42 protein-coding genes and 3 pseudogenes are annotated in these 42655 nt (G+C 72.7%); 23 read left to right on the top strand and 22 right to left on the bottom strand.

Features of this window, described 5'->3' with window-relative positions:
* From ppk2 to EAO71_RS25945, 3 genes are all read right to left on the bottom strand, one after another.
* The coding region (ppk2, locus tag EAO71_RS25955) for a polyphosphate kinase 2 (protein ID WP_147980224.1) at positions 1–957 on the bottom strand (957 nt) is incomplete at its 3' end.
* 149 nt (positions 958–1106) lie between these two features.
* Positions 1107–1496 (bottom strand): hypothetical protein, encoded by a 390-nt coding sequence (locus EAO71_RS25950; protein ID WP_147980223.1) that lies wholly within the window; start codon positions 1494–1496, stop codon positions 1107–1109.
* Between the two features lie 227 nt (positions 1497–1723).
* Entirely contained in the window at positions 1724–1990 is a 267-nt protein-coding gene (locus tag EAO71_RS25945; RefSeq protein WP_147980222.1) for a DUF4235 domain-containing protein, read from the bottom strand.
* 402 nt (positions 1991–2392) lie between these two features.
* On the opposite strand from EAO71_RS25945, the gene EAO71_RS25940 reads away from it, so the two are divergent.
* From EAO71_RS25940 to EAO71_RS25930, 3 genes are all read left to right on the top strand, one after another.
* A complete protein-coding gene (locus EAO71_RS25940) occupies positions 2393–2878 on the top strand; it encodes a DUF2975 domain-containing protein (RefSeq protein WP_147980221.1) in 486 nt (161 codons plus the stop codon).
* Positions 2878–3099: a helix-turn-helix domain-containing protein gene (locus tag EAO71_RS25935; RefSeq protein ID WP_147980220.1), complete on the top strand. Its 222-nt coding sequence runs from the start codon at positions 2878–2880 to the stop codon at positions 3097–3099. Before EAO71_RS25940 ends, EAO71_RS25935 begins: the two co-directional genes overlap by 1 nt.
* A gap of 169 nt (positions 3100–3268) precedes the next feature.
* Positions 3269–3883, top strand: a complete 615-nt coding sequence (locus EAO71_RS25930) for a dihydrofolate reductase family protein (protein WP_147980219.1) — start codon at positions 3269–3271, stop codon at positions 3881–3883.
* A gap of 37 nt (positions 3884–3920) precedes the next feature.
* Here the strand turns inward: EAO71_RS25930 and EAO71_RS25925 are convergent.
* Positions 3921–4214 (bottom strand): annotated as a pseudogene (locus EAO71_RS25925) (NUDIX domain-containing protein); the annotation flags it as partial.
* A 249-nt stretch (positions 4215–4463) separates the two neighbouring features.
* On the opposite strand from EAO71_RS25925, the gene EAO71_RS25920 reads away from it, so the two are divergent.
* From EAO71_RS25920 to EAO71_RS25885, 8 genes and pseudogenes are all read left to right on the top strand, one after another.
* Entirely contained in the window at positions 4464–5189 is a 726-nt protein-coding gene (locus EAO71_RS25920; protein WP_147980218.1) for a dienelactone hydrolase family protein, read from the top strand.
* Between the two features lie 369 nt (positions 5190–5558).
* Positions 5559–6203 (top strand): GAP family protein, encoded by a 645-nt coding sequence (locus EAO71_RS25915; RefSeq protein WP_147980217.1) that lies wholly within the window; start codon positions 5559–5561, stop codon positions 6201–6203.
* 310 nt (positions 6204–6513) lie between these two features.
* Positions 6514–8040, top strand: a complete 1527-nt coding sequence (locus tag EAO71_RS25910) for a N,N-dimethylformamidase beta subunit family domain-containing protein (RefSeq protein ID WP_261992358.1) — start codon at positions 6514–6516, stop codon at positions 8038–8040.
* Between the two features lie 101 nt (positions 8041–8141).
* A complete protein-coding gene (locus tag EAO71_RS25905; RefSeq protein ID WP_147980215.1) occupies positions 8142–9470 on the top strand; it encodes an LCP family protein in 1329 nt (442 codons plus the stop codon).
* Positions 9471–9735: 265 nt separating this feature from the next.
* Positions 9736–11118, top strand: coding sequence for a hypothetical protein (locus EAO71_RS25900; RefSeq protein ID WP_147980214.1), 1383 nt, complete (start codon positions 9736–9738; stop codon positions 11116–11118).
* 170 nt (positions 11119–11288) lie between these two features.
* Positions 11289–11642 (top strand): annotated as a pseudogene (locus tag EAO71_RS39770) (VOC family protein).
* A 171-nt stretch (positions 11643–11813) separates the two neighbouring features.
* Complete coding sequence (locus EAO71_RS25890; protein ID WP_147980213.1) at positions 11814–13010, top strand: aromatic ring-hydroxylating oxygenase subunit alpha; 1197 nt, start codon at positions 11814–11816, stop codon at positions 13008–13010.
* 164 nt (positions 13011–13174) lie between these two features.
* Positions 13175–13417 carry a hypothetical protein gene (locus EAO71_RS25885; protein ID WP_147980212.1) on the top strand — a complete coding sequence of 81 codons (243 nt, stop codon included), beginning with the start codon at positions 13175–13177 and terminating at the stop codon, positions 13415–13417.
* A gap of 121 nt (positions 13418–13538) precedes the next feature.
* Here EAO71_RS25885 and EAO71_RS25880 read toward each other — a convergent pair whose 3' ends face one another.
* A complete protein-coding gene (locus EAO71_RS25880; protein WP_147980245.1) occupies positions 13539–14693 on the bottom strand; it encodes a serine hydrolase domain-containing protein in 1155 nt (384 codons plus the stop codon).
* Positions 14694–14880: 187 nt separating this feature from the next.
* Here EAO71_RS25880 and EAO71_RS25875 point away from each other — a divergent pair, with 187 nt between their 5' ends.
* Positions 14881–15642 (top strand): MerR family transcriptional regulator, encoded by a 762-nt coding sequence (locus EAO71_RS25875; RefSeq protein ID WP_147980211.1) that lies wholly within the window; start codon positions 14881–14883, stop codon positions 15640–15642.
* 139 nt (positions 15643–15781) lie between these two features.
* Here the strand turns inward: EAO71_RS25875 and EAO71_RS25870 are convergent, their stop codons facing one another.
* Both EAO71_RS25870 and EAO71_RS25865 read right to left on the bottom strand, forming a co-directional pair.
* Positions 15782–16915, bottom strand: a complete 1134-nt coding sequence (locus EAO71_RS25870; protein WP_147980210.1) for a PP2C family protein-serine/threonine phosphatase — start codon at positions 16913–16915, stop codon at positions 15782–15784.
* A gap of 157 nt (positions 16916–17072) precedes the next feature.
* Positions 17073–18029: an NADP-dependent oxidoreductase gene (locus tag EAO71_RS25865; RefSeq protein WP_261992355.1), complete on the bottom strand. Its 957-nt coding sequence runs from the start codon at positions 18027–18029 to the stop codon at positions 17073–17075.
* A 77-nt stretch (positions 18030–18106) separates the two neighbouring features.
* Between EAO71_RS25865 and EAO71_RS25860 the strand changes: the two genes are divergently transcribed.
* Positions 18107–18505, top strand: coding sequence for a winged helix-turn-helix transcriptional regulator (locus tag EAO71_RS25860; protein WP_147980209.1), 399 nt, complete (start codon positions 18107–18109; stop codon positions 18503–18505).
* 251 nt (positions 18506–18756) lie between these two features.
* Entirely contained in the window at positions 18757–19368 is a 612-nt protein-coding gene (locus EAO71_RS25855; protein ID WP_147980208.1) for an HAD family hydrolase, read from the top strand.
* Between the two features lie 38 nt (positions 19369–19406).
* On the opposite strand, the gene EAO71_RS25850 is transcribed toward EAO71_RS25855, so the two are convergent.
* Together EAO71_RS25850 and EAO71_RS25845 are read right to left on the bottom strand one after the other, a co-directional pair.
* The gene (locus EAO71_RS25850) at positions 19407–20258 is read right to left on the bottom strand and encodes an SDR family NAD(P)-dependent oxidoreductase (RefSeq protein WP_147980207.1); all 852 of its coding nucleotides are present in this window, start codon (positions 20256–20258) and stop codon (positions 19407–19409) included.
* Positions 20259–20434: 176 nt separating this feature from the next.
* Positions 20435–20782 carry a PASTA domain-containing protein gene (locus EAO71_RS25845; RefSeq protein WP_147980206.1) on the bottom strand — a complete coding sequence of 116 codons (348 nt, stop codon included), beginning with the start codon at positions 20780–20782 and terminating at the stop codon, positions 20435–20437.
* Positions 20783–21120: 338 nt separating this feature from the next.
* On the opposite strand from EAO71_RS25845, the gene EAO71_RS25840 reads away from it, so the two are divergent.
* Positions 21121–21684, top strand: coding sequence for a hypothetical protein (locus tag EAO71_RS25840; RefSeq protein ID WP_261992354.1), 564 nt, complete (start codon positions 21121–21123; stop codon positions 21682–21684).
* Positions 21685–21713: 29 nt separating this feature from the next.
* Here EAO71_RS25840 and EAO71_RS25835 read toward each other — a convergent pair whose 3' ends face one another.
* Together EAO71_RS25835 and EAO71_RS25830 are read right to left on the bottom strand one after the other, a co-directional pair.
* Positions 21714–22682: an aminoglycoside phosphotransferase family protein gene (locus tag EAO71_RS25835; protein WP_147980204.1), complete on the bottom strand. Its 969-nt coding sequence runs from the start codon at positions 22680–22682 to the stop codon at positions 21714–21716.
* A gap of 191 nt (positions 22683–22873) precedes the next feature.
* The gene (locus EAO71_RS25830) at positions 22874–23680 is read right to left on the bottom strand and encodes a class I SAM-dependent methyltransferase (protein ID WP_261992353.1); all 807 of its coding nucleotides are present in this window, start codon (positions 23678–23680) and stop codon (positions 22874–22876) included.
* 117 nt (positions 23681–23797) lie between these two features.
* Here EAO71_RS25830 and EAO71_RS25825 point away from each other — a divergent pair, with 117 nt between their 5' ends.
* A complete protein-coding gene (locus tag EAO71_RS25825; RefSeq protein ID WP_147980203.1) occupies positions 23798–24511 on the top strand; it encodes an alpha/beta fold hydrolase in 714 nt (237 codons plus the stop codon).
* A gap of 54 nt (positions 24512–24565) precedes the next feature.
* Here EAO71_RS25825 and EAO71_RS40325 read toward each other — a convergent pair.
* From EAO71_RS40325 to EAO71_RS25800, 4 genes and pseudogenes are all read right to left on the bottom strand, one after another.
* Positions 24566–24914, bottom strand: a pseudogene (locus tag EAO71_RS40325) (transposase); the annotation flags it as partial.
* An 81-nt stretch (positions 24915–24995) separates the two neighbouring features.
* A complete protein-coding gene (locus EAO71_RS25810; RefSeq protein WP_147980202.1) occupies positions 24996–25373 on the bottom strand; it encodes a fic family toxin-antitoxin system, toxin component in 378 nt (125 codons plus the stop codon).
* The gene (locus EAO71_RS25805; RefSeq protein ID WP_147980201.1) at positions 25373–25609 is read right to left on the bottom strand and encodes a hypothetical protein; all 237 of its coding nucleotides are present in this window, start codon (positions 25607–25609) and stop codon (positions 25373–25375) included. The genes EAO71_RS25810 and EAO71_RS25805 overlap by 1 nt, the downstream gene beginning before the upstream one ends.
* A 395-nt stretch (positions 25610–26004) precedes the next feature.
* The gene (locus EAO71_RS25800) at positions 26005–28701 is read right to left on the bottom strand and encodes an ATP-binding protein (RefSeq protein ID WP_261992352.1); all 2697 of its coding nucleotides are present in this window, start codon (positions 28699–28701) and stop codon (positions 26005–26007) included.
* 160 nt (positions 28702–28861) lie between these two features.
* On the opposite strand from EAO71_RS25800, the gene EAO71_RS25795 reads away from it, so the two are divergent.
* Together EAO71_RS25795 and EAO71_RS25790 are read left to right on the top strand one after the other, a co-directional pair.
* Positions 28862–29344 carry an ATP-binding protein gene (locus EAO71_RS25795; RefSeq protein ID WP_147980200.1) on the top strand — a complete coding sequence of 161 codons (483 nt, stop codon included), beginning with the start codon at positions 28862–28864 and terminating at the stop codon, positions 29342–29344.
* 248 nt (positions 29345–29592) lie between these two features.
* Positions 29593–30480, top strand: a complete 888-nt coding sequence (locus tag EAO71_RS25790) for an SDR family oxidoreductase (RefSeq protein WP_147980199.1) — start codon at positions 29593–29595, stop codon at positions 30478–30480.
* A 141-nt stretch (positions 30481–30621) separates the two neighbouring features.
* Here EAO71_RS25790 and EAO71_RS25785 read toward each other — a convergent pair whose 3' ends face one another.
* From EAO71_RS25785 to EAO71_RS25770, 4 genes are all read right to left on the bottom strand, one after another.
* Entirely contained in the window at positions 30622–31080 is a 459-nt protein-coding gene (locus EAO71_RS25785; RefSeq protein ID WP_147980198.1) for a MaoC family dehydratase, read from the bottom strand.
* Positions 31081–31141: 61 nt separating this feature from the next.
* The gene (locus EAO71_RS25780) at positions 31142–32686 is read right to left on the bottom strand and encodes an acyl-CoA synthetase (protein WP_147980197.1); all 1545 of its coding nucleotides are present in this window, start codon (positions 32684–32686) and stop codon (positions 31142–31144) included.
* Positions 32687–32697: 11 nt separating this feature from the next.
* Entirely contained in the window at positions 32698–33597 is a 900-nt protein-coding gene (locus EAO71_RS25775) for an amidohydrolase family protein (protein ID WP_147980196.1), read from the bottom strand.
* Position 33598: 1 nt separating this feature from the next.
* The gene (locus EAO71_RS25770) at positions 33599–34510 is read right to left on the bottom strand and encodes an SDR family oxidoreductase (protein ID WP_147980195.1); all 912 of its coding nucleotides are present in this window, start codon (positions 34508–34510) and stop codon (positions 33599–33601) included.
* A gap of 209 nt (positions 34511–34719) precedes the next feature.
* On the opposite strand from EAO71_RS25770, the gene EAO71_RS25765 reads away from it, so the two are divergent.
* Positions 34720–35133 (top strand): MarR family winged helix-turn-helix transcriptional regulator, encoded by a 414-nt coding sequence (locus EAO71_RS25765; RefSeq protein ID WP_261992351.1) that lies wholly within the window; start codon positions 34720–34722, stop codon positions 35131–35133.
* 71 nt (positions 35134–35204) lie between these two features.
* On the opposite strand, the gene EAO71_RS25760 is transcribed toward EAO71_RS25765, so the two are convergent.
* Entirely contained in the window at positions 35205–35666 is a 462-nt protein-coding gene (locus EAO71_RS25760; protein ID WP_147980193.1) for a DUF3237 domain-containing protein, read from the bottom strand.
* 358 nt (positions 35667–36024) lie between these two features.
* Here EAO71_RS25760 and EAO71_RS25755 point away from each other — a divergent pair, with 358 nt between their 5' ends.
* The 4 genes from EAO71_RS25755 (at position 36025) to EAO71_RS25740 (ending at position 41273) form a co-directional block, all read left to right on the top strand.
* Positions 36025–37671 carry an ABC transporter substrate-binding protein gene (locus tag EAO71_RS25755; protein WP_147980192.1) on the top strand — a complete coding sequence of 549 codons (1647 nt, stop codon included), beginning with the start codon at positions 36025–36027 and terminating at the stop codon, positions 37669–37671.
* Between the two features lie 53 nt (positions 37672–37724).
* Entirely contained in the window at positions 37725–39173 is a 1449-nt protein-coding gene (locus EAO71_RS25750; protein ID WP_147980191.1) for an amidase, read from the top strand.
* Positions 39174–39279: 106 nt separating this feature from the next.
* Complete coding sequence (locus tag EAO71_RS25745; RefSeq protein ID WP_147980190.1) at positions 39280–39624, top strand: hypothetical protein; 345 nt, start codon at positions 39280–39282, stop codon at positions 39622–39624.
* Entirely contained in the window at positions 39621–41273 is a 1653-nt protein-coding gene (locus EAO71_RS25740; protein ID WP_147980189.1) for a sodium/solute symporter, read from the top strand. The genes EAO71_RS25745 and EAO71_RS25740 overlap by 4 nt, the downstream gene beginning before the upstream one ends.
* 346 nt (positions 41274–41619) lie before the next feature.
* Here the strand turns inward: EAO71_RS25740 and EAO71_RS25735 are convergent, their stop codons facing one another.
* Complete coding sequence (locus tag EAO71_RS25735; protein WP_147980188.1) at positions 41620–42408, bottom strand: ABC transporter ATP-binding protein; 789 nt, start codon at positions 42406–42408, stop codon at positions 41620–41622.
* On the bottom strand, positions 42401–42655 hold a 255-nt coding region (locus tag EAO71_RS25730; protein WP_410094005.1), incomplete at its 5' end, for an oligopeptide/dipeptide ABC transporter ATP-binding protein. The genes EAO71_RS25730 and EAO71_RS25735, both read right to left, overlap by 8 nt.

The following is a 42655-nucleotide window of genomic DNA, read 5'->3' as shown; positions in this document are numbered from 1 at the left end:
GGGCCCCCCCACCGGGCCCCCCCACCGGCCCAGGGGGGTGGGCGAGAGGTCCGCGGCTTCCTCCCCTTCCTCGAGCAGGGTGTCGGCGGCGCCGACGATCAGCGGATCCGGCGGGCCGACGGCGTCCCCGTCCTTGCCGGCGTAGTCGACGCGCCACAGCAGGCTGCGCATCGCCTCCAGGCGGGCGCGGCGTTTGTCGTTGCTCTTGACGACGGTCCACGGAGCATGGGCGGTGTCCGTGGCGCGGAACATGTTGACCTTGGCGGTGGTGTAGGCGTCCCACAGGTCCAGCGAGGCCAGGTCCGTGGGTGAGAGCTTCCACTGGCGCACGGGGTCGACCTGGCGGATCGCGAAGCGAGTGCGCTGTTCGGCGCGGGAGACCGAGAACCAGAACTTGACCAGCAGGATGCCGTCCTCGACGAGCATGGCCTCGAAGGCCGGACACTGGCGCAGGAAGCGCTGGTACTCCTCGTCGGTGCAGAAGCCCATGACCTTCTCGACACCGGCCCTGTTGTACCAGGAGCGGTCGAAGAAGACGACCTCCCCGCGATCGGGCAGGTGGGCGACATAGCGCTGGAAGTACCACTGGCCGGCTTCGCGCTCGCTCGGCTTGTCCAGGGCCACGATGCGGCCGCCACGCGGGTTGAGACGCTCGGTGAACCGCTGGATCGTGCCGCCCTTGCCGGCGGCGTCCCGGCCCTCGCAGACCACCACCAGGCGCGCGCCGGTTTCCTTGACCCAGCGCTGCAGCTTGAGCAGCTCGATCTGGAGCACGCGCTTCGTTCGCTCGTACTCGGCCCGCTTGATCTTCCGGTCGTACGGGTAGTTCTCCCGCCACGTCCGGATCGGTGCTCCGGATCCGTCCAGCAGAACCGGTTGCTCCGGCCTGCTCGCGTCCACGCGCAGCCCCGCGAGCAGCGCGTCCTGGGGCTGTGACCCGCCCTGTTCCTGTTCCATGATCTGCCTGTACCCCACGCACACCCCTCAAGCACGTCGGCGGTCCGGATCTTGAGTTCCCGCACGGCCACTTTGCCCGCGCGCGGGCATCCTTCCGGGCCCGCAGGATCACGCACCGACCGCCGACGTTCCTGTCCGGGCGGGTGCCGTCATCCGCGCCGGTGGCGCTCGGGCGGGTGCTGGGGATCGACACCGGTGTACGCCTCCGCGTCCTTTCCGCCGCTGGGACGCTGCGAGCGCCCGCGGGGACCGAAGTCCTGTCGGCCCTTCTCCGTGCCGGATTTCCCGGCCTGCTCCTCACCGCGACGGCTGTCACTCTTCACCGGTGTGCCCTCGTCGGCCTTCTGGCGTCCGGTGGAACGCGCGGAGCGGGACGGCGAGTCGGGGGCGTGCTTCTCGGGGTGGAACGAGCGCTCGGCGCTCGGGTTCTCCTCCTGCCGGGTGGCGTCCACGTCGGGCGACCAGCCGTGTTGCTCGGTTCCTTCGTGCCTGCTGGGCCCCTCGCCGTGCGAGGGGTGTGAGGTGGGTTGACGGGTCATGGGTCGACCCCTCCTTTCGAGGTTGTCGGCCGGCGACTGCCCACTCGGCACGGTCCGATGCAGCCCGCGCTTCCGCGTCCGCGGGCGGGACCACCGCCCGCCCCTCCTGCCGCCGCCGGTCGGCGCCGAGCGAGCCCGAACGCCGTGGGTTCCTCGCGTCGGGCTCCCGTCCGCGAGGGCCCGGCAGCCGTAGGGAGGCGGTGGGCACGCGTCGTGCCCGGCTGCCGTCAGCCGGGCCAGGTTCCTGTCAGACGCCGCGTGGCAGTGGCGCCGGCCCGGTCGACAGCCGCTCGGACGACGGCGAAGATCGCGCCCTGCAGGGCCGCGGCGATGAGGATCTCCCGCCAGGTCCGGTCCTCGTCAGTCGCGTCCGGGGCGGACTCCTCGTGCCCGATCCGCTTCCATGCCTCCTTGAAGACGGCCCCGGCGAGGAGACCGCCGGCGACGCCCAGGGCCAGACCGACCGGCCTGTAGGCGATCTTTGATGTCTTCATCGATACCTCCGCGTACGTCGGGGCTTCAGGAGCGCGGCGGGTGCGTCGTACAGCCGGACAGGCGACTCCCGCCACGACCGTCATGTGCCCACTTCCGGCTGGAGCATGAGCGGGAGCCAAGCAGGCTCCATATTCACCGTTTCCTCGTCATCTGTTCGAGCAAAGGCGGGGGCAAAGCCCGAGAAGGAAGACCCGAGAGGGCCGGTCCGATGCCTGCCGGGCCGCGCCGCCGGAGTGGGGCGAGCCCGGGTGCGCCTGCGCTGCCGCGTCGGCCACGAGGGCGCAGCCGCGCTGTGCCGAGAATCGGGTATCCACGGCCGCCATCAGGACCTCCCTCCGACCCCTTGCCACGACTATCGACTATCGATAGATTTCCATCGGAACTCGATGGAAGGAAGGGCCATGGGAAAGCTGACCGTGCGGGCGCTGCGCGCCGTGCTCGCGGTGGTGCTCGCCGGCACCGTGTTCGTACAGGCGTCGATGGTGTGGGCCTTGGCCACCGACCCGGAGGACGGGTCGCTCCCGCTGACCCCGCTGCGCCTGATCACGATCCTGGGCATGGTGTCGGCCCAGGTCGCCCTGGTCTGCGTGTGGCGGCTGGTGACGATGGTGCGACGCGGGACGGTGTTCTCCGACGCCGCCTTCCGGTACGTGGACGGCGTGATCGGCGCGATCGTGGCGGCCGCCCTCCTGTGGTTCGCCGTCACGGCCGTCAACGCGCCGGGCCAGCGAGAAGACCCGGGCGTCACCGTGATCATGGGCGGGATCGGCCTGGCCATCCTGGGGGTCGCGCTCGTCGTGCTCGTCCTGCGGATGCTGCTCGCCCAGGCCGTCGCGCGCGACGGCGAGGCGGCACAGATGCAGGCCGAGCTGGACGAGGTGATCTGATGCCGATCGCCGTCGACATCGACGTGATGCTGGCCAGGCGGAAGATGTCCGTGGGCGATCTCGCGGACCGCGTGGGCATCACGCCCGCCAACCTGGCCGTCCTCAAGAACGGCCGCGCCAAGGCCGTACGCTTCGCCACCCTCGCCGCGCTCTGCGAAGCACTCGAGTGCCAGCCGGGCGACCTGCTGCGCTGGGAGGCCGAGGACGCCGAAGGCGGATGACCCGCGGACGCCTTCCCGTCCGTCGTCGCCCCACGCGTCCCCCGGCGAAGCGCCCGAGCCGCGACACGCAGATCGGCCCGACGGGCGACGAGGTCGGGCAGCGGACCCAGGCGCCAGGTCCTGTCCGGGCCCGAGAAAACCGCCCGGACAGGGCCTAGTCTGTCCTGGTATGACGCGCATCATCGCCGACATCTCGGTCTCTCTCGACGGCTTCGTCACCGGACCCGACCCCGGCCCGGACAATGGTCTGGGCACCGGCGGCGAGGCCCTGCACACCTGGGCGTTCTCCGACGATCCCGACGACCGCCGGTACCTGCACGAGGGGACCGCCCGCTCGGGAGCAGTCGTCCTCGGCCGCCGGCTCTTCGACGTGGTCGACGGCCCGGGCGGCTGGGACGACACCACCGGCTACGGCGCCGGCGAGGTCGGCAAGCCCGCGTTCGTCGTCGTGACCAGCGCGCCACCGCGGTCGGTCCGGCTCACCGACCTCGACTGGACCTTCATCACCACCGGCCTCCCCGACGCCGTCCACACCGCGCGCCGGCGTGCCGAAGCCGCGTCGGCGGCCACCGGCCAGGACCTCGACGTCGTCCTCATGGGCGGCGGCGCCACCGTCGGCTCGGCCATCGAGGCCGGACTGGTCGACACGTTGACGCTCCACCTCGCGCCCGTCGTACTGGGCGCGGGGACACCCCTGTTCACCGGCGCGACACCCCGCACACTCGTGCAGCGGAGCGTGACGGCGACATCCACCGCGACGCACCTCACCTACGACATCCGCTGACGACGAACTGCGCCGGCGCGCGGACATCCGGTGCACCGTGGAGGCGCTCGGTGACGGAGCCGGGGCTCAAGTAGGCGTCGAGGACTCGGGTGAGCGGGCCGAGGGTGACGCCGAGTTCTTCCGCCGCCTCCCGCCGGACGGCGGTCGACGGATCCTCCGAGTCGAGCAGCCCCGCGGCTGCTTCGACGAGCATGCCGTCGGGATGGTCGTTGACGTAGGCCGGGTAGCGGAACTGGCGGGTGAGCAGGACGCAGCCGCGCCCGGTGTCGTAGGGCAGGACGACGGCGCCGTCACCGCGGTCGTAGGTCTCGCGTCGCTGGGTAACACGGCGGGCGCCTCCCGCGCGCGTCGACGAACGTCGGGGACCTGCGCCCCGTCTGCGCGACGGCGTCGCCGACCGGGTCCTCACCGTCGCTCCGGCGCAGACGCCGCGCGGGAGGGGACGGGCCGATGAGCGCGCCGGGGACGGGCTGGTCAGCCCTCCGACTCGGCAGGCGGCGCGGCCCTCTCGCTGAAGGCCACCGTCCGCCTCCGGTGAACAGCGGCCCGGGCGGACCCGACGGTCAGTACAGTCCGGCTCATGACGACGGTCACCACACGCACGGTCGAATACCGGGCCGACGGCCTCACCATGGTCGGGCACCTCGCGCTCCCCGCCGGCGGCGACCGCCGGCCCGCGGTCCTGGTCGGTCCCGAGGGGCCGGGGCTCAGCGACGTCGAACGGCGTCGAGCCGATGCCCTGGCCGAGCTGGGATACGTGGCCCTGGCCTTCGATCTCCACGGCGGGCGCCATCTGGCCGACCCCGAGGAGATGCTGGCCCGCTGCATGCCGCTGCTCGCCGACCCCGACCGGATGCGGGACATCGGCCACGCGGCGCTCGGCGTGCTGCGTGCCGAGCCGCGAACGGACCCGGACCGGATCGCCGCCGTCGGCTACGGCACCGGAGGCGCGATCGCGCTGGAGCTCGGACGCCACGGCGTCGACCTGCGCGCGATCGGGACGGTCAACGCGCTGACCACGGGCCGACCGGGCGAGGCGGCCCGCATCCGCTGCCCGGTGTGGGCCGGGGTCGGATCGGAGGATCCGATCATGCCGCCGGCGCAACGGGACGCGTTCGCGGCCGAGATGCAGGCCGCGGGCGTCGACTGGCGCCTCGTGGTCTATGGCGGCGCCCTGCACGCCTTCCACCACCCACCGGTCGACCACACCGTGCGCGCCGGTGTCGGCCACCACCCGCGGCACGCACAGCGAGCCTGGCAGGACATCGTCGATCTACTCGCCGAGTGCCTGCCCGTCGCAGAGTGATCCGGTCGGTCCCGCATCTGACGGACGACGGCACGCACCGCGACGTCGATGCCGGACGCGGCGCGGACGGCGACCACGGGTTCGTCGACGGTGACAGCGCCCGGCGGAAGGCCGGTGACGCGTACCGGACCGGCAGCCGGCTTCTGCTCCCGGCATGCGCGGTCTCCGCTCCCCCTGAGGGGGAGGCGGGCCCTCGGTCCGCGTTGCGCCGCCCGAGCACGGCACGGTGAGACGCGGGCGTGGCCTGCTTGACCGATCGGACGGCCGCCAGCAGAGTCGGGAGGCGGCCCCGCGGAGCCGCCCGGATCCGCCGACCGTTCACCCGGCTCCGGTTCCGGACGGCACCGACAGCCAGGAGCGCCTCCTCCGATGGTCCTCGATCTGATCGTGATCGGCACGGCCATCACCCTGGGGCCCCTGCACAACAGCGCCTTCATCCTCCTGCTCGCCTCGCGGCGCGGGATGCGCAAGGGCCTGGCGTTCCTGTTGTCATGGCTGGTCAACCTGATCGCGGTGATCGCCTGTGTGATGCTGCTGACCGGCGGTCAGCCCCCGGCCCGCCACAGCGCGCCCTCGACGGCCGCGACCGCCGTCAAGCTCGCCATCGGCCTGGCGCTGGTGCTGTACGGCGCGCACCGGCGCCGGCGGCCTCCCCGCCCGCACGGTCCGCCGCGGTGGACCGCCCGGATCGACGACGCCTCCCTGTCGACGGCGGCCGGCCTGGCCTGGCTGCTGCAGCCCTGGGCCATGGTCGGCGCGGGCGCGGCGACCGCCGTCGACGCGAACCTCTCCACCCTCGCCGACTGGCTGGCGCTGACCGGCTACTGCCTGCTGGCCACGCTCAGTCTCATCGTCATGGAGACGTACACCGTCTGTGCGCCCGGGCGGGCGGACGCTCGGCTGAACGCGTTGCGAAGCCGGCTTGAGCAGCATCAGGAACAGCTGGTCGTCGCACTCTCCCTGCTCCTCGGCCTGTGGCTGACGGCCCGGAGCGTCGCCGAGCTGATCGCCTGACACGGGCGGCCACGTCCGCCGGAGTCCGCGACGACAGCCTCCTCCAACCGGGTACCGCGAGCCCGGTGTTCGACCCGCGCCGGGCCGCCCGCGGGCGGGTCGCCTTCGTTCCGGTCGTCCGAACCGGTGACCGCGGACGGAGCGTGCGGCCGCTCCGGGCTGTCGGGCGTCCGCGACGAACCTGCGGACGTACGGTGGCGGGCCGGGCCGGGTGCTGCACGGAGTGGGCAGGTGAGGAGTCGCGGTGGGACAGGACGGCAACGGTGGGCGGCCGGATCGCGGGCGCGGTCCCGGGCCCACGCGACGGCAGGTGCTGGGACTCGCGGCGGCGGTCGCCGTCTCGTCCGTGCCCACGGGTGCCGCCTCCGCGGTGGAGGGCGGGGCCGGCTGGTTCGACGTGCGGGCCGAGAACCTGCGTCCCGGCGCCGCGGACTGGCGGATCACCCGCGCCGGGGCCGCTCGCGCCATCGAGGGGTTCGCCGACCGCAGTTCGGTCCTGTCCGGCGAGACGCTCGCCCTGCGGGTGTCGACGACCGCGCCGTCCTACACGGTCTCGGCGTATCGCATGGGCTGGTACGGCGGTACCCGGGCGCGGCTCGTGTGGCGTTCCGCCGCGCTGCCCGGGCTCCTCCAGCCGGCGGCACGGGTCGACGCCGGCACCCGGACGGCATGGGCCGGGTGGCAGGAGAGCGCGCGGATCGGCACCGCGGGGTGGCCGGAGGGCTGCTACCTGCTGCGGCTGGACACGGTCGGCGGCGAGCGGGCGCAGCGGTACGTCCCGGTGACCGTGCGGTCCGCGTCGACGGCGGGGCGCACGGTGTTCGTCAACGCGGTCGCCACCTGGCAGGCGTACAACCGCTGGGGCGGAGCCGACCTGTACAAGGGGACGACGGGCAAGAAGGGTTCGCGGTCCCTGGCGGTGAGCTTCGACCGGCCCTACCGGAACGCGCACGGGGCCGGTCTGTTCCTGACGTACGAAGCGCCGCTGCTCGCGCTGGCCGAGCGGATGGGCCTCCCCCTCGCGTACGCCACCGGTGTCGACGTGGCACGCGAGAGGTCCCTGCTGTCCGGGGCGGCGGCGCTGCTGTCGCCGGGGCACGACGAGTACTGGAGCCCGGAGCAGCGGCGCCACGTCACCGAGGCCCGGGACGCCGGCATGAACCTCGCGGTGTTCGGGGCGAACTGCTGTTACCGGCGCGTCCGGTTCGAGGCGTCCACGACCGGTGCCGACCGGACCGTGGTCTGCTACAAGGACGACTACGCGCGGGATCCGGGGTTCCGCCGCGGACTGCCGCCGACGAACGACTTCCGGCGCCGGCCCGCTCCGGAACCCGAGAGCCGTCTGCTGGGTGTGATGTACGACGGGTATCCGGTCGACGCGCCCTACGTGGTGGCGCGGCCCGACCACTGGCTGCTGGCGGGCACCGGGGTGGCAGCGGGCGACTCCTTCGCGCACCTGGTGGGGGTGGAGTACGACCGGGTGGACCTCCGGTATCCGACACCGCGACCGATGGAGGTCCTGGCCCACTCGCCGGTGGTGTGCAAGGGGCGTGCGTCGTACGCGGACACCGTGTACGCCTCCCTGCCGTCCGGCGCCGGCCTGTTCGCCGCAGGGACGATGCGCTGGGTGGAGTCCCTGGAGGCGCACGGCCCGGGCGACGGGAAGGCGAACCACGGCCTGGACGGCCGGGCCGGGGCGTTCACGCGCACCGTGACGGGAAACCTGCTGCGGGCGTTCGCCCTCGGCCGGGCGGGGCGCGCACGGCCCGCGGTGGACACCGTGGCGCTCCATTACGGTGCCGACGGTGCTCCGGCAGGGGCAGTCTCCGGCGTGTAGCCGGGGCGGGACGGCGGGCGGTCGCTAGCGTCGGGCATCCGATCCGCCGACCGTCGACGGCGACACGCCACGCGCCGGTCCCCAGCCTCAGGGAGGTCGCGTTGCTGCGTACCGCCACCACCGTCGCCGTGCTGACCGCTCTGGTCTCGGGAGCGGCCTGGGCCGGTTCGCCGGCCGGCCGAACCGCCGCGGGACACGGGACGAACATCCTCGTCGTCGGCGTCGACAGCCGTGCCGGTCTGTCGAAGGCGGAGAAGAACCGCTTGCACGTCGGTGGCAAGGGGTGCAACTGCACGGACGTGATGATGCTCGTGCACCTCTCGGAGGACCGTCGCCGCATGAGCGTCGTGTCCCTGCCCCGGGACTCCTACGTCGAGTACGCCGACGGCAGCGGTGTCCGCGGCAAGATCAACGGTGCGTACGCCCGCGGTGGCGGGACGCTGGCCGTGCGGACCGTCGAGAAGGTCACCGGACTGCACGTGGACCACTACCTGGAGACCGGGTTCACCGGATTCGAGAAGGCCGTCGACGGGCTGGGCGGCGCGACCCTGTGCACCGACGAGCACCTGACGGACGAGAACTCCGGGCTCGACCTCGCACCGGGCATGCACCACGCGGACGGCAACGGCACACTGCGCTACGTCCGGGCCCGGCACATTCATCGGCCGGGCGATCTCGGCCGGGTACGGCGCCAGCAGCGCACCGTCTCCGACCTGCTGACCCGGCTGACCGCCGAGGGGGCGCTGGCCGATCCGGTGGCGGCGGCCGGGACCGCGGTCACGCTGCTGAAGTCGGTACGGACCGACGGGCACACGGACGCCCTCGACCTCGCCCGTATCGGCATGGCACTCGCGCGGCTGAGTCCCGGTCGGACGGAGTTCGCCACCGTCCCGATCCGGCTGTTCGACCACCGCGTGCCGGGAGTCGGATCGACGCTGGTCTGGCACGAGGCCCGCTCGCAGGCCTTGTGGAAGGCCCTGGCCCAGGACCGGCCGATCACGGGCGACCGCCGCATCCAGCCGGTCCCCCGGACTCCGGCGCCCAGCAACCCCGCCGGAATCAGGGTGCGGGTGGACGAGGCCGGGGCGGCATCGGCGCTGAAGGCCGGAGGGTTCGTCGTCACCGACACCTCCGCGACCGCACCGCGGATCCGTCCCGACGGTCCGGCGGTGATCCGGTACCCGGCCGGGCGGGAGACGGAGGCCGCCACTCTGGCGGCGGCGCTCCCCGGTGCCCGCAGGCAGGTCGTCGCCGGCACCGGCGCGTACCTCGACGTGGCGGTCGGCACCCGGCAGGCGGCGGTCAGAAAGGTCACCTACGACCGGAACGTGGCGGAGGGCGCCCCGGTGACCGCCGACCGCCTCGGCTGCCTGTCCGGGCGGGCCCGGCGTGCCCCGGGGCCGGCTGTCACGGGACACGAAGGGGACTGACGCGGCCGAGCCCGCGGGTGCCCCCTCGCAGGGTGTCCGGTGCCCCGTCGCCGAACGCGAAGGGACACACCGCGCCCGCTGTCCGGGGCGCGGCTGCGGAACGCGGACGGAGTGCTCCGTCCGGGCCACCACTCGCCCGGACGAGCCATGCGCCCGCCCCGGACGGATCACGCCGGGAAGCCGGCGGGGACCGCGCGTGGTGGGCTGGGCCCGGTCGATCGCGATCCCCCGACGCCGGCCGTTCACCGCAGAATGGAGAGTCCTGATGTCTCGTCGTCGTTCGCCGGCCGTCCTCGGCCTCGTGGCGGGTGCGCTGGTCGCGGTACCGGCGCCGGCCGCTCACGCCGCCGCGGTGGAGGTGCGCTGCTCGGTCCCGGATCTCGTCGCGGCGATCAACACCGCGAACAGCTCGGCGGGCCCGGACACCCTCCGGCTGGCACGCGGGTGCACGTACCGGCTGACGGCGCCCGCCGCGGGCAGTCCCGGCAACGGACTGCCCGAGATCCGCGGCGAGATCCGCATCGACGGCCGCGGCGCGACGATCGCCCGCGACACGAAGGCCCGGAAGTTCCGCATCCTCTTCGTCGCGGGGACGGGCGATCTGAGACTCGACCGCGTCACGATCAGGGGCGGCTACGCCGTGGACTGCCCCTTCTTCGAGGAGCAGGTCCCGGGCATCGTCTGCGGCGGCGGTGTCTCCAACACCGGAACGATGAAGGTGACCCGCAGCAAGTTCGTCGGCAACACGGCCCGGTCCGACGTGTTCGCCCAGGGCGGCGCCGTCGACAGCCCCGGTACCGGAAGCGTGAGCGAGACCGAAGTGACCGGCAACCACGTCGTCTACAGCGGGACCGGTGCCGGCGGGGGCGCCGCCGGCGCCGCCATCGCGAACGACGGACCGCTGACGGTCAGCCGCTCGCGACTGACCGCGAACACCGCGACCGTCACCAAGGACACCCAGAGCACCGCCTTCGGGGCCGGCATCATCAGCTTCGCCGAGACGACCGTCAAGGACACGATCATCAGCAGGAACCGTTCCTACGCCCCGGGTGGGTTCGCGCGTGCCGCCCTGTCCAACGGCATCCCGGAACCCGGCAGACTGACGGTGACCGGCGGCGCCGTCACGGACAACACGTCGGACGCTCCGCACGGCACCGCACAGGGCGGCGGCCTCGCGAACAACGGCCTCATGACCGTGAGCAAGGTCAGGATCAGCGGCAACCGAGCGGTCGCCAGGAACGGCACCGCGCGCGGTGGCGGTGTCCGCGTAGGGCCCTTCGGCACCCTCGACCTGACGGGCAGCCACATCACGGGCAACACCGTCGACGCGCCGAACGGCACGGCCCAGGGCGCCGGCCTCGACAACCCCGACGGCGGAACCCTGACGGCCACGCGCAACCACGTCCTCCGGAACACGGCCACCGCGAGGAACGGCACCGCGGAAGGAGGCGGGCTCTACCACGCCGGAGGGTCCACCGGCCTGGGCACCACCACCCTGAAGGGAAACACCCTCACCCATAACCGGGCGGGCGACGGCGGCGGCATCTTCAAGGCCTCCGGCGCCCTCACCCTCGACGGTGACGTCGTCCGCGACAACCGACCGAACAACTGCAGCCCGGTCGGCACGATCCCGGGCTGCACCGGCTGACGGCCTCCCGAGGATCAGCCGCGGTCGGGCGGACCGGACCTCGGGGACCGGCCGTACGCCGTACTCCACCTGCGGAACGCAGCCGGGTCCCGACGGGTCCCCCGGCGAACGGGAGGCAGGTGGGGTGTCGTGCCGGGGCCGCCCGATCGCGGTCCTGGCAGGATGACGGCATGGAACGTGTGAAGGGAATCGGCGGCTACTTCCTGCGGGCCGCCGATCCGGCGGCGCTGAACGCGTGGTACCGGGACTGCCTGGGCCTGGACGCCGATGAGAACGGCCTGTGGCGTTAGGAGACGGGGGTGACGGTGTTCGCGACGTTCGAGTCCGGGACCGACTACTTCGGATCCCGCGCGCAGCGGACCATGGTCAACTTCCGGGTCGGCGATCTGGACGCGATGCTCGCGCAACTGCGCGCCAAGGGAGCGGACGTGGCCGAGGAGACGCAGGACATGGAGGGTGTCGGCCGGTTCGGCTGGGTCACCGATCCCGAGGGCAATCGGATCGAGCTGTGGCAGCCCGCCTGACCGCGTCATCCCGGCCGCTGGTGCCGATCTGCCGCTCCCGGCCGTGTCGAGCGCGACCGCCTCGACCCTGACGTCGGCCGTGACCGTACCCCCGTCCGGAGGCGCTGGACGGGCGGGGGCGTGAGACGGCCGTCAGGATGGACGTGCCGTCCCAACCCCGTAGGGAGCGCCATGACCGACGTCGACGGAACGGCACGTGATCTGCTGCCGGGGCACCCCGATCCGCGGTCGGACACGGTGGACCTCCGGCGCGTCGGAGCGCATCCCGACCACTGGTACCCGGTCGCCCTGTCCCGGAGCGTGAAGCGCCGCCGGGTGATCGCGACCGCTTTCGCCGGCGAGCGCATCGCGCTCTACCGGGGGAACAGCGGTGCGGTCCACGCCCTGGAGGACCGGTGCGCCCATCGGCAGGTGCCGCTGAGCATGGGGGTCGTCGAGGGAGAGGCCCTCCGCTGCTGCTACCACGCCTGGGCCTACCGCGGCGACGGCCGCATCTCGCAGATCCCCTACCTGTCCAAGGGCGATGGCCGGCCGCCGCGCGGGGTGCGCTCCTATCCCGTCCGCGAGGCGTACGGCCTGGTGTTCGCCTTCCCCGGCGATCCAGGGAAAGCGGCGTCGACGCCCCTCCCCGACCTGCCGGCCTTCGGCTCCCCGCGGTACCGGACCATGACGTACTCCCGCACCGTTCGCTGCCACTACTCGTTCATGCACGAGAACCTGCTGGACATGAACCACCAGTTCCTTCACCGGGGCGTCGTCGGCAGACTCCACCCCGAGCTGCTCGGATTCCGGAGCGACGAGCGCTCGGTGGAGGCCCGGTACCTGTTCACCCACGCCGGCGGGAAGCGCAGCCGCAGCGCCGGCCTGCTGGCCCGCGAGGGAATCGGCGGTGGGGACTCCCGTGACGTCATGACCATCCGCACCGAGTACCCGTACCAGACGCTCGACCTGGTCCCGGAGCATGCGGACGCTCCGGCCTTCCGCCTCTGGGCGGCGTACGTCCCCGAGGACGCGGAGCAGCGCAGGTGCCGGGTCTACGGCCTGCTCATGATCGAGAAGCCGCGGATTCCCGCCGCCCTGCTCGTGGCCTGGCCGTTCGTGCGGCATTTCACCGAGCGGGTGTTCGCGGAGGACCGCAGGGCGGTCGAGGCGGAGCAGCGGGCCTGGGACGAGCAGGGGGAGGACCGCAACCACGAGGTCTTCCCCCTGATCCTCCGGGTCCGCGACGTGCTGCGCGCCAACGGCGTGCCCCTCGCGACGCCCCGGGGCGCTCCGTGCCCCGGACCCTCGACCTGCGACGGCCCCCCGCACGCTTCCTGCTCCCGCTCCCCCGCCCCGGACACCGCCGCCGACGGGGAACCGGGGTGACGCGAGGGGGCCGAGCTCCCGACCCGCGTGACGCACGCTGCGCAGACGGGTCCGTCGTGTGAAGCTGGAGGAGGGGTCCCCATCCATCGAGCGGTGGTACGTCGTCGACGGCCAGGACTTCCCCTCGAGGCGATACCAGCCACTCTCTCATCAGGGAGTCGACCATGACGGAGCAGCGCCAGAGGAGCGAAGCCATCCCCGAGGAATACAGCGGACTGATCGGAGAGTTCCGCGGCCTCCTCGAGAAGTACCCCGATGCGTCCGGACACTTCTCTCTCGCGTACCACCCCGAGGGCCATGCGGGGGACGTGGGTCTGACGACGACGGCGGCGATCACCCAGCCGGTCTTCGAATGCTCGGAGATCGAACCCGGATTCGTCGTGTGCAGGCGCGTCCACGAGCAGTGATCCCGCGGAGGCCGCTCGGGGCTCCGACGGCAAGGACCGTGCCGTCGTCGTCCGGCCCGCACGTCGGTCGCCTCCCCGGAGCGCCGGCGTTCTCGCCGCCCGTCCCCGCGTGAGCGGGCCGCTACCTGCTCGCCGCCGGAGCGGCGCTGGGGCAGAACTCGCTCTGCAGGAGCTCGGTGAACGTGGCGATCGGGTCGTTCCAGTCACCGTTGGCATTGACCGCGAGTGTGCGCCGGCCGCCGCGGGTGCCGAAGGTGTAGGTCCAGGAGCCGTTGATGGCACCGCCCATGCCCCAGACCGTGACGCCGCACGCGAGTCGCTGCGAAGCCACGCCCAGCCCGTAGGTGGTGTCGGGGATCCAGTTCTTGGTGGCGACCATCGTGAACATGTCCTGCTGTTGGGCGTGGGGCAGGAGGCGTCCGCCCAGCAGCGCGCCGAAGAACCGGTTGAGGTCTCCGGCCGTGGAGACGATCCCGCCTGCCGCCCAGCCCCAGGAGGAGTTCAGCTCGGTCACGTCGTGGACGGCCGCGTCGGGCTCGGTCAGCATCAGCTTCGAGTAGTGCCGGCCGTGGGGTCCGTGGATCAGCGGGTCGTCGCCGCGCGGCAAGTACGTCCCGGTCAGCCCGAGCGGCCGGGTGATGCGCTGTGCGAACGCGTCGGACAGGGACCTGCCGGTCACCCGCTCGATGATCAGTCCGGCGAGGATGTAGGGGGTGTTGGAGTATCCCCAACCGGTGCCCGGAGCGAAGGTCGGCGGGTGGGACAGGCCGATCTCCACGAGCTGCTCGGGGCGGTAGCCGTCGAAGCGGCTCCGGAGGAACGGCAGGCCCGCGCCTCGGGACCGCATCACGGGGTCGTTGACGTAGTCGAAGATCCCGCTGGTGTGGTTGAGCAGGTGGCGGACGGTGATCTTCTCGGCGTCGTAGCCGGGTCCGCGCACGACGCCGGGCAGCCACTTCTCCACCGGGTCGTCGAGGCCGAGTTCGCGTTCGGCGGCGAGTTGCAGGATCACGGTGGCCGTGAACGTCTTCGTGGTGCTGCCGATCCGGAAGCGGTCCTGCGGCCGGCGCTCCCGGCCCGTCGCGGTGTCGGCCACCCCCGCGGTGCCGAACCAGGTGTCGCGGCCGTCGCGGATCTCGGTGAGCATGCCCGGGACACCGCCGTCGGCCACCGCCCGGTCCAGCACACGCTGGATCTCGAGGTGGTCGGTACGGACGGGTGCCGCGTACGCCGAGGGGGCCACGGCAAGCAGCTCGGTCACCGCGCAGGCGGCCATGAGCAGTCGGCCGCCTGCGTGAACCACTCGCTTGAGCAGGGGTTTGCCCAGTAGGGCGGTCCGGGGGGCGGAGGCGGGTCCGGAGGCCGGTCGGGTTGCTGTCGTCGTGTTCATGATGAGATCGTCGGACCCTGACGCAGGGTCAGGGTCAAGCGGCTTCGGCCGCTGATTCTCCGGGGGACCGAAGATGCTGACGATCGGCCAGGTCGGGGCATGTCTTGGCGTGACGGTGCGGGCCATCCGTCACTACCACCAGCGGGGCCTGCTCGCCGAGCCCGAGCGTGACGCCTCGGGGTACCGGCGCTACGGGGCGGACGCGATCGTCGCCCTCGTCCGCATCAAGACCCTGTCGGACGCCGGTGTCCCGTTGGCGCGGATCGAGGAGCTCATGGGCGCCTCTCCCGAGGGGTTCGCCACGGCGGTCGCGGACATCGACAGCGATCTGAAGGAGCAGATCCGGGACCTGCATCGACGCCGGCGCCGGATCGCCGAACTGGCCGCGGGCGAGGCGCTGTTCCTGCCCTCGGAGGTCGTGGTCCTCTTGGACCGGCTCCGCGAGGTCGGGCTCAGCCCCCAGACGGTACGGACCGAGCGCGACACGTGGATCCTGCTCGTGGCGCAGTACCCCGACCAGGTCGCGCAGTGGGCGCGGCAGAAGCAGGCGCTGTTCGAGGATCCCGCCTTCCAGCGGCTGTACCTGACCGCCGACCAGGCCGCCGGATGGGATCGCGACGACCCGCGCCTGGAAGGCCTCGCGGACGAGGTGAACGCCTTCGGTGGCCTTCGGACACCTGACTCGGAGGGCGCCGAACCGGTGCTGGCCATCGACGGCCTGGTCGCCGTCACCCTCATGGCAGCGCAGACCGGCAGGCCGGTGCCGGCCTGGGAGCGGCTGATCGAGCTCTGCCGGATCCGCGCGAACGGGGCGGCGACGCCGTCCTGTTCGTAGTGCCGCSCCCAGGGTGGAGGCGTGGGCGGAGAGGCGTGGGCGGAGACGCGGTTCCGGATCGGCCGGTGCGGAAGGCGGACCCGCCGGGGGCGCATCCGGCGGAAGGCGGCACCGCCGGCGGGAGCGGACGGGCGGGTTCTCACCCGAGGCGCTCGACCGCGAGCAGCGCCGCGTCGTCACCGAGATGGCCGCCCGCGTAGGCGTGCAGGTCGGCCCGCAGATGGCCGAGCAGGCTCGGCGGGTCGTCTCCGGCCCAGGCCGTGAGCCGATCCGTCAGGGGGTAGAAAGCCCTCGTCGGGTCTCGGGCCTCGATGACCCCGTCCGTGTAGAGGAGCAGCACGTCGCCCACGTCGAAGGGAAAGGTCTCCACCGTCACGTCGGGGGCGAGGACGCCCGCCAGTCCCAGCGGCGGGCTCGGGTCGGCCGTCTCCAGGGGGATCACGCTCCCTGCCCTGAGGAGCAGCGGCGGCGGGTGACCGCAGTTGACGAGGCGAAGGACGGGCTCGTCGTCGGGGATGTCCAGCACCAGCGCGGTGACGAAGGCCTCGCCGGAATCGTCGGCCTCCTCGGCGTCGTCCGTCGCCGCTGCTCTCGCGCTCTCGGTCTCCTCCGTCGAGGAGCCGACGCCCGCCTCCAGATGCCTGATCAGTTCCGGCAGTTCCTGCTCGCGGGCCGTGACGCGGAAGGCGCCCAGGACCAGTGAGGCCTCGCTGATCGCGTCGAGCCCCTTCCCCCTGGCGTCTCCGATGAGCAGTCGGGTCCCGTCGGCCGTCCGGGCCATCGCGTACAGGTCGCCTCCCATCTGTGCCTCCTCCTCGGCCGCCAGGTAGACCGAGGCGATGCGCAGGGGGCCCGCCCGGTCCGGGATCGGCCGGAGGACGACCTTCTGGGCCGCATGGGCGATGGAGCGCAAGCGCCGCACCCTGTTCTCGTCGCGCTCTCGCAGGTGGGCGAAGAAGGTCGCGATGATCGAGATCAGGACCAGAGCGATGATCTGGTAGGTGTGGTTGAGATCGGTGATGCTCGTGCGGGCGAGCGCCACGACCGACTGGGCCACAACGGCGACGGCGCCCACGAGAGCCGTCATGCGCGGTCCCGCGAACGACGCCGTCATCGCGGGCGCGGCGATCAGGAACGGTCCGAGGTGAACGTCAGGGGGGACCAGGACGTCGACCACGGTCACCGCCGCGATCAGCGCGAAGGGCACAACGAGCAGCAGTCGACCACCGCGTCGGTGGAGGCGCGGGACGAAGCCCCTTCGGTGGTCATCCATGTGACAGGCATACCTCAGGCGATGGGGTGTGCCTCGTCACCTGCTCCCCTCCATCGCGCGGTACGCACCGGATGGACCACCAGGTCCCTCCGGGCGATCTTCTCGGGTCCGCGCCGCATCCGGAGTGGACAACCGCGGAAGGGTGTCCTCCCGGGGATCAGGTCCGCTCGGCGGGAACGAGCACGAGTCGACCGCGCATCCCGCCGGCGGCGAGCCGGTCGTGCGCCTCGGCCGCGCGCTCGAACGGGAGGGTGCCGGCCACCCGCAGAGTGAGATCCATGGCCGCGAGTTCCGCCAAGGCGGTCCCGTCCGCACTGATCCACTGCTGGTGAACCCGGACGCCCCGCAGCGGGGGCGGGGCCGAACCACCGACCACGGTGACGTACGCGCCCCTGGTGCGGACGGCGGCCAGGGCACGGACCCCGAGCCCCGCCGTGTCGAGCGCGCCGTCGACTCCGCCCGGCACCAGCCGCCGGACGTCGTCCGCCAGGTCGCGGGTGTCACGGGCGACGATCCATCGGGCACCGCGATCGCGGACCCACGTCTCGTCACCGGGGCCGGCCTGGGCGACGACGCGCAGCCCGCGCCGGCCGGCCAGTTCGACGGCGAAGCCGCCGACCGCGCCTGCCGCTCCCGTCACCAGCACGGTGTCGCCCGCGGAGAGACCGAGCAGGTCGAGTGACTGGAGTGCCGTGAGGCCGTTCAACGGCAGCGTCGCCGCGGCCGCGGCGGAGACACCGGGCGGAGCGGAGGCGACCGCGGTGGCGTCCAGGACCAGGTGTTCGGCGTAGGCACCCAGCGGCACGTCGAGCAGGTCGCGCAGCCCGATCACCCGTTGTCCCGTTGCGAACGTGCCGACGCCGGCTCCGATCCCGTCGATCACACCCGCGACGTCCCACCCGATGCCCGTGCGCTCGCGGGCCGCCATCAGCCCGGCTTCGACGAGCGCGCCGGAACGGGTGGCCAGGTCGACGGGCTGGACGGTCGCGGCCTCGACGCGGATCCGCACCTGCCCGAAGCCCGGCTCCGGTATCGGAACCGTCACCGACTCGAGCACCTCGGATCCGCCGTGGCCACGGGCCACCACCGCTCGCATGAACTCTTCAGCAGTCATGTTGCAGAACGTACGGACTGTTACTCTCCGGCGGGAAGTACGCACTTCAGGGTGCGTCAGGCACCGTGAGGAGAGCCATGCCGACCCGCACCGCCGCCGAGCGCCGGGCTGAGGCGAGCACCGCCTACGACGCCTACCTCGCCCGATGCCCCGCACGGCAGCTGCTGGACCGCATCGCCGACAAGTGGGTCAGTCTGGTGGTCAACGCCCTTGCCGACGGGCCTCGGCGCTACTCCGACCTGCAACGCACGCTGGCGAGCGTGAGTCAGAAGATGCTCACGCAGACCCTGCGGCACCTGGAACGGGACGGGCTCGTGTCGCGGACCGTGACGCCGGCCGTCCCCGTCCGCGTCGAGTACGAACTGACCGCGCTCGGCCGTTCACTGCTCCCGGTGATGCGCGCGATCAAGGACTGGGCGGAGGACCACATGGACGAGGTGCTCGCCGCGCGTGCCGCCCACGACGCCGCGGACTGACCCGACCGACGGTCACCAGGTCCTGTCCGGCCGGGCAGCCCCGCCGTCGCGATCAGCATGAGCACCCCCTCGCATGCCCGACCGGTCACCGCGGTCGGCTCAGCCGCGACATGGCGGCTCGCGACAGAGCTGTCACAGGGTTCCAAGATCACTTGACCTCGCCTCGGGGCGAGGGACGACAGTGTCTCCGTGGATCACTTCGGCGAGCGCTGTGCGCTCGCCGGCCGGCAGGACGGAAGAGGGGACTTCGCGTGACCGCGACCTGCGTCATTCTCGACATCGGCGGCGTACTGGAGATCACGCCGGAAACGGGGTGGGTGCGACGGTGGGAGGAACGGCTCGAGCTGCCGTCGGGCACCGTGAACGAGCGGATGCGCGATGTGTGGCGTGCCGGCAGCCTCGGGAGCATCGGCGAACGAGACGTGCACGAGCAGGTGGCGGCGCGCCTGGGTCTCGACGCCCACCAGGTCGAAGGGTTCATGGCCGATCTCTGGACGGAGTACCTGGGGACGCCGAACGAGGAACTGATCGACTACGTGCGAGGACTGCGGGGTTCGTGCAGGCTCGGCATCCTGAGCAACAGCTTCGTCGGCGCCCGGGAACGGGAGGCGGAGCTGTACCGATTCGACGAACTGGTCGAGCAGATCGTCTACTCCCATGAGATCGGCCTCGCCAAGCCCGACCGGCGGGCTTTCGAGGCCGCCTGCGTCAGCTTGGACGTGCGCCCGGAGAACTGCCTCTTCGTCGACGACGTCGCGGTCAACATCGAAGCGGCCCGAGCGGCGGGCATGCGGAGCCACCTGTTCGAGGACAACGCCCGGACCATCGCCCGGATCGCCGCCCATGTGAACACCGGCCCCTGATTCCACGCCTGCGACCGTGCCCGGCTCGTGCGCCTCGCCTACGCATCCGTTCTGGTCGCGCCGCGCAGCTGCTGACTGTGGCCGAGGAGGCGGTGGGTCAGCTCCATCAGGCGCTCGCGGGCCTCGGCGTCGTAGGCCTGGTCATGGGCGCGGGTGTCCGTGAAGCGGTCGAAGTAGCGGCCCGTGGTGGTGGCGAGTTCCGGGTCGAGGAGCAGCCGCACGGTCGGGCGGACGCCCTCGTCGGTGCCGATGACGGGGGTCAGGCCGTACGCGCGGACGCCCTCCGTGTCCATGAGGTGGGCGGGGTGGAGTGTGTTCACCGTGACGCCGGAGCCGTCGAGTTCCGCGGCCAGCTCGAAGGTCGCGGTGATGAGCGCGAGCTTGCTTCTGCAGTAGGCGCGCAGGCCCTCGTAGTCGCGTTCCAGCATGACGTCGTCGAAGTCGACGGCCTCCTGGCCGATCGAGGCGACGTTGATCACGCGGGCGGGGGCCGAGGCGGTGAGCAGGGGAAGCAGTCCCCTGGTGAGGGCGTACGGAGCGAGGTGGTTCACGGCGAATCGGAGTTCGTGGCCCTGGCGGCTCAGCTCGCGCGTGAACGGATCGGATCCGCCGCCCGCCACGGCGTTGTTGATCAGGCCGGAGAGGTGCGTCTCCGCCGCTCGGATCTCGTCGGCCATCGCGCGCACCTGGTCCAGGTCGGCCAGATCGGCGAGGTAGGTACGGACGGTGACGTCGTGGGCGGTGGCCCGCGCTTCGGCGGCCACGGCCTCCAGCCGGTCACGGTTCCGGCCGTGCAGCAGTACGGTGCCGCCACGCGAGGCCAGGTCGAGTGCGAGAGCGCGGCCCATGCCTTGGGTCGCGCCGGTGATGAGAGTGGTGCGCTGGGTCATGCGATCACCGTGGCAGTGAACCGACAGTGGAGGGAGGGTGTGTTGAGCCTGGTGTTGTCACCACCAGGCTCGGCCGCTCCCCGCGCTCGCCGGTCAGCGGTGGAACGATCGTGTGCCCTGTGAGCAAGGGTCAGGCGGGCCGGAGGCCGACGCGACCGGGCCCGCCTCCCCTGATGTCAGCAGCTTTCGCCGGTCTTCACCGCTCCGAGGATGATCTTCTGCCCACCGTCGAGCGCGGCGCCCGGGCCGGGCTGCTGCGTGCAGATCTTCCAGCCCGTGGCGGCGCCGTCGGTCGGTACCACCCGACCCTGCCCGGACGCGTCGTCCACCCGCAGCGTGCCCTCCAGCTGGGCGACGGCTCCCGCGACGCTTCCGCCGATGATGTCGGGCATGAAGCCCTTCATCGACGGCGCGGGCCCGGTGCTGATCGAGGGGGCGGAGTCGGGCTTCGGCGACGAGGTGCAGGCCGACAGTCCGACGACCATGGCGCCGACGAAGACGGCGACGAGACGGGTGGTTCGCATGATCTCCCCTTGGGCGTGCGCGTGTGAGGGTCCATCATGCACGCATGGGCATGGCCATGATCAGACTCTGCGGCTTTCGGGCGGTGGAGCCATCTGGCGCGGCTGAGCGCTGCGGTCCACGGCCTCAAGGCCACCCGCTTCGGACGGGCTACGCCCTGAACGACGAAGCCCCGGTCGTGTCATGGACGTTTGTCCGAGCAGAGAGGTGGAAGGGTTGAGTCCGACGTACGGTCGGCCGACCCGCGCCCGACAGGGCCGATCTTCCTCGACACCATGACTCGAACGGGGCCCCGCCGATGCGCCTCTACGCTCAGACTCCCGCACGTCGGAACCGTCAGGTGCTCGTTGATCTGATCGCCTTACTCCTCATCGCCGTGGTGGTGTGGGGCGCCTTCGCCGTCCGCGAAGCGATCATGCGTCTGGCCGAGCCGGGGCGGAAGGTCGAAAGCGCGGGCGACGGCCTGGCCGATGAGCTCGGCAACGCCGGTGACGCGGCCGGGGACGTGCCGCTCGTCGGCGGCCTGCTGAGGAAGCCGCTCCAGTCCGCGGCCGACGCCAGTACGGGGTTCGCCGACGCCGGGGAATCGCTGCAGGAGGCCGTCAGCCACGTCGCCACCGTGACCACGACCGTTCTGATCGTCGTCCCGGTGGCCTTCGTGCTCCTGTTGTGGCTGCCCCCGCGCCTGCTCTGGATCCGGCGCAGCATGACCATGCGGCGCCTCGCCGACGCGCCCGGAGGAGCCGACCTGCTCGCCCTGCGCGCTCTCACCGGCCCGCCGCGCGACCTCGCCGCGCTTCCCGTCCCGCCGGGCGGTCTCGCCGACGCCTGGCGCCAGGGGGATCAGCACGTCATCGCCACGCTCAGCGAGGTCGCACTGAAGCGGGCGGGTCTGCGGCCCTGACCGGCGGATCCCGCACGTGGACGGCTCGTTCACGCCGGGCGAGGAGCGTCGGCGGCATCGGCCGCTCCGTCGTGCCCGACGGGCCGGCGGATCGATGCGACGAGTCGTCGCATCGCGGCGTGGGCGGGTGGGCCCCAGGTCGCCTTGCCGCCCGGGCGCCCGCGGAGGCCGGCCTCTCCGATGAGGATGCCGCCGAGGGCGCGCATGACGGCCCAGCCGCGGGCCCGGCGCAGCGTCGCGGTGTCCGCGGCCGGCCGGTACGCCTCGTGGAAGCGGTCGACGGCACCGGCCGGCAGCAGCGTCCAGGGGGCGGCGAGGTCGCAGGCCGGATCGCCGGCGCAGAGGTCACCGAAGTCGATCACGCCGCAGAAGGTGCCGTCCGCGGTGAGGATGTTCGCGGGATGCAGGTCACCGTGGAGCCAGAGTGCCGGGCCTGCCCACGGGGGTGCGGCGACGGCGTCCTCCCAGACGGTGCGGACCGCCTCCGGGTCGGGGATCAGGCCCATCTCGGTGGCCGAGGCGAGCCCCTCGGCGAACCCCTCGGCATGGTCGGCCAGCGGTCCCCCGCGGCCGCGGCCGACGGGCGCGTCGTCGGGGGCGGGACGGTGAAGAGCCGTCAGGAAGTCGGCCAGGCTGGTGGCCGCGTCCTCTGCGCGCGTGGCGGGGGCGCGGTCGGCGGGCTCGCCCGGCACCCAGGTGGTGACGATCCACGGACGCGGGAACCTGTCGGAGGGCTCCCCGAGCCGCTGCGGGACGGGGACCTGCAGAGGCAGGCGCGGCGCGAGGGTGGGCAGCCAGGCGTGCTCCTTGCGCAGCAGCGCGTCGGCGGACTGCGTCGCCCAGGGCAGCCGGACGGCGAGGTCGTCGCCGAGCCGCCACAGCTGGTTGTCCCAGCCACGCGCGCCGAGCCTCACCGGCCGGTCGGCCAGGTCGGGATGCTGGTCGCGCAACAGGTCCCGGACCAGCTCCGCGGTGATCTCGATCTCGGTAGGGGTCATGTGAGGCAACCGTAGCCGGGCCGCGGTCCGCCGCGAACGCAGCAGACCGGCCATCGTGGCAGTCCGGGGGCCGGGCGCGGCCGTCGTCGCGCGCCCGGGGAGAGCACCCGGACAGACCCAGTGCCGCATCAGGCAACATGTGCCCCATCCTGACATCTCACGCCCGTCCTCGGCGCCGGCGCGCCCTGTGTTCAGGCCGCGGCACGGAAGACGTACGCCGTCATCGGGGCGGTGACCGGCCCTGGGCCCAAGCGGGCAGTCATCTCCTCGATGACGGTGGCCCGGACAGCTGGTCCGTCGCCGCGCTCCTCAACGGCCGCGCGCACCGGTGTCCCGGTGAGGTACCCGGTGGCAAGGTCGGCGGTCGACGCGGCCCGGCCCTGAAGCGTCAGCTCCTGCTCCTCCTCGACGGTGAACCCGGCAGCCGCCAGATCAGCGGCCACGGCAGCGGGGTCGGCGTAGCCATGCGGAACCGTGGGGAAGAATCGCGGTGGGTCGACCGGAAGAGCCCGCTCCAGCCCTGCCTGCAGCGCGACTTCGAAGCCGTGCGTCCCGAGCGGGCCCCAGGTGTTGAACAAGAACCGGCCGCCCGAGGCCAGCACCCGCCGGACCTCCGTGAAGGCCGCGACCCGGTCGGGAAAGAACATCACGCCGAACTGGCATACCACCAGGTCAAAGCCTCCGTCCGGGAACGGGAGCCGCTGCGCGTCGGCCTGCCGCCACACGGCTCCCGGCGCCCGGGCCGACCCGAAAGCGACCATGGCCTCGTTCAGGTCGGTAGCCGTCACGTCGGCCGACGGTGCTGTCGCGAGCAAGCACGATGTCAACACGCCCGTCCCCGCGGCCAGTTCGAGGATTCGCCGAGGGCGGAGTGCCGCCGCCCTCGCGGTCAGCTCTTCGGCGAAAGGCCTGAAGACCACCGGTACGAGGTACTGCTCATAAGCCGCCGGCATCGACTCGGACCACCGCTGGTCGGCATTGCTTCCCGTCACCCTCATGACGGTAGCGCCGCGCCCGGAGACCTCTGCCCCGCCGCGCAGCCCTGACACCGCACCAGGGCGCGTATCGAAAGTATTTTCCAGGAGATCGTCAGGCTGTCCGGCTACGGTGCGGGCATGGTGAATTTCGTGCTGGTCGCAGGTGCACGGCTCGGGGCGTGGGCGTGGGGCGAGGTGGTGCCGTATCTGCGCGCGGCTGGCCACGGCGTCTATCCGTTGACGCTGTCCGGTCTCGCTGACAAGCAGGGTGTACCGGCGGGGCAGGCGACTCACGTCCAGGACATCGTTGCCGAGGTAGAACGCCAGGGTCTGCGTGACGTAGTCCTGGTGGGTCACAGCTACTCGGGCATCCCGGTAGGTCAGGCCGCGGAGCGGATCGGTGACCGACTGGCCCGCGTGGTATTCGTCGACTCAAGTGTTCCCACTGACGGCGAGTCGTTTGTCTCCGCCTGGCCGGACGGCGGGGCGGCCGTGGAGGCGTCGATCGCCGAGAGCGGAGGGTTTTGGCCGCTCGCGCCAGCTGCTCATTACGACGGCGAGGGTCTCACCGATGAGCAGATCGCACGCCTCGTGCGTGGCTCGACGCCTCATCCGGGTGCCACGCTGACCGAGCCCGCTGTGCTGGCGGGGCCGCTCGGTGAACTTCCGGCGACGTACATCCTGTGCGTGATGCCGGGGGCCGAGCCTGACGACGCCGAGCCCGACGAAGTTGTGGCTGAGCTGCTGAACAGCAAGCGCTGGCGGCTGGTCCAGATGGACACCGGCCATTGGCCGATGTTCTCCCAGCCGCGCGAGCTGGCGCAGATCCTCCTCGATGCTGCCGTGGAGTGAGAGCACCTCGATGCCTGCGGGCTGGTTTTGGACGCGCTTGATGTGTGCTGGTCGCAGCCATTCGCCGATGGCCGCTATGAGGACGGTCGCCTCATAGCGGACCGCTCGCTTGTCGTATCGCGTGGCGACGGCGCGGTACCTCTTGAGGCGGTTGATCCCACACTCGACCGCGTGGCGCTCGCGGTAGTCGACCGGGTCGAACTTCGGCGGCCGGCCGCCGCGAGAGCCGCGCTGTTTGCGGTGGCGCGCCTGGTCTACCTGTCCGGGATGGTGCAGCGGATCCCTCGGCGACGAAGGTAAGCGCGGTTCTTGCGGGAGGCGTACGCCTGATCGGCACGCACCCGATCGGGCGGACGCGCGGCCGCCCCGTCTTCGTCCTCGTCGGCAACAACGGCTCCAACACCGCCCACTGTTCATCAGTGAGATCACCCCGCCCCATGAATGAAGACCATTCATGGGGCAAGATCCACTTTCGATACATGCCCTAGCTGGCCGTGGGCCAGGAGTGCAGCAGGGAGGCGATGTTCCCCGCCGTGCATGCCGGGTCGAGAAGAAGGTCCTTGAGGGCGACGGCGTCCTTGCGGGTGGGCTTCACGGAGATGCCGACGGCCTCGAGGTACATGACGCCCGTCGCCGCCGCGACGGCCATGTTCGAACGCTCGAGCCACCGGCACCGACCCAGCGTGTGCACCAGGGCCGCGGCCTTGGCGTAGGGGCCTTCGTAGACGGGCTGCTCGAACAACTCCGCGCGGTGGCGGGCGACCGCCGCGATGGGCACGCCGTAGTCGTCGGGTGCCGGATCGTTCGCGCCGGCGGCTTCGGCGACCTGCAGGATCCAGGGGACGTCGATGTTCAGGTCCATTACGCCGCGTGCGCCCCACGCGGCGCCTGGGCGTCCTCGGCCTCGTCGAAGACGTCCTGGTGCTCGGCCAGGAAACGAGCAGCCGCGTCCACCGCCTGAGCCCGCAACCCGCTGGCGTCGTCCTGGACCAGTCGCGCGAGGTAGTCCCCCACGCTCAGTCCCAGATCGGCGGCGCGCTTCCGAGCGAGCTCCGCCACGTCCGCGTCCACCCTGGCACCCAGCTGCGTCTTCCCCATACCAGGGATGGTAACAGCCGTTACCACTTAATGACAGGGGAAGGGGGGAAGGGGGCGGGACCGCTCGGCAGTCCGTCGTTCCGGCGTCACCCGGCGCGCCGGGAGCTGATGCGATGGTTTTCAGCCATGGTGCCGACGCCTGGCGGCGCTCCGGGCCGGCTGCGCAGGCCATGGGTGGGGTGAGTCAGGGCTCTCGATGATGGCTTACCGGATCCTCCGGACAACGGCCAGGCGCGCGCCCGTGGGGGATGGGCGCGCGCCTGGTGTGTTGCCGATATGCCGGGGCGAGCCCCGTTGCAGCGCCGCATGGGGGTGGAATGCGGCGCTGCCCGCACCGATCGTGGCGTGAAATCTGCTACCGAAGCATCCGGAGGCGGAGCTTTACGGATACCTATTCAACTCGAAGCCGCCTCCAGAGCGTCTGCGAGCTGCTGGCGGGAGTGCACACCGGTCTTCTGCAGGGCGCGGGCCACATGCTGCTCGACGGTGCGCGGGGAGAGGTGCAGCGTGGTGGCGATCTCGCGGTTGGACATGCCGGCGGCCGCCAGTTCCGCGACCTCCGCCTCGCGGGGCGAGAGAAGGTCCCCGTAACGGGGGCGGCCGGGCGGCCGGCGTTCCGCGGCCGGCTGGTGATGGCGCAGATCGGCGCGGATACGGGCGGCGTCCCAGGTGGCGCCGAGCGTGTCGAAGACGGTGGCGCAGCGGGTGAGCTCGGCGACGACGGTGCCGCCGTCGTCCTCGAGGGCGAGGCGGCAGCGGGCCACGGCCGCTGAGGTGAGCGCCTGGTGGTAGGGCCGGGGCAGTACGCGGTAGGCGGCGGCGGCGGTCCCGTAGAAGTCCGCGGCCTCGGCCGTCCTCCCCGTCCGCTCGGCCAGGATGCCCCGGGTCCATGCGAGGGCGGCCTCCGCGGACGGCGCGTCCCGGCCTTCCAGTCCTGCGGCGAACTCGTCGGTCATCGCGGCGGCGGTGGCCTCCTCCCCCGCTCGCAGGGTGGCCTCCACCGCCCAGGGCGCGAGTTCCGCGGCCCAGGACCAGATCCCCTTGCTCCGCAGTCGCTTCCAGGCGGCGGTGGCCTCGGTGGCGGCGCCGGCCAGGTCGTCGTGGGCGAGGGCCAGTCTGATCAGCGCACCGGACACGGTCGCCGAGACCGGCACGGGGCCGGTGTCGAGGTCCGCGGCCTCGGGACCGGTCAGGTGGGTGACCGTGTCGGCCCACTCTCCTCGGGAGAGGGCCAGCAGTCCGAGGACCATCCGGGCGTCGGAGGCGAGGTAGGGCATGTCGCCGGCCTCGTCGGCGAAGGCCCTGGCCCGGTCGGCGAGGCCGGCCCACGCTCCGGTCGCCCAGTCGAGGACGAGGGTGCAGCCGCGACCGGTCCGTTCGGCGTAGGCGGCACCGCTGCGAGCGGCCAGGACGACGCCTTCGGCCAGCAGCGCCCGCGACTTCTCGTAGTGGCCGAGCCAGACCGCCGCGTCCGCGGCGTTGCACAGGCCGCGGGCCGTCTGCTGGCGGCAGCCGACGAGCCTGCTGTCCCGAGGCAGGCGCTCGACGAGCTCCCACGCGGCCGGATCGCCCGTGTTGAGCAGGACGCTCACGCGGTTCGCCGCGACGGCGGTCTGCACGACCGGGTCGCCCGACTCCTCCGCGACCGCCACGGCGCGCTCGATCCAGACGACGTGCTCGGTGAGGGAGGGGCCGGGTCCGTAGGGCATCGCCAGGGCGGACATCGCCCGGGCCTGCGGCACGGGCCTGCCGTCCAGCTCGCCCACCGCGCGGATGAGCTCGGCCCGCCCCTCGATGACCTGTCCCATCTGATTGCACTGGAGGAGTCCGAGGTCCAGGCGGATCTCGCCGCGCACACCGGCGGGAAGCCCGGAGTCGGCCACGATGTGCCGGAGCACCTTCAGTGTCTCGTCCGAGCGCAGGCCCACCACGGCGCAGCGGGCGAGCAGCGTGGCGAGCCGGGACCGGGCCTGCCCCGGGACGGGGCCCGTGGCCAGCGCCGACTCCAGCAGACTCACCGCCCGCTGCTGCTCACCGGCTTCCTCGAACCGCTCGGCGGCCCGCTCGACGGCGTGCAGCCACCCTCGCTCGTCGCCGCAGCCGAGACGATGGGCGGCGACGCGTTCCCAGTCGACGGGCTGGCGCGCCGCGAGCAGGCGTCCGCTCCGCCGGTGCAGGACCTCGCGATCGGGCCCCGTCGCCGCGGTGCGGACGGCGGCGGCGGCGAGCGGTGAGGTGAAGCCGTACCGGCCGTCGCCGCGTTCCTCCAGGACGGCGGCCCGGAGGGCCGCGACCAGGGCGTCGTGACCGGTCCGACCCGTGAGACCGGCCACGGCGGCGAGGTCGCGGGACGTCGCGGGCTCGTCGAGAACGGCTGCGGCGACCACGATCGGCCGGTGCTCCTCCGGGATGGCGGCGGTGCGACGCAGTACCAGGGCCTCCAGCCGTGGCGGGGTGCCCAGGCGGCCGAGCGCGGCGGCAAGCGGCTCCCCCGTGGCTTTCGCCGACCGTGCGGCCAGTTCGTCGAGCAGGTCGGCGAGCGTCTGCGCGACACCGCCGGAGACGCGGTGCAGGCGGTCGACCAGGCCGGCCGTGCAGCGGTCGGCTCCGAGCACGGCCTCCGCCATCGCCCGCACGGCGGTCACGTCGAGCGGCGCGAGGCGGTGCCGTACGACGGTGAGCGCGGCGGGAAACTCGGTGCCGGGACCCAGGACCAGCCCGGGTGCGGCGAGCTCCTCGGGGCGGTAGCTCAGGACGCAGGCGAGGTGAGAGGGCGGGGCGGCGAACAGCCGGCCCAGGCCCGCGATGTCGGCGGCGTGGGCGCGGTGGACGTCCTCGGCGACGAGCAGGGCGGGCCCGGCGGTGCGGGGCAGCGGCCCGTCCGGGGCCGTGAGGGTCGTACGGTGCACGGTCGCCGGCAGGTCCGCCGTCAGCCGCCGCACGAGGCGGCTCTTGCCGGTACCGGCGGCACCCTCGACGAGCAGGAGCAGGGGCCGACCGGGTGCGTCCTGCGCGAGAGCCGCCTCGAGTCGCCTCCGCAGCGTGGCCTCGGCGTCGCCCGCTGTTCGGGGGAGGTCCGGGTTGGCTGTCACGAGTCCTCACGCGCCTCATCGTTGATTGCGTATACGTACTCAGTCTGCCCTGATTGCCGCGCGCTCCGGTCGGCGGGCACCGTGGAGTCTGTCAGGCCTCGTCGTCCGCCGGACGGCGGGCCCGCCGCCGACGCAGTCGGCTGCCAGGCAGGAGTCCCGCGTGAGAGACGTGACGTGTTCGAGCCGCGGTGGGGCGCGCCCGGGGCACGGGCCGCTGGAAGCGGAGCCCTTCGAGCGGGTGACGTCCGGTGCCGGATGCGTCCTGGCCGTGGCCGTACTCCCCGCGTGCCCGCGAGCCGTGCCCTGCCTGCGTCGGCTGACGACGGTGGTGGCGCGCACCCGCCGCCTGTCCTCGGCCGCGGAGGAGGCCCTGGCCGTGGTCGTCAGCGAACTGGCGACCAATGCCGTCCTGCACAGCGGCAGCCCCGATCTGGTGGTGGCGTTGGAGGCCGACGACCACTCGGTGACCGTCGGGGTGCGCGACCACGGGCGGTGGCGGGAGCGCACCGCTCCGCGCTGTGAGCCGGTCGACATGGATGTCGAGTTCGGCCGGGGGCTGGACCTGGTCGACGCGTACGCCGTGGACAGGTCCGTGCTGTGTGACGACCGGGGCACCCTGGTGCGGGCCGTGATCGCGTTGTGACGCGAGCGCGAGCCGGTTCGGGGGCGGGGATCAACGCCTGCCCGGCCGGACTGCCCGCAGGCACCCGCAGGCATCCGCGGGCGTCCGCGGGCACCCGCGGGCACCCGCGGGCGTCCGCGGGCAGTGCCCTTCCATGATCGCCGTCGATGCCGTCGATGCCGTCGTCCGGCTCCGCCCGCGGTCTCGTGAGCGGCGTCGCCCGGAGGCCCGTGGTGGACTGAAGACCGCGGCCGCCGAAGGGAGACGCCATGGACGAGCGGGTACTGCGCGGCCGGGTCGCCGTCGTGACGGGCGCGGCGCGGGGTGTGGGGGCCGCGCTGGCGCGGGAGCTGGCCGGGCAGGGGATGCGTGTGGCCCTGCTGGGCAGGGAGTGCGCGACCCTGCGCGCGGTGGCCCGCACCCTGCCGGGAGAGGCGCGCTGCTACGCGGTGGACGTCACCGACAAGGCGGGCATGACCCGGGTGGCCGAGCAGGTGGCGGACGAGATGGGGCCGGCCTCCGTCGTCGTCGCGAACGCGGGTATCGCCGCGACGGGTCCGTTCGCCACCGCCGATCCGGACCTGTGGGAACGCGTCGTGAACGTCAACCTGCTCGGCAGCGCCACCACGGCGCGGGCCTTCCTGCCCCAGCTCGCCCGGACCCACGGGTACTTCCTCCAGATCGCCAGCACCGCGGCCTTCGGCGCGGCACCGATGATGAGCGCGTACTGCGCCTCGAAGGCAGGTGCGGAGTCGTTCGCCCAGTCGCTCCGGGCGGAGGTCGCGCCCCGGCGGATCGGCGTCGGCATCGCGTACCTGCACTGGACCGGTACGGCGATGACCCAGGACATCGACGAGCATCCGGTGCTGCTGGCGCTGCGCGCCCACCAGCCGCGGTTCGCCGGGCGGGTGCACGAAGCCGAACAGGTCGCCCGCTGGCTGCGCCGGGGCGTCGAGCGACGCGCGACCAGCGTCTACTGCCCTCCCTGGCTCCGGCTCATGCAACCCCTGCGCCCCCTCTTCCCGTTCGTCGTCGCCCGCGTCGCCCGCCGTGCCCTGGCGGACGTCGACACGACCGCGCTCGAACGGTCGGCAGGGGTCCTCGGCGCAGGAGGCGCCGCCGACTGGCAGCGTGGGCGAGTACCGCCCACGCCGTGACCGGCGGCGCGCCGCGCGGGGGCACGGCGTGCCCGGACGGCGGTCCGCCGGTCCGCCGCACGGCGCCGGTGTCCGGCCCGGTCCAGCCCGGCCAGGCCCTGCCCGGCCAGGCCCTGCCCGGCCAGGTCCGGCCCGCCCCGGTCAGGCGTAGTGGCGGTAGACCGCCTCGGCGACGCAGGCCGGCTTCTCGCTGCCCTCGACCTCGACCGTGAACGTCAGTGGCATCTGCACGCCGTTGCCCTTGACCTCCTCCACGGCGCCGACGACGCCGTGCAGGCGGAGCTTCGCGCCGACGGGGACGGGGCTGGGGAAACGGACCTTGTCCAGGCCGTAGTTGACGCTCATCCTGGTGCCGGTGATGCCGAGCAGCTCACCGAAGAGCGGGATGACGAGGGAGAGCGTCAGGTAGCCGTGGGCGATGGGGCCGCCGAACGGCCCGTCCTCGGCCTTCTTCGGGTCCGTGTGGATCCACTGGTGGTCGTCGGTGGCGTCGGCGAAGGTGTTCACCCGGTCCTGAGTGATCTCGAGCCATTCGGTGCGGCCGAGGTCGGCTCCGCTGAGGGCCTTGAGTTCGTCGAGGCCGTTGGCGATGGTGGGCATGGAGGGTCCTTTCGATGGCGAAGGCGAGGGTGGGCCCGGCCTTCGGGAGCGCTGCGGTCTGTCACGGGTGGGGGCGATCGGCGGGACCGAGCCCGTAGGTGTCGCGCACGGCGGGCTTGACGATCTTCCCGGAGGCGGTGCGCGGCAGGCCGTCCGCGAGGACGACGGACTTGGGGATCTTGTACTTGGCGAGGCGTCCGTGCAGGTGGCCGAGGATGTCCTCCTCGGCCGCGCGGGTGCCGGGCTCGAGGACGACGACGGCGCGGCCGACCTCGCCCCAGAGCGGGTCGGGGATGCCGATGACCGCGCATTCGGCGACGGCGGGGTGGCCGAGGAGCGCGTCCTCGACCTCGGCCGGATAGACGTTCTCGCCGCCGGAGACGAACATGTCCTTGACCCGGTCGACGATGTAGGCGTAGCCGTCGGCGTCGGTCCGGGCGATGTCGCCGGTGCGCAGCCAGTCCCCGTCCGTGAAGGCGGCCGCGGTGTCCTCGGGCCGGCCCCAGTAGCCCGTCATGACGTGGGGGCCCTGGACGAGGACCTCGCCGCGTTCGCCGGGTGCGGTGTCGCTGCCGTCGGGCAGGACGAGCCGGGTGTCGGTGAAGAAGTGGGGTACTCCGGCCGAGCCGGCCTTGGCCGCGGCCTGCTCCCGGTCGAGGAAGAGGACACCGGGTGACGCCTCGGTCATGCCGTACCCCTGGCTGAAGGCGAGTCCGCGGTCGAGGTACGCGGCGATGGTGCGGGCCGGGACCGGTGCGCCGCCGCAGTTGAGGGTGCGCAGGCTGGAGAGGTCCGCGCTCGCCCAGCGGGGCCGGGCGGCCATCGCGTCGTACATCGTGGGGACGCCGAACATGTAGGTGACGGCGCGGTGTTCGATGGTGTCGAGGACGCGGTCCGCGTCGAAGGCCGCGAGCAGGACCACCCGGCCGCCCTTGAGGAGGGTGGGCAGGCAGGTCATGTTGAGGCCGGCGGTGTGGAACAGGGGGGCCACGACCAGGGTGACCTCGTCCGCGCTGAGGTCGGTGTCGACGAGGACGTTGACGCTGTTCCAGGTGATGTTGGCGTGGGAGAGGACGGCTCCCTTGGGGCGGCCCGTGGTCCCGGAGGTGTACATGATCATGCAGGGGTCGTCCTGTGCCACGGGCTCGTCCAGCGGGCCGGTTCCGGCGCCGGCGAGGAGGTCCTCGTAACCGAGTGCGCCGTCGTCGGGGGCGGCGAGCGTGATCCGGTGGGACACTCCCGCCTCGGCCGCCGCGGCGCGTGCCGCCTCCGCCTGCTCGGGTGCGTGGACGAGGACGGTGCTGCCGGAGTCGGCGAGGTTGTGGGCCAGTTCCGGTGCGGCGAGGCGGGTGTTGAGCGGGACGAAGACCGCGCCGAGCGTTCCGGCGGCGAACAGCGTCTCCAGGAAGGCCGGGTGGTTGGGCCCCAGGTAGGCGATCCGGTCGCCGCTCGTCACGCCCAGGGCCCGCAGGCCGTGGGCGAGGCGCTGGACCCGCCCGTGGAGTGCACGGTAGGTCAGGGTGCGGTCCTCGTGGACGACGGCGATCCGGTCGGGCGTCCTGCGGGCCCGGCGGGCCGGCCAGGAGCCGATGCCTTGGTTCAACACGAGCGGCTCCTTCAGTCGGTGGACAGGCCGAGCAGACGGGCGGCGTTCTCCTTGAGGATCTTCGGCCGGACCTCGGGCTTGATGTCGAGCTGCTCGAAGTCGGCGAGCCACCGGTCGGGGGTGATGACCGGGTAGTCGGAGCCGAACAGGACCTTGTCCTTCAGCAGCGTGTTCGCGTAGCGCACGAGCTGCGGCGGGAAGTACTTCGGGGACCAGCCGGACAGGTCGATGTACACGTGCGGCTTGTGGGTGGCCACCGCCAGCGCCTCGTCCTGCCAGGGGAAGGAGGGGTGGGCGAGGATGATCCGAAGCTCGGGGAAGTCGACGGCGACGTCGTCGACCAGCATCGGGTTCGAGTACTTCAGCCGGATGCCGCCTCCGCCGGGGACGCCGGCGCCGATGCCGGTCTGGCCCGTGTGGAACAGGGCGGGTACGCCGAGTTCCTCGATGGCCTCGTACAGCGGGTAGGCGAGCCGGTCGTTCGGCGAGAAGGCCTGGATGCTGGGGTGGAACTTGAAGCCGCGCACCCCGTACTCCCCCACCAGGCGCCGCGCCTCGCGCACCCCCGCGCGGCCCTTGTGCGGGTCGACGCCGGCGAACGGGATCAGGACGTCGGCGTGGGCGGCGCAGCTCTCGGCGATCTCCTCGTTGGGGATCCGCGGGTGGCCGGTGGCGTGTTCGGCGTCGACGGTGAAGACGACCGCCGCCATGCGGCGCTCCCGGTAGTGGTCGGCCATCTCGTCGATGGTCGGCTGCCGGTGGCCGTGGGCCTTGAAGTACGCCTCGGAGGCGCCGAACAGCTCCGGGCTCAGGGCCCCGTGGCCGTCCTTGGAGACCTCGGCGTGGGTGTGCATGTCGATGGCGGTCAGCGCGTCGAGGTCGAGCGCGGGCGCGTGGGGGCGGTCGGTCATCTCACGCCTCCGGGGCCTGGGGCGCGGGGATGCCGTAGGTCTCGGGCGCGGCGCCGACGCCGGCCGGCCACTCGGTGGCGATGGCGTCGGCGCTCCAGCCGCCGGCGGCGAACGCGACCGCCTTCTCCTTCGGGTGCGCCCAGAGGGCCAGCCGGTCGCCGCCGATGCCGATGGCCTGTCCGGTCACGCCGTCGGAGGCGTCCGAGGCCAGGAAGGTGATCAGGCCGGCGACGTCCTCGACGGTGCCGAGGCCCTCGTCCTTGCGCAGCCAGGCCGGCAGCGGCTCGCCGGTGCGCTCGGACTCGTCGATGACCGGGGCGAACGCCGGGATGGTCCTGGTCATCTCGGTGGCGGCGACAGGGACGACCGCGTTGACGGTGATGCCGGCGCGGCCGAGCTCCAGGGCCCAGGTACGGGCCATGGCGACGATGCCGGCCTTGGCGGCGGCGTAGTTGGTCTGGCCGAAGTTGCCGCGCTGGCCGGCGGGCGAGGAGATGAGGACGAGCCGGCCTCCGGTGCCCTGTTCGCGCATGCGGACGGCGGCCGCGCGGGCGCAGGTGAAGGTGCCGCGGAGGTGGACGCGGACGACGTCGTCGAAGTCGTCGTCGGTCATCTTCCACAGGACGCGGTCGCGCAGGATGCCGGCGTTGGTAACGAGCACGTCCAGGCGCCCGAACGCCTCCACCGCCGCGTCGACGAGCCGCTGGGCCGCCTCGCTGTCGCCGACGGCCGCGACGACGCCGGTCGCCCGGCCTCCCTCGGAGGTGAGGGAGGCGACGGCGGCGTCGACCGTGTCCTTGTCGACGTCGTTGACGACGACGGCGGCGCCCGCGGCGGCCAGGGCCCGCGCGTAGGCCAGCCCGAGACCGCGGCCGCTGCCGGTGACGACGGCGACCTTGCCCTGAAGATCCATGAGGGGTGCCTCTCGTGAGGGATGGAGGAGGAATGCCGAAAGCGCCGGACCGAACCGGGATCGACAGGATTCCTGATGAACGTCAGTTTGGATAATCAACAGGATTCCTGTCAATGCCCTATCGTGAGGAGGCGTCGCCGGCCCGGTGGCGCCGACCACGGGGGACTTCGCGAGCCGCCCGCGCCGACCACCACCACGGGAGGACGAACGTGAGCACCTCGCTGCTCTACCTGATCAAGCGGACGGAGCTGGCGGTGCGCGCCCGTCTCGAGGAGCTGCTGAAGCCAGCCGGGATCACGGCGCTGCAGTACACCGCCCTGACGGTGCTGGAGCGGCACGACGGCATCTCCGCCGCACAGCTCGCCCGCGACTCCTTCGTCACCGCCCAGTCGATGGCCGACATGATCCGCGCACTGGAGAGCCGTGACCTGATCCACCGCGAGCCGAATCCGGCCAACCGCCGCGAGCGCCTCGTCCTGCTCACCGCCCCGGGGCGGCGACTGCTCGCCGAGTACGCCGAACCGGCCCGCCGTCTCGAGGAACGCATGGTCGCCGACCTGAGCGCCGAGGAGGTCGGCGCCCTGCGGGAAGCCCTGGTGAGGACGTGGCGGTCGCTGTCCTGAGGGTCGCCCCGCCACGCCCCTGACGGGCGCGCCGCGGCCCGCGCGGTGGGCGCGGGCCACGACCCGGGCCGCTACTTGAGCGCGTACATGCGGATCACGACGGCGTCGTCGCCGTCCGGGCGGGCGAGTCCGACGAAGACGGTCTCGGCGAGCCAGCGGTGGGCCGGCGCGTCCGTACGGAAGACCGGCGAGGTGCGGTAGTAGTGCCCGGCCTCGGAGACCTGGACCTCCCCGTCGAACTGGTCCGGGGTGTCGGCCTTGGGCCGGTAGTAGCCGCGGTTGACGATGTCGATCACGGCACCGTCCTCGGCCCGGAGCAGGTAGCGGGCCTCCAGCTCGCACACCTCGCCGCGCGTGCTGCTCCAGTCGCCTCCGCCGGGAAGGACCGTCCCGCGCAGCCGGGGCCCGTCCACGCTGCCCCCGGTGATGGGGGTGAACTCGGTGACCTCTCCGTCGCCGTTGCCGATGTGCAGCGTGCCGGACACTTCGGCCCGGATCTCGAACGCGAAGTCGAGGGCGGGAGTGAAGGACATGGTGGTTCTCCGCTTCTTCGAAAGGGGGCGGCGCGACCGCGCGGCGGGTGGTCCGCCCGCGCCGTACAGGCGGGGACGGGCCGCCGGCCACCCGGAACACGGGCGGGACGGCGTCAGCCGCGTGGCCGCGAGACGTCACCGCCGACCAGGGGGATTCCGGCCCCGGGCCGACTCCGACGGGACGGAAGCCGATCCGCGAGATGGTCACGTCTTGCTCTTGACGTCCTAGCTCACCAGATGCAAGCGTGACATGCAACAACGTTATATGACGTTCGTTTACGACGGCTCGTCGGCGTTCTCACACCCCCCATGTCGAGCGTCCCCTCCCTCTCACTCCTCTCGGCAAGGAGCATCAGCCATGGCTGCGAAGAAATCGGTGCTGACGGTTCTCACGAGCGTGGGGCTGCTGGCCGCCACAGCCTGCAGCGCCTCGTCGACCGGGGACGGCGCACCCCCCGCGTCCGGACGCCTCACCACCACCACGGCGCCCGGAGGCTCGGAGGTGGACCGGGTGGCCTGGGCCCTGCCCTACGGCGAACCGACGACCCTGGACCCCGCCAGGATCGGCGACTACTCCCCCCAGACCGTCGAAGCCAACCTCTGCGACACCCTGACCCGGATGAACGCGGACTTCTCCCTGAGCCCCGGCCTCGCCCGGAAGGTCACCTGGACCAGCGACCGGGCCCTGGTGCTCGACCTTCGCCCGGACGTCACGTTCTGGGACGGCTCGCCCATGACCCCCGAGGACGTGATCCACAGCCTGGAGCGGCAGCGGGACCCGAGGACGCAGGCCCTCTACGGCAACTACCTGACCGCCGTCACCTCGATCGAGGCAACCGGCTCCCACCAGGTGACCCTGCGGACCAAGGGGTACGACCAGACGCTTCCCAAGGCACTGTCCACGTCGTTCGGCGCGGTCAACCGCAAGGCGTACGTCGAGAAGGCGGGCCCCGCCTACGGAACCGCCAAGGGCGGCCTGATGTGTACGGGACCGTTCCGCCTGGGCTCCTGGAAGTCGGGCGGCGGCATCACCCTGGAACGCAACGACCGCTACTGGGACACCCGGCTGAAGCCGAAGGCCAAGCAGGTCGAGTTCCGGTTCATCACCAACAGCAACACGCTGACCAGCGCGCTGCTGTCCGGCGAGGTGGACGGCACCTACGAGCTGCCGCCCGCCGCCGCCACGGCGCTCGGCAAGACCGACAACGGCACGGTGCACCTCGGCCCGTCGACACAGAACGTGCTGCTGATCCCCGCCCACGCCGCGTCTCCGGCCGCCGACCGCAGGCTCCTGGACGCCCTGTCCCTGGTCATCGACCGCGACGCGCTGATCAAGAACGTCTTCGGCGGCGCCGCCACTCCCCTGAAGTCGCTCGTCCCGCCCCTGACCTGGCGCGGCGACAAGGCCGCCGCCCAGTTCGACGCGGCGTACGCGGCACTGCCCGACGTCCCCGAGCCGGACGCCGAGAAGGCGAAGAGGCTGGTCGCACAGGCCCGCCCGGTGTCGCGTCCGCTGGTGGCCGCCATCCCCGCCGGAGACCAGCGCGGACTGCAGGCCCTCACCTTCGTCCAGGCCGCGGCCAAGAAGATCGGCGTCGACATCGAGATCAAGCAGCTCCAGCCCACCGAGATGTCGTCGCTCTTCTACGACCCCTCGGTCCGCAAGGGCCTCGACCTCATCCTCACCTTCGGCTACGTCACGATGCCCGACCCGTCGTCGTACGTGGCCGAGAGCGTCACCCCCCGTGGCATCTTCAACTGGACGGGCTACGACAACCCCGAGGTGACCCGGCTCCTCGACCTGGCCCGTACCTCCTCCGACCCCGCGGCATCGGCCAGGGCCTACGCCGAGGCCCAGGCCCTGTTCACCCCGGACACCCCCGCGGTGTTCCTGGCCACCACGCACGAGCGGATGTTCATGAACAAGCGCATCAGCGGCGCGCCGGCCTCCTTCGCGTACATGGGCATGCCCTGGGCCGCCCACCTCGGCGGGACCGACAAGTGACCGCCACCCCTTCGAACCCAGTGACCGCCACCCCTTCGAACCAGGAGACGACGATGACCGACACCACCGGCGGCACGCCGTTGTGGGACCACTCGGCCGCCGAACTGGCCGCCGGCATCCGCGCGAAGACGTTCTCGGCGACCGAGGTCGCCCAGGCGTTCCTCGCGCGCGTCGAGGAGACCAACCCGGCGCTGAACGCCCTCGTGGACGTCCGGCCGGAGGAGGTCCTGGCCCAGGCCGCCGCCGCCGACGCCACGGTCGCCGCGGGCGGGGACCTGCCCCCGCTGCTCGGCGTCCCGGTGTCCACCAAGATCAACACTTCGCAGCGCGGATACGCCAGCTCGCACGGCGTCGCGGCCTGGGCCGGCGCCGTCGCCCAGGACGACGCGGTCTGTATCGCCGGCCTGCGCGACGCGGGGGCGACCCTGCTGGGCCGGAGCAACAGCCCTGCGTTCGCCGTGCGGTGGTTCACCGGCAACGACCTGCACGGCAGGACGCTCAACCCGTGGAACCCCGGCCACACACCGGGCGGCTCCTCGGGAGGCGCCGCAGCGTCGGTCGCCGCCGGCATGACCCCGATCGCGCAGGGCAACGACATCGGCGGTTCCGTCCGCTTCCCGGCCTACTGCTGCGGCGCCGTCGGCCTGCGTCCCACCATGGGGCTCGTCTCCGGTGTCGAGCCGRGCGGCGCGGAGGAGTTCGACAGCCCGCTGTCCTTCCAGACCATGGCCGTCCACGGGGCCCTGGGCTGGACCGTCGACGACGTCCGGCTCGGCCTGCACGCCATGGTGAGCCCCGACCTGAACGACCCCGTGGGCCTCCCGGTGCGCCCGCCGCTGGGCGAGCCCGGCCGGGTCAGGGTCGCGGTCGTCCGTGACGCCGGAGGAGCCAAGCCGCACCCTGCCGTCGACGCCGCCGTCGACGACGCGGCGCGGTGGCTCCGCGAGGCCGGCCACGAGGTGGAGGAGGTCGAGCTTCCCCTCCTCGGCGAGGCCGCCCGGCTGTGGTCGCTGCTGCTCTACCAGGAGCTGAAGACGATGATGTCCGAGATCGAGCGGTTCGGCGACGACACCGTGCGCGTCTCGCTCGCCGCCTCGTTCGCCGCCGCCGCGGAGATCTGGGGCGAACAGCCCACCCTCACCGACTACATCCGCGGCTACGCCCGCCGCGGCACCCTCGTCAGCCGCCTCCAGCGGTTCCTGGGCCGGGACCGGATCGTACTGACGCCGGTCTGCGCCGAGCCGCCGTTCGAGCAGGACGCCGACCTCGCCGGCGACGCCCGGGTGCGCGAACTCCTCGCCGCGCAGTGGCCGATGCAGGCGGTCCCCGTGCTCGGTTTCCCCGCCGTCTCCGTGCCCACCGGTCTGCGCGACGGACTGCCCTCCGGCGTGCAGCTGATCGGCGGCCGTTTCCAGGAGGACCTGCTGCTCCACGTCGCCACGGCGATCGAGGCCCGGGCCACCCGGACCCGGCCGACCCTCTCCTGGGCGCGCTCCGGCTGACCGCTCCCTCCCCCAGCCCGTCGACGGCGTGCTCCACCGGTCCCCACGACCACCGGAGCACGCCGTCTCCCTTCCGCCTCACGCCCACTTCCCCGGGAGTCCCACGATGCCCCTGTTCGACCCCGCGCCGCACGGCTCCCCGAGAGTCGTCGTCGCCGAGCATCCGGCCCACGGCCGGCCACGCGGCGCCTCAGGACGCCTCAGACGCCGCCTGGTGACGGTCAACGCCGCGGCGACCGCCCTCGTCGTCCTGCTCACGTACACGCTGGCCGGCCGTGTCGCGACCCCCGTGGCAGGCGCCTACACGCTCGGCATGCTCCTGCTGAGCCTCCAGACGGCCACGATGCTGATCTCCGCCCTGTGGTACGACCGGGCGTGCCGTGACCGGTGCGACGACCCGCACGTCGCCGAGCAGCACGCCGCCGTGCACGGCGGCGGGGAGCGGCGATGAACGAGTTCCGTGTCCTCGCCTCCGGCGGGTCCGGCCTGATCACCCCGTTGACCCTGTTCCTGGCCGTCGTCTGCCTCTGCTTCCTGCTGTGCCTCGTCACGGGCATGGACAGCGACACCTCCGCCGACTTCTACGTCGCCGAACGGTCCCTGCCGGCGCCGCGCAGCGCGCTCGCCCTGATCGGCGACCACATTCCGGTGACCGCCCTGCTGAGCCCCATCGGCACGGTGGCACTGAGCGGCTACGACAGCATGATGCTGGCCGTCAGCGCGTGTGCCGCCCTGCTCGTCCTGCTGGTCCTGGCCGAACCCCTGCGCGACACGGGGCGCTTCACGCTCGGGTCGGTCCTTCGGACCCGGGCGGCGGGCACGGCGCCACGGATCGCGGGCGCAGTGCTCACGCTGGTCGTCTGTGTGCCCCTGATCGTCGTGCAGCTGACGGTCGCGGGAAACGTCACCGCCTACGTCCTCGGCCTCGACGTGGCGGGGACCGCGGAGGTCTGCACGGCGCTCATCGGGCTGCTGATCATCTCCTTCGCCGCCTTCGGCGGCATGCGGGGCACCAGCGCGATCCAGGCCGGCAAGGCACTGCTGCTCTTCGGCGTGGTGATCGCCCTGACCGTCGTGGCCGTCGGCCGCTTCGACGGGGACTTCGGCGGGATGCTGACGGCAGCCGCCCTCGGGAGCGGCGGGGCGGAGGTCTTCCACGCCCCCGGCCTGCTGTTCGGGGACACCGTGACGGGCACGGTCGACCTTCTGTCGCTGTGTCTGACCGTCTCGCTCGGCTCGGCGGTGGTGCCCCCGATCCTCCTGCGGATCGGATCCACCCGCGACGGCCGGACCGCCCGCCGCGCGACGAGCCGCGCGGTGGTCATGATCACGCTCTTCCACGGCGCGGTGGTGCTGCTCGGCATCGCCACGGCCGCGGTCGTGGGCGCGCAGACGATCGTCGCCGACGACCCCCGGGGCAACTCCGCGCTGTTCCTGCTGGCCCGGGCCCTGGACGGGGCGGGCGCGGGCGAGGTCCTGTTCACGGTGGCCGCCTGCGCGGTCTTCGTCACGGCCCTGGCCACGGTGGCCGGACTCGCCCTCGCCACCGCGGCGTCGCTGTCGCACGACGTCTACGCCCGGGCCCTGCGCAAGGGGGCCGTGACGGACAAGCAGGAGACGGCGGTGGCCCGTTGGGCGGTCGTGGCCGTCGGGGTGGCGAGCGTGCTCCTGTCCCTGCTGCTGCACTCGTGGAGCATCGTCTTCCTGGCGTCCTTCGCCGCCGCCGTGGCCGCCTCCGTCATCCTTCCCGCACTGGTCTACACGCTCTTCTGGCAGCGCTTCACCCGGCGCGGGATGCTGTGGACGCTCTACGGCTCCCTGGCGTGCTGCCTCCTCCTGCAGCTCTTCGGCCCGACGGTGTCAGGGCGTCCCTTCGCGCTCCTCCCGGAGCACGACTTCCACTGGTTCCCGCTCCAGAACATCGCGCTGGTCACCGTTCCGGTGGGCTTCCTCCTCGGCTGGGCGGGCAGTCGCCTGAGGGCTGTCCCGCCATCCGCGGTGGGTCGGCGCACGGCGTCGGATGCGGTGCATCGCAAGGCGGAGGGTCGTCCTCATACCGGTCGTATTCGGGCGATCCGACAACGCGGCGAGGCGTCGTAGCCGGCGTCGTGCGCCCGCCGGGGATGACGGGACAGCCCTCAGGACCTCGGACGCCGGCTGAACGCGCGCCGGGCACAGCGGCCCGGACCAGGTCGTTCACCGGTATCGACTGACGTCGCGGGGGGGGCATCGTGCCGCGCGGCCGTCCCGGCCGATGCCCCCTGCCTTCCGGGCGCGGCCCGGTCGGGGTCGCGGGACGGGATCGAGAAGACGGCGAGGCCCCGAGCAGCGTGTGCTGCTCGGGGCCTCGCCGTCCGTGCCTCGCGCTGCCCGGTCGAGGTCGGCTGCCCCGTTCCCTCGTCGGGACAGCCGCACCCGCGCCGCGGGCCGCGAGGCGTGCGGGCCGTCAGTCGAGGGCTCTGTCCGCCCTTCTCCGCGGCGTCCAGCCCGGCTTGGGGATCGAGGCGATGAGGCGCTGGGTGTAGGGGTCCTGAGGACGGCCGAGGACGGTGGCGACCGGGCCGTGCTCGACGACCCTGCCCGCCTGCATCACCAGGACGTCGTCGCTGATGTGGCGGACGGCGCCGAGGTCGTGCGTGATGAACAGCAGGGCGGTGCCGGTGTCCGCCCGGATGCGGGTGAGCAGGGCCAGGATCTGTGCCTGGATGGACACGTCCAGGGCCGCGATGGCCTCGTCCAGGATCAGCACCCGTGGTTCGGCGGCCAGGGCGCGGGCGATGGCGACGCGTTGGCGCTGGCCCCCGGAGAGGGCCCTGGGCAGGGAACGTGCCTGCCGGTCGTCCAGCCCCACCAGGTCGAGCAGTTCGGCGACGCGGGCGCGGAGCCGTTCCGCCGGGAGGTGCCGGTGCAGCGCGGCCGCCTCGGCGACGGCGTCGCCGACGCGTTGGCGCCGGTCGAGGGACGAGTAGGGGTCCTGGAACACCATCTGGATCTGCCGGCCGCGGGCGCGGCGTTCGCGTGACCGCGGCCGCCCGGCCCGGCGCCGCTCGCCCGCCACGAGGACGTGTCCGCCGCTCGGTGTCTCGAGTCCGGCGATCATGCGGGCGGTGGTCGTCTTGCCGGATCCGGACTCGCCGACGATCGCGAGGGAGCCCTGCTCCGGGAGTGAGAACGTCACGTCGTCCACGGCGACGAAGTCGCCGAACTGCTTGCGGAGGTTGCGTGTCTCAAGCATGGCCGCCGGCCTCCTCGGGCGAGAGCGTGCGGGGGAAGTGGCAGGCCGCCGAGGCGTCGCCGACGGCGGCCGGTCGCGGCCGTTCGCTGCGGCACAGGTCCTGCACGTGGGGACATCGGGCGCTGAAGGCGCACCCGTCGGGCGCCTCGAAACCGGACAGCGGCCTTCCGGGGATCGAGCGGAGTTCCGCGGAGGCGTCGGCGACCGAGGGCCGGGAGGCGAGCAGGGCGCGCGTGTAGGGATGGGC

The organism is Streptomyces sp. MS191, from assembly GCF_008042125.1.
Taxonomy (GTDB): Bacteria; Actinomycetota; Actinomycetes; order Streptomycetales; family Streptomycetaceae; genus Streptomyces.
The sequence above is the reverse complement of the archived record's forward strand: the minus strand, read 5'-3'. Positions and strand labels throughout refer to the sequence as shown.

What these genes read in the sequence shown, in the direction of transcription:
- EAO71_RS25850 (WP_147980207.1), bottom strand. Translation starts at nt 20,258, where the DNA reads ATGACCCAGCGCACCACTCTCATCACCGGCGCGACCCAAGGCATGGGC.
- EAO71_RS25830 (WP_261992353.1), bottom strand. Translation starts at nt 23,680, where the DNA reads ATGAGGGTGACGGGAAGCAATGCCGACCAGCGGTGGTCCGAGTCGATG.
- EAO71_RS25865 (WP_261992355.1), bottom strand. Translation starts at nt 18,029, where the DNA reads ATGACTGCTGAAGAGTTCATGCGAGCGGTGGTGGCCCGTGGCCACGGC.
- EAO71_RS25745 (WP_147980190.1), top strand. Translation starts at nt 39,280, where the DNA reads ATGCCCCTGTTCGACCCCGCGCCGCACGGCTCCCCGAGAGTCGTCGTC.
- EAO71_RS25785 (WP_147980198.1), bottom strand. Translation starts at nt 31,080, where the DNA reads ATGCCCACCATCGCCAACGGCCTCGACGAACTCAAGGCCCTCAGCGGA.
- EAO71_RS25930 (WP_147980219.1), top strand. Translation starts at nt 3,269, where the DNA reads ATGACGCGCATCATCGCCGACATCTCGGTCTCTCTCGACGGCTTCGTC.
- EAO71_RS25825 (WP_147980203.1), top strand. Translation starts at nt 23,798, where the DNA reads ATGGTGAATTTCGTGCTGGTCGCAGGTGCACGGCTCGGGGCGTGGGCG.
- EAO71_RS25875 (WP_147980211.1), top strand. Translation starts at nt 14,881, where the DNA reads ATGCTGACGATCGGCCAGGTCGGGGCATGTCTTGGCGTGACGGTGCGG.
- EAO71_RS25880 (WP_147980245.1), bottom strand. Translation starts at nt 14,693, where the DNA reads ATGGCCGCCTGCGCGGTGACCGAGCTGCTTGCCGTGGCCCCCTCGGCG.
- EAO71_RS25935 (WP_147980220.1), top strand. Translation starts at nt 2,878, where the DNA reads ATGCCGATCGCCGTCGACATCGACGTGATGCTGGCCAGGCGGAAGATG.
- EAO71_RS25870 (WP_147980210.1), bottom strand. Translation starts at nt 16,915, where the DNA reads ATGGATGACCACCGAAGGGGCTTCGTCCCGCGCCTCCACCGACGCGGT.
- EAO71_RS25860 (WP_147980209.1), top strand. Translation starts at nt 18,107, where the DNA reads ATGCCGACCCGCACCGCCGCCGAGCGCCGGGCTGAGGCGAGCACCGCC.
- EAO71_RS25900 (WP_147980214.1), top strand. Translation starts at nt 9,736, where the DNA reads ATGTCTCGTCGTCGTTCGCCGGCCGTCCTCGGCCTCGTGGCGGGTGCG.
- EAO71_RS25735 (WP_147980188.1), bottom strand. Translation starts at nt 42,408, where the DNA reads ATGCTTGAGACACGCAACCTCCGCAAGCAGTTCGGCGACTTCGTCGCC.
- EAO71_RS25940 (WP_147980221.1), top strand. Translation starts at nt 2,393, where the DNA reads ATGGGAAAGCTGACCGTGCGGGCGCTGCGCGCCGTGCTCGCGGTGGTG.
- EAO71_RS25835 (WP_147980204.1), bottom strand. Translation starts at nt 22,682, where the DNA reads ATGACCCCTACCGAGATCGAGATCACCGCGGAGCTGGTCCGGGACCTG.
- EAO71_RS25775 (WP_147980196.1), bottom strand. Translation starts at nt 33,597, where the DNA reads ATGACCGACCGCCCCCACGCGCCCGCGCTCGACCTCGACGCGCTGACC.
- EAO71_RS25770 (WP_147980195.1), bottom strand. Translation starts at nt 34,510, where the DNA reads ATGGATCTTCAGGGCAAGGTCGCCGTCGTCACCGGCAGCGGCCGCGGT.
- EAO71_RS25760 (WP_147980193.1), bottom strand. Translation starts at nt 35,666, where the DNA reads ATGTCCTTCACTCCCGCCCTCGACTTCGCGTTCGAGATCCGGGCCGAA.
- EAO71_RS25790 (WP_147980199.1), top strand. Translation starts at nt 29,593, where the DNA reads ATGGACGAGCGGGTACTGCGCGGCCGGGTCGCCGTCGTGACGGGCGCG.
- EAO71_RS25950 (WP_147980223.1), bottom strand. Translation starts at nt 1,496, where the DNA reads ATGACCCGTCAACCCACCTCACACCCCTCGCACGGCGAGGGGCCCAGC.
- EAO71_RS25885 (WP_147980212.1), top strand. Translation starts at nt 13,175, where the DNA reads ATGACGGAGCAGCGCCAGAGGAGCGAAGCCATCCCCGAGGAATACAGC.
- EAO71_RS25945 (WP_147980222.1), bottom strand. Translation starts at nt 1,990, where the DNA reads ATGAAGACATCAAAGATCGCCTACAGGCCGGTCGGTCTGGCCCTGGGC.
- EAO71_RS25915 (WP_147980217.1), top strand. Translation starts at nt 5,559, where the DNA reads ATGGTCCTCGATCTGATCGTGATCGGCACGGCCATCACCCTGGGGCCC.
- EAO71_RS25805 (WP_147980201.1), bottom strand. Translation starts at nt 25,609, where the DNA reads ATGGGGAAGACGCAGCTGGGTGCCAGGGTGGACGCGGACGTGGCGGAG.
- EAO71_RS25740 (WP_147980189.1), top strand. Translation starts at nt 39,621, where the DNA reads ATGAACGAGTTCCGTGTCCTCGCCTCCGGCGGGTCCGGCCTGATCACC.
- EAO71_RS25755 (WP_147980192.1), top strand. Translation starts at nt 36,025, where the DNA reads ATGGCTGCGAAGAAATCGGTGCTGACGGTTCTCACGAGCGTGGGGCTG.
- EAO71_RS25845 (WP_147980206.1), bottom strand. Translation starts at nt 20,782, where the DNA reads ATGCGAACCACCCGTCTCGTCGCCGTCTTCGTCGGCGCCATGGTCGTC.
- EAO71_RS25890 (WP_147980213.1), top strand. Translation starts at nt 11,814, where the DNA reads ATGACCGACGTCGACGGAACGGCACGTGATCTGCTGCCGGGGCACCCC.
- EAO71_RS25810 (WP_147980202.1), bottom strand. Translation starts at nt 25,373, where the DNA reads ATGGACCTGAACATCGACGTCCCCTGGATCCTGCAGGTCGCCGAAGCC.
- EAO71_RS25920 (WP_147980218.1), top strand. Translation starts at nt 4,464, where the DNA reads ATGACGACGGTCACCACACGCACGGTCGAATACCGGGCCGACGGCCTC.